Genomic DNA, 56,457 nt, shown 5'->3' on the forward strand with positions numbered 1-56,457 from the left:
CGGCGGAACTTCAATCCCACTCATTCGTTTGAAGCGCTGAGTCATTGAATGAACGAGCGATGTTTCGCTACCAATCAAGGACGCATCCACGCTTTCAAAAAACGCACGCGCATAATTTGGCGCAGGAACAAAATTGCGACGCCATTGTTTTGGTAGCGACTTAATCAACGCGACAATAAGCGCTTCACGAAATGCCGGAACTTGCCAATCAAAGCCGTATGGCTGAACTTGATTTAACTGCGGCAACGGAATATCGACCGACACGCCATCATCTGGGTCACCGGGCTCAAATAGGTACTGGAGTGGAAGGCGCAAACGCCCCTGCGTCCAGGTATCGGGATATTGATTCTCGGTCACATGGGTGGCTTCTTGCTGCATCAATTGTTCTCGAGTGAAATGCAAAACTCGAGGGTCTGTTTGACGCGCTTTTTTAAGCCATGCAAGCAACGCACGGTCATCGTAAATATCTGCGGGCAAATGCTGATCATACGCCATGTAAAGCGCTTCCTCATCCACCAAGATGTCACGACGACGTGATTTATCTTCAAGCGCGCGTATATCGGCTATTAATTCAAGGTTGGCTTTAAGGAACGCTGGTGGTTTTTGCATTTGTGCATTCACCAGCGCTTCTCGAATAAATACTTCGCGCGCTGTGACTGGATCGATAGGGCCGTATTGCACAATTCGCCCGGTTACAATCAATAAGCCGTACAAGGTGACCTGTTCGGTGGCAACCACTGCACCACGTTTCCGCAAATAGCGAGGCTCATGATGCTTTTTCCGAACCAAATGTTCAGCGGCAGGTTCAATCCACTCAGGTTCGATCCCTGCAACATATCGTCCGTATAATTTGCTTGTTTCTACCAACTCGGCGGTCATGATCCATTTCGGTTTTTTTCGAAATACACCTGAGCCTGGGAAAATAAAGAAACGGCTTTGGCGCGCGCCGAGATACTGGTGTTTCTCGTCCTTTTGTCCAATGTGAGAGAGCAATCCGCTCAATAAAGCGCGATGAACTTGCGTGCTCGTTGCAGGTTCGTCATTAATCCGCATCCCCTGCTCACGCACACTTTGGCGTAACTGAGTGTAGACGTCTTGCCACTCCCGCACTCGCAAATAATGAATAAACTCCTTTTGACACTGCTTGCGAAATTGATTTCCGGTCAGCGCTTTTTGCTGTTCTTGTAAGTAATCCCATAGCTTCAGATAACTGAGAAAGTCTGAGCTTTCGTCAAGAAAGCGACGATGCAGTTCGTCCGCTCGCTGTTGTTTATCGTGAGGACGTTCACGCGGATCTTGAATACTCAATGCTGCTACGATGATTAGAACTTCCCGAACAGATTGGTGGTCTTGCGCTGCAAGCAGCATACGCCCTAATCGGGGATCAACTGGGAAACGCCCTAGCGCACGGCCAATCGACGTCAGCTTCGGTGGGCGACGACGTGAACCGGAAGTAAACGCACCGAGCTCTTCAAGAAGTCTCACGCCATCGTTAATAAAGCGTTCGTCGGGCCGCTGTAAAAAAGGAAATGAGCGTATATCACCCAATTTCAATGTCGTCATTTGCAAAATGACCGAGGCCAGATTGGTCCGTAGGATTTCCGGATCCGTGAAGGCCGGCCGTTGTTGGTAGTCCGCCTCGCTGTATAGCCGAATACATATTCCGGGCCCCACACGCCCACACCGGCCCGCGCGTTGATTGGCACTCGCTTGCGAAATCGGCTCGATGGGCAATCGTTGCACCTTGGTGCGATAGCTGTAGCGTGAAATTCGTGCCGTTCCTGGGTCAATTACATAACGTATACCGGGAACCGTGAGACTGGTTTCCGCAACATTGGTTGCGAGAACAATTCGGCGTCCTTGACTCGGTTGGAAAATTCTATTTTGCTCGCTTGCCGATAAGCGAGCATACAGTGGAATGATCTCGAGCGGTCCTCGATGATCCCGATGGAATTCCTTCAATGCATCAGCGCTATCGCGTATTTCCCGCTCGCCACTGAGAAAAACCAAGATATCACCGGGACCCTCAGCCATTAACTCGGCCGAGGCATCACAAATCCCTTGGAGCATATCTACTTCGTCCGTGTCCCGCGTGTCTTGTGCGTTATCCTCACTCAGGAGCGGTCGGTAACGCATCTCAACTGGATATGTTCGCCCCGATACCTCTATCACTGGTGCGTCACGGAAATGTTGAGAAAAGCGTTCAGTTTCGATCGTTGCGGACGTAATAATCACTTTCAAGTCCGCTCTTTTTTCAATAAGTTGGCGCAATACACCCAGAAGAAAGTCAATATTCAGAGAGCGTTCGTGCGCTTCATCAATAATTATGACGCTGTATTGACGAAGGAGCCTGTCGCGCTGCAGCTCAGCCAACAAAATCCCATCCGTCATCAATTTAATCGCCGTGTGTTCGGACGATTGGTCCTGAAAACGAATTTTATAACCCACTGTCTGGCCCAAAGGCTCTGCGAGCTCTTCGGCGATCCGTCGGGCAACCGAGCGGGCTGCAAGCCGACGTGGTTGCGTGTGTCCAATGACTCCCTGTTCACCATAGCCCATTTCAAGAAGCATCTTGGGTAACTGCGTGGTTTTGCCAGAACCCGTCTCTCCTGCGAGCACGATCACCTGATTTGCTTCAATAGCTGCTTGAATGCGCTGACGCTCGGCCACGACAGGGAGTTGTTCGGGATAAGAAATAACGCGCTTCGTGTTGAATTCAGACATCGGATGATTTTGGAAAAATTCAAAGAAAAAGGCCGTCCAGTTTATCAAACCAGACGGCCCTCGCCTATGCACAATCCTGTATTAATGATTCGCGTATGAATCCCGTAAATGAAGATCAATCGCCCGCAACACATCGGTCCGACTTATCACACCAACCAATTGGTTTGCATAGTCAACCACTGGATATACCTTGGGACGTTGATTCCCGAGCTGTTGGGCAAGATCCAAAATTGCCATATCTGAATTCACGGTGACGACTTCAGCACTCATACAATCCTCGACCGTCGCTGACTGCTCCTTATGGTAGGTTCCTTCAAGCATCATCGCCAGGCAATCTTGCTCGGACAGAAAGCCAATCACTGCTCCGTGTTCATCAATAACGGGACCGCCACTTTGGTTTGCAGAAACCAGCATCGAAACTGCGGTTTCTACCGGCATTGAGCGGGTAAATTTCACTGGGTGCCGATTCATGTAATCCTGAACTTTGACCGACCGCATAGATTCACTCCTCCTGCTGATAAATTCCGATCACCGTACCTTCACGCTGCGTTCGTGCCCCGCGGTACATGCCCTCTGTATTGAACGGCATGCTAAAGTTTCCTTGCGCATCCATGATGATTACGCCGCCGGTGCCACCAACCGGTAGCAACACATTATGAATCACATGTGCGCCGGCTTCCTCAATGGATTCGCCCAAGTATTTCACACGACTACAGACCTGTGCCGATACGTTGTAACGAATGAAGTATTCTCCATGGCCCGTTGCGGAGACACCGCAACTCGCATTGTCGGCCCAAGTGCCCGCACCAATAATGGGGGCATCACCAATCCGATTGTAGCGTTTTGCGGTCATCCCGCCGGTTGACGTACCTGCGACAATATTACCTCGCTGATCAACCGCTACCGCTCCAACCGTCCCCATATTAAACGCGGGATCCCATGTGCCGGACTGCGCAATTTGATCGCCCGTGCGGTCTTCTTCCCGCAAGAGCTCAAGGGCACGCTGCAACTGCTCATAACGGTGCTCCGTATTGAAGTAACTGTTCTCGACGAGTTCAAGACCGCGTTCTTCAGCAAACTCCGCTGCACCCTCGGCACTCAGCATAACATGACGACTATTTTCCATCACTTCGCGCGCGAGCTGAATTGGACTTTTCACTGTCCGAACCCCTGCGACTGCCCCCGCGTCGAGTAAACCGCCATGCATAATCGATGCATCAAGTTCATGACCACCATCAAAGGTATAAACCGACCCGCGCCCTGCATTGAATAAAGGCTCTTCCTCCATGACTTGGATAGCAGCAATGACAGCGTCCATACTCTCGCCACCTGCTTCGAGTATGGCGTACCCCGCATCAAGTGCTGCGTTCAATGCGGCCTTAAATGCCTCTTCGCGCTCTGGGGTCATGTTTTCGCGGGTAATGGTGCCTGCACCGCCATGGATCACCAATCCGAAGTTTACTTCATCCTGCTGTGCAGCCTGTGCTTGCCCGGTAGCATCGCCTGAATCCGCGCCACATCCAACTAATGTGATAACTGCAGCAATTGTCAGTGCTAAGCGTGTTTTCCCCATGATACGTCTCCCCTTCGGTTTTCATTATTAATTTAGACGGTTTCTGATGATCTTTCCGAATTTTCTTACGGATTCTCGTCATTATGCGCAGGTTAGAAACTCGCATACAAGGGGAGCGCGATGATATGCTTGCGACCAAAGATCAATGAAACTGATACTGGCTGAAACCAATGACAGCAACAATATACTGGCATGATTACGAAGCAGGTGGCGTCAATCCGCGGGTTGATCGCCCCATGCAATTTGCAGGCGTACGAACGGATCGCGAACTGAACATCATTAGCAAGCCACTGAGCCTGTATTGCCAATTAAGCCCCGATTACCTCCCGCACCCAGAAGCATGTTTAATTACAGGAATCACTCCGCAGACTGCGAACCAACGAGGGTTGCCTGAAGCCGAGTTTGCTCGACGCATTCTCAAGGAGTTTGCGCAGCCGGAAACGACCGTATGTGGCTATAACAATATTCGCTACGACGATGAGATAACCCGCTTTTTGTTTTATCGAAATTTTTTAGACCCGTATGCCTATAGCTGGCAAGACGGAAACAGTCGTTGGGATTTGCTCACGCTCGTGCGCTCAGCATGGGCGCTCCGGCCGGATGGAATACAATGGCCAACCACTGAGGAAGGACGAGTGATTCTAAAACTCGATCAACTCGCCCCTGCAAACGGGATAGAACACGGTCAAGCGCACGATGCACTGGCCGATGTGTATGCAACGATCGAGCTGGCCAAAGTGATTAAAACGGCTCAACCCAAACTGTACGATTTTTGTTTCGATATCCGCCGTAAACATGCCCTAACCCAGATTGTTGAGAAAGCCATGGTGCAATCAACGATGCTGGTTCATGTCAGCGGCCATTATGGTGCCGACGCAGGCTATGCCCGTTGGATTATGCCTCTCGGGTTTTCGCCCCGCCAACCAAATCAGTTAATCGCTTGGCGGCTCGATTGTGATCCCCAAACGTTTCTCGCGATGGATGCAGAGTCGCTACGGCAGCTCTGGCTTACTCCACAGGATGAACTCGGCACACAAGAACGTCCCGGTATCGTCACAATCGCTCTCAATCAATGCCCGTTTCTGGCGCCTGGAGCAACCTTAAGCGAAGCGCGTGCGCGAACCTTTGGTCAGTCGCAGCACGACGCGCTGAATACGCTGACCTTGTTACAACAGTCGGAAGCATTTCGAGCCACCGTCCTGCACGCAGCAAGTCAGGAGCGTGAGTACGCGGCGGAACGCGAAGATGATGTTGATCAAGCACTATATTCCGGCGGCTTTTTTAGTCAGCAAGCGCGCAGTCACATGGATTTGATCGCACGGGCCAGTCCAGAACAATTGGGCGGAATGGATCTTCCGTTCGATGACCCTCGCATTCCACCACTGCTGTTCCGCTATCGGGCACGAAATTTCCCGACGACGCTGTCAAATCACGAACAGGAAAAATGGCGACGGTTCTGTCAGGAGCGCCTGCAATATGGTGGTCACGGATATCTAAGCCTTGAGGAGTATGCCCTGCACATTGAAAACTTGGCACATCAACATGAGTCTGACCCACAGAAAATGGCCATTCTAAAGGCACTGTATCAACACGCGCAAAGCCTCTAGTGGCGCCGGCCTTTACCCGCGCACGCGGTACGTTAAGATAAAAAAACGCGTTCCGAAGAACGCGTTTTTTATGTGCTGAGTCATCGAAACGTTTAAGACGGTATTCCGATTGCCTTGGGTTCCGACTTCGGCCCCACACGGAACAAGCGTGCGAGGGCTGGGATCAGAATCAAAGCACCCAACATATTCCAGAGGAACATGAAGGTAAGTAGTAGCCCCATATCCGCTTGGAACTTGATCGGCGACCACATCCACGTTGCGACACCAATGGCCAAGGTCAAACCGGTAAAGCCAACCGCCTTACCTGTCTTCGATAGTGCATAGATATAGCTCTCGGCCAGATCCATACCTTGATTCAAGGCTTCGCGAACCTTCGAGTAGATATAAATCCCGTAATCAACCCCGATACCAACCCCAAGTGCAATCACGGGTAAGGTGGCAACTTTCACCCCGATACCGAGCATCGACATAAGGGCTTGGCTCGTCACCGTCGTAAACATTAACGGAAGAACAATACACAGTACGGTCCGAATACTGCGGAAGGTAATTAAACACAGGGCAATCACGACACCGTACACCCACATCAGCATGCGCATTTGTGCGTCTTCAATGACTTTATTTGTCGCTGCCTCGATCCCTGCATTTCCAGCAGCCATCAAGAACTCAACATCATCCGACGGGTATTGCGCAGCAAAAGCTCGAACCTCATCAACGACTCGGTTCAAGGTATCCGCTTTGTGATCATTCAGATAAAGAATGATGGGGGCCATTGAACAATCGCCATTAAAAAGACCGCTCGGACGTTGATTAATGGACGCATTGATGACGAAGTTATCGCGGTTCACACTCGACCACTTCAAGTTTCCTTCGTTGATCCCCGCCATGCCTAACTTTGAGACATAAACAATCGAGCGAACGCTCTGGACTCCAGGTACATTTTCCATGTGCCACTGGAACCGGTCCATCAGCGCCATATTGTTGTACTGAATACATTGCTCTGGTGCAGTCTCCACCATCACCACAAAAATATCCGTACTGGCGCTGTAATTCTCGACCTGAAACGCATTATCAAGGTTATAGCGAGAGTCAGCACGCAGCTCTGGGGCGCCGCTATCTAAATCACCTATCTGCAGGTTTTGTGCCTGGTAAAGCCCCCACACCGTCATCAAGCCAGCCACCACAACAGCGCCGACCGCCCATTTCGGTTGGGTAAAGCGTCCAAACAACGCGAAAATTGGATGTGGTTTCTGACGCACTTTTTGCAGATACCGCACACCGCCCTTCGACACATCGAGATAAGAAGTCAAGATGGGCAGTAAGCCAAGATTAGTCAGAACAATAACCGCAACACCAATACTTGCTGCAATTGCCAGCTCTTTGATCACCGCCACGTCGATGACCATCAGCGTCGTGAAACCAATGGCGTCAGATGCCAATGCGGTAAGACCTGCCGCGTACAAACCTCGGAATGCGAGTCGAGATGCTTGGAGCTTGTCCAAACCGTCGGCACGGTTGGCCATCACGGCATTGATGATCTGCACCCCATGACTTACCCCGATCGCAAAGACCAGGAACGGGACGAGCATCGAATATGGGTTAATGCCACTGCCAATCAGCTTAATAATACCAAGCTGCCAAATCACCGCGATGACCGAACAGAGGAGGACAACCAACGAACTTCTCACGCATCGGCTGTATAAGAACAACATCCCAAACGTAATGAGCATCGCGAGCAGGAAGAACCCTCCAACGAGCAATGCCCCATCAATCAAGTCACCAACAACCTTCGCAAAACCAACAATTTGGATATTGATCGTGTCAGATTCAAACCGCTCTCGAATATCCCGCTCCAGGCGTTGGCCAAACTCATGATAGTCCAAACTCTCACCCGTCTCCGGGTCAACCTCATTCAAAGGCACATAGATGAGCGCCGAACGGAAATTATTTGCGACTAAATCCCCGACGGTACCGGAACGCAATATATTCTGACGTAACTGTTCAAGTGATTCCTCTGAACCATCATAGGTTGCAGGAATCACAGGACCACCGACAAAGCCTTCCTCTGTGACCTCTGACCATCGGACGTTCGGCGTCCAAATTGAGCGCATTCCAGACCGATTCACACCTCGAACGAACGAGAGTTCATCAGTAACTTCACGGAGTAGCTCTTGAAAATCCGCATCGAAAATAGTGCCATCCGTGGTTTCAACTGAGACCCGAATTGCATTTCCAAGCGCGGCGAGGTCATCTTCATATTTGAAAAAGTTCTGCACGAATTCGTGGTTGGCTGGAATCATCTTCCGGAAACTTGCATCCGGGCGAACCTGCGCCGCATGATAAAGAAGAAAAGCGGTCAAGCCAGCAAAAATGAGCACCCAGAGTAACCGGTGTTTGAAAAGGAGATTCTCAGCCAGCGACGCCTTGCCCTGACTCGTGTTTTTTAGTGTTTCTTGCATGAGTTCAAGGCCCCTTTAGTGTCCAATGACCGCTGGCAGCTGAAATGTTTGCACTCCAGCCCGTCCGGTTAAAATTAAGGTGTTATTGGTCGTTTCTCGGACCGATGACAGCGGTACATTTGATTCATGGGAAAAGAGAGTCACGTCGTACGTGTCTGGATCAATCACGAGAATCACGCCTGAATGTCCCACTAAAACCACTCGCCCATCACTCAGTACCGTTCCACTGTTTATGTTGTAACGAGTATTGGTGGGAACCTGAAGAAAGCTCTCACCGTCATCATCGGAGACAAAAACGTTTCCACGGAGGCCATAGATCCAAAGTTGACCCTGCGCGTCATATAAAGCACCGAATAACGAACCGTGGTAAGGTGAATCGAGCATTTCAAAGGTTTCACCCTGATCTTCACTGCGTGCGAGAAGCCCCGACTCACCAACAAGAATGAGTGTTCCGTCTGGACTGGTCACCAATTTGTTGGGGTGGTATCCCACAACATTATCAATCGCAGCATTAATGACATCCCAACTCGCACCGCCATCCACGGTCCGCACGATGGTTCCGTATGCGCCGACCGCTAGGCCCACCTCACGATTAAAGAAATGAACATCTAAAAATGGTTTTGTCGGTCCGACATCAAACTGGATTTCTGCACCGCCGATGTGAAACCCTAATTCATCGAGCGCAAATTCAAGTTCTTCACGTTCAAACTCATCATCGGTATCGGCAATTGCATCTTCGAGATAAATCTCGCGCTCTTGCAGCCACTCATACTCTTTTTCCAACAAGCGATGCCCATCCATGCGAAACTCCCAGGTGACACCGCCATCGGTGCTCTGCAAGATAACGCCTTCATGGCCTACTGCCCACATGTGCTCTTCATCGACGACTTGCACTGCGGTTAACAGGACGCTCGTTGGGACCCTTTGTTGTACCCAACCCGAGGCCTCATGGTGGATCACAATGGTGCCGAGGGCGCCGACCGCAATTAATTGCCCATTGTGTGAATCCATACCCACGAGCAAGGCTTGTTCCGCAAGACGCGCCTGAGGGGCTGGGGTGAAAAGCGGATCGTAACGCTCAGCCAATACAGGCTGAACTGCGAGCAGGGTGGCGAAACAACCAGCCAACGCAATCCGAATCATAAGTGAACTCCAGTTATATCGAGTGAATCGGCAAACCGATCTTTCTTTGTTATGTTACCGATTGTATAGTCTAACGGGCGTTTGAAAACCCCCGAGACCAAATTTTTCTTAATTTTGCTGGTATTTAATACAAATTGTAGACATATTTTATTTTGTTATATTTTGGTGTAGCTTAGGTGATAACTCCATCCGGAACTATTCCCCGGCGTGGTGTTCAAAAATAAGAACGCACAGGAACTAAGGACAACGACAATGAAGAAAATCATGCTTACTGCTGGAGTCATGGCGTTATCGCTGGTCTCTGCAAGCGTCAATGCGGCGGTTTCTGCTGAGGAAGCGGCGCGTCTGGGTCAAGATTTGACTCCGTTGGGCGCAGAGCGGGCCGGCAACGCTGACGGACGTATTCCAGAGTGGACGGGCGGTTTGAGCCGTCCAGGTGAGGATGTCAATCGTCCCCGGAACCCATTTCCGGATGACGAAATTCTTTACACGATTACCCGTGACAATCTTGATGAGCACCGCGAGCGCTTGAGCCCGGGGCAAATTGCCATGTTTGAGCGTTATGAAACGTATAAAATGAACGTTTATCAAACGCGTCGGACGGCGGCCTATCCGCAGGAAATTTACGATATCGTGAAACGAAATGCGACCAACGCTTCGCTTGTCGAAGGCGGATCAGGTCTTGAAGGGTTTGAAAGCTATGTGCCCTTCCCTATCCCATCGAACGGTCTCGAGGTTATTTGGAACCACTTGACGCGCTACCGTGGTGGTGCCGTTCAACGGACAGTCGGTCAGTTCCCAGTTCAAACAAACGGACGTTATGAAATGGTTCGTCTGCGTGAACAGCTGGTTTGGCCGGAAAATCTACAAGGTGGCCGTGATGCCCGTGCCGACGACAACATCTTGTTCTATTTCCTACAAGAAGTTTTGGCGCCTGCCTCACAAACGGGCAACATCTTGCTCGTTCACGATACCATTAACCAGGTACAAGAAACCCGTCGGGCATGGCTATACAACGCGGGGCAGCGCCGCGTTCGTCGTGCACCCAGTGTAGCCTATGATGGTCCAGGTACCGCGTCAGATGGTCTTCGGACGTCAGACGGTCTTGACATGTTCAACGGTGCGCCAGACAAGTACAACTGGAATTTGGTGGGCAAGAAAGAGATGTATATCCCATACAATAACTTTAAGTTGTTGGATGACAATCTTCGCTACACCGACATCATTCGCCCGGGTCACATGAACCAAGACCACGTGCGCTATGAGCTGCACCGTGTCTGGGTCGTTGAAGCAACCTTACGCGACGGTGAGCGTCACATCTACGCCCAGCGGAACTTCTTCATTGATGAAGATACCTGGACCGCGTCAGTGATCGATCATTACGACGGTCGTGGACAGCTGTGGCGTGTTGCAGAAGCTTACAACGTTCAGTTCTATGGAAGTGATGTTCCGTGGATGGCCGCAGAAGCACTTTATGACCTGAACAACGGTCGCTACATTGTGCTGGGGCTGGGTAATGAAGAAGGTGATTTCATCAACTTCGACATCACGCCACGTCGCTCTGACTTCACAACACAAGCACTCCGCCGGATGGGTGTCCGTTAAGCACACGGACAACTCGGCAAGTTCTAACGAAAGCCCTGCATGATGCAGGGCTTTTTGTTACTTAAGTCGGGTAATGAGGCTGCTGGTATCCCAGCGCGACCCACCCGCTTGCTGGACATCAGCATAAAATTGATCAATCAGTGCAGTAACTGGCAAACGCGCACCATTTTGGTTTGCTTCGGCAAGGGCAATTCCAAGGTCTTTACGCATCCAATCGACCGCAAAGCCAAATTCAAACTCATCCCGCCACATGGTCGCTGAGCGATTTTCCATCTGCCAACTTCCGGCCGAGCCTTTGCTAATTGCAGCAACTAGTTTTTCGGGATCCAAACCTGCTTTTTTCGCAAAGGCGAGACCTTCCGACAATCCCTGAACCACACCCGCAATACAAATTTGATTCACCATTTTGGCAAGTTGACCACTCCCGACCGGACCTTGTAAACCGACATGGCGGGAAAACGTATCCATGAGCGGTTGCACTCGAGCTAATGTATCAGCTTCCCCCCCCACCATGACTGTCAACTGACCATTCTCTGCTCCGATCTGGCCCCCAGATACAGGCGCGTCCAGAAACGCTTTTCCTTGCGCTTTTGCCGCTTCGCCTAGCTCGCGAGCGAGTTCAGCGGATGCAGTTGTGTGATCGACAAGGATTCCTCCCTCTACAAGCGCATTCAACACCCCGTCATCGCCATAGGTCACGCTGCGCACATCATCGTCATTGCCAACACACAGAAACACCACATCACGACCCATCGCTGCTTCTCGTGGGGTCAATCCTAAGCTGCCACCATATTCAGCGACCCACCGCTCTGCTTTAGCGTGCGTTCGATTGTAGACACAAACGTCGTACCCTGCTTTCGCTAGAAATCCAGCCATGGGATACCCCATGACACCCATACCAATAAAAGCAACACGTGGCTTTGAAGATTCTTGCTTCATGACGACTCCTTTTTATACAACAAGTGCTGATATCGCCCCAGAGCACGGTATGGCTCCTGTTGACGATAGGCCAATTCGAGTGGGATGAGTTGCGCTAAATTAAATTCTGCGGGACGCAGATAATCATGGAAACAACGCACACCGCTGTGCGCATATAAACTCAGCGGAAATTGCTCCATCCGCTGTATGACCGAGTTCGGATCGAGCGGTTGATTTGGACTAAATCGAACCTTTTTGCGAACTTGTAAGTTGTTTGTGACATAGTCAAAATTGCCATACACCATATTCGCCATGCGCTTTGCATGCAGATTGTAAAACATAAGCGACAGCCACCCCGCCGGCCGCACCCATTTTTGAATACTAGCAAGTGCAGCAAAGGGCTCCGCGAGCCACTCTAACACCGCATGACATAACACGATGTCAAAAGTCTGATCGGCAAGTACGGCATCGAGGTTCTGCAGACCTGCGACGTGATACTCATAATGCGCTACGAGACCTTCATCGGTGTGGCGCTGTCGAGCGGCTTCCACCATTTCTGCCGAAAGGTCAGTATGGACCACAGAATGCCCGGCACGGGCAAATTCCCGATTCAACTGACCAAGCCCACCGCCGATATCGAGTACACGCAAGGGGGACGGATGCTGAATTAGAAAACGAAGATCCGCATGTAAGACAGCTTCCCTAATTTTTCCTTTACCGCTCGCATAAATATTGCGATCAAATTGCATTACATCCGAATCAAATACGCGATCTTTCGATTTCTTAGAGGTCATCAGGCTGGGTTATCCATATCAAGGAAATCAACCGCGATGTCAAAGTTCTCAGCGATTCGCTCGCCGAGCGCTTTGACTCCATAGCGTTCAGTTGCATGATGCCCCGCTGCAAAAAATTGAATGCCACACTCGCGGGCAACATGGATCGTTTGCTCGCTCACTTCACCGGTGATAAATGCATCCGCACCACTTTGATAAGCTTGCTCAATGAAGCTTTGCCCGCCGCCCGTGCACACCGCGATACGCTGAATCGGCTGTTCATTCAACTCCACAGCGACCAGCGTTCGCTCTAACATCGTTTCCAGTTGGTCCGCTAACTCATAGCCTGAGCATGCGGAAGGCAAATACCCTTGCATGAGCACACCATCAGGTTTAGGGCCTGATACCGCACTGATTTCGGACGCGCCGAGACGTTGTAGAAGTTGGGCGTTATTCCCAAACTCGGGGTGAATATCAAGCGGTAAGTGATACCCAATCAAATTTATGTCTGCCATCAAGAGGGTCCGCAAACGTCGTTGTTTCATGCCTATGACACGATTATCTTCCCCTTTCCAGAAGTAACCGTGGTGCACAAGGACGGTATCCGCACCTGCTTTTACAGCAGCATCGAGAAGCCGCTGGCTTGCAGTCACCCCAGTGATGATGTGCTTGATCTCCACGCATCCTTCAACTTGCAAACCATTCGGGCAGTAATCAGATATCAAGTGCGGCTGCAACCACTCGTCGAGGGTTGCCAATAATGCATCGCGTTTCATCAACGCCTCCTTTGTGTACTTTTTCTGCGCTGAATTAGACACTCATTCGAAAAATAGGTATAAAAAGACAGTCACGTCTTATGTTAACACACAGGGATACAACGATGAGCAAACTCGATAAAGAACAGGTGCTTGCTGATTATACTGCCGCGTATGAGAAAGCACATGGTAAGAAGCCAGACATCGCTGAGAACAGTGGTTGGTACAGCGTCGATGGCGGAAAGAATGTCCGTTTAGCCCAACTAGCTGAAGAGGCCGCAACGCTTGGTGGCAGTAAACCGGCTGCAAAAAAACCGAGTGCGGGTGCAAAGAAAGACAAAGCTTCTGCTGCCAAGAAAGAACCGGCCAAGAAGCCCGCTGCGAAGAAGTCATCGGCAACGAAATCCGCGAATAAAGGCGCTGGCGGCCTGACAGCAAAAGAATTGTGGAAGCAGCGACTTGCTGAACAACCCTCAGCGCGACTTCCCCGGGGCATGCAATCATAAATTCAACAAAAAACGCCATTCAAGTTATCTCTCGAATGGCGTTTTCTTTATCTTTTTGAACTAATCAGCACGTTTGCGCTCCATGAAGATCGTGATTTCACCTACCCGAAATCCGAACTTGCGCATCTCCGTGCGATTGAACAAGCGATCCTCATCGACCAAGAACATCCAGTCGTCTAACGTAATATTGATCGTTCCATCACGCCACGGGACTTCCAACTGGTATACCCAATGCAATGCATTTCCGGCCGTGGTCCCACGCGCAATGCCAACAACGTCCCCTGCAGTACCTTCGTAACGATTTGGGCCGAGTTTCGTCAATTCCCAGACTCGCGTTTCTTCCCGACCATCATCCCAATAAAATACCTCGTCCAGAACACCTTGGTTTCCTTCCCAGGTTGCGACGATATCAGCACGGAACCGCTGAGTCACCTTACCCGAACGATCCTGAATAATTCCATACGCTACAATGTCACCGACAAAAAATTCATCGAGATTGAGAGTCGGTTCGACCCCCTCATATTCACTAATTTGAGTCGAGCACGCAGCCATGGTGAGTGCCATACCAATTCCAAGGAACCATTTTTTCATGTCTCTCTCCAATCAACGACTTGCGCCTACTAATTCATCACGACTTGAGCGATATCGCGCGTTCTCAGACAACCAAATCGCTAAAAATTGATCGGAGAATGTGTCGCTTTCGATCGTACCGAGATATCCCTCAGAACCGTAAAATGACGTTCCGTATTCGTCTCGAGCATGGGCAACGAGACATTGTCCCCGCTCCACATCGGGCCACATTTGCGCAAGCGTTTCTAACCAAGCATTCGCTTGGTCATCAAGATCAAATCCGAGTCGTTCCCATTCATCCCGAGTTTGCTCGACCAGTTGTGATGCGCTGAAATTACGCAAGTAATTCAAGCGCAACAACCGTTCCTCGGGATCATCGTAACGGCCGGATGGGCTATACAATGCCGCATCGTAGACACGGAACAAGAGAACGCGTAAACGAGTCGAACCAACCTCCTGCAGACTGGTATCCCCCGAACCGTTCGTTAATGATTCGGCACAAGCATCGGATGCATTCGACCCGTGAGCAACTGAGACATTAAATGCCAAAAGACCTGCCACTAGAAAGGGGCTTATTCTCTTTAAAGGACGCATGACCTGTTCCTCATTCAACTCAACCTCAAGAATTTGAGGATGGTTCTTTCGATTCCAGATGATTACGTTGTGCGAGGATTTTCGGATTGACTTGGAATGCAATTAAGACCATCAGCAACGCCCACGCCGTCGCGTAGATTGCGATCGTAATCGGGAGTTCAAAGTGAAGCTCTGCGGCACCAAACCGAGCCCCAGCAAGATAGGTGATCGGCCCGAAAATTGCGCCTGCCAATAGAGCCAAGACGAGCCGCCGATGCAGCCAGTCGAATACGACCAAGGCCATCCCGGTAAAGCCAATCCAAAGCAGGTACAGCCAGGCAGGCACACCCGACGTGTCAGTGAAGGTAATGACCCCTCCAAGCACGGTCGCCCATTCGACCATAATACCTGCGGCAAAAATGATCAGAAAAGATTTTCGCTGTAACCACAATGGTCTCGGGGTTGCGGCGAACATCAGAGCAATCAAAAGTGCCGTCACCCAGAACCAGTCGTTTCGACCAAGAACAGCACTTAACCAAATAAAATCAAACACCACAAATGCAACGATGCGAGGATTCTTTCCGAACCGTATAAGCGCGTTCCAGATGGGGTGTCGGTTCATGATGACGGACCTTGCAGGGCTTTCGTCGCCTGAATTTGAACCGCGCTTATCGTGCGTTGAAGAAAGCCACCTTCGCAATAACACAGATAGTAATTCCACAGGCGGGCGAACCGGTCGTCGTACCCATGTTGGCGTAATGCTGGCATATTTTGGTTAAAGCGTGAGCGCCATGCGCGCAACGTGTGGGCATAGTCGATTCCAATGTCCGATAGTTCGCGCATCACAAGCTGAGTATGCCGACGGTACATCCGACTAATTAATTCCACTGACGGTAGATAGCCGCCGGGGAAGATATATTTTTGAATAAAATCCACGTTCCGATTGTATCGTTCGAGGCGTTGGTCAGCGATGGTAATCGCCTGCAGTACCATGGTGCCACCTGGTTTCAATAGGTCGTTACACTTCTTGAAAAAGACCGGCATGTACTCCGCCCCCACGGCTTCTATCATTTCCACCGAAACCAGTTTGTCGAACTGCCCCTCGAGGTCACGATAGTCGCGTTTTAAAAGGGTAACTTTGTCTTCAAGCCCTTGCTCACGAACCAGCGCTTGTGCATGCTTATACTGTTCTTCTGAAATGGTTGTTGTCGTGACTTTGCAGCCATACTGACTGGCAGCAAAAATAGCCAACCCGCCCCACCCCGTGCCAATTTCTACCAGGTGATCACTCGGCTTTAAATCAAGCATTGAACACAACCGAGCCAGCTTCGCTTCCTGTGCTTCCTCGATGGTCGCCTCGGGCGTTGGAAACACAGCACTTGAATACTGCATACGCGAATCAAGAAACTCGGTGTAAAGCTCGTTTCCAAGATCATAATGAGCTGCAATGTTTTCTTTCGCGCGCGTTTTACTATTTCGGCGTCTTAGATGGCTGATGCGCTGAACAGGCCACGATAACCAAGCGAGCTTCTTCTCAAGTCTGTCCATCACATGGAGATTCGCAGCAAACAGCTCGATCACTTTCGTCACGTCAGGTGATGTCCACTCCCCCTCCACAAACGACTCACCAGCGCCAATGTCACCGCCAAGCAGAAACCGTTGGTACGTCCGTGGGGACTGAACATCAATGGTTGCAATCGGTCCACGGTCGGCGGTCCCGAAGACTCCGACCTTCGTGCCCTGCTCCAAAATGGTCAGTTGCCCAATCGCGAGATGATTGAGTACTCGAAATAATAGGCTTCGCGTAAATTTCTCGACGCGAGACATGTCTGAAAACTCCATAACGACCGTTGTTCCTTCCGACATTCTCATAACTTTGTGTCCTCTGAGTGGGTGCTTTTCCCACTTTCTTTTGTCTTCCCTTTCAACGTGACATCCTGACTTTTTGCTGAACCGGGATGACCATAGAAAGGCACACGCTTGATAAAAAGTTTCAGTGCTTGCCAGTAGATGCCCGCAACAATCTTAAGGCTCATCCACGGATGTTTCCTTAATACGGCTTGAATGGCGGCTCGGTTCAATGATTGGCGCTTCCCCGTGAGGGTTGCGTCAAAGTCTTTTTCGTCAGTATGACATCCAATGTGGACCAGAATGGGCGACTGCTCTTCTTGTTTGGGGAGCGTCAAACGCCAGTGATAACGCATATTCATTGGGTTAAACGGAGAGACATGGAATGCTTTCGCATGGTCTGCAAGGTGTTCTAGATCCAACAGATAATAATGCCGTTCATTCCACGGCGTATTACTGACCTCGGCCAGCATATGGCTGTAAACGCCCGCCTCGTTGCGCAAGTAATAACAGTTGATTGGGCTAAAAAACAGTCCGAAACAGCGAATATTTCCCAAGAAAAAAACATCGCCGGTCAGCTCGGTTCCAGCCAAGGCCGACATTTTTGCGCGCACCGCATTTGCGAGGGACTGATTCGGCTCTGTGCGTTGGCCGCGCAGGTAGTCCTGTGGATTGAATTGAAATACCGCGCGCTTCCTAGAGGTTGAAAGCAAACGAGATAGCCCATCAGCCGATGCGAGGTCATCTAAGTGAAACCACCACTGCATCACCGAATAATGAAAATGATGAGATTTCGGCACGAAACGACGGTGACGGACTGCGCCCCAATAAATGGCGTGTTCATGGGTGCTGTCTGCCGACACTTCCCGTGAATTGACGCTGTCTAAACGGCTAGAACCGCGCATTATTGGGGGGCCTGTTGACTATTTAATGCCTCCGAACCGGCATCGTCCGGCCCGGGAATTCCAAAGCGGTGTGCCACATCGACGGCACTGCGGACTCCATCTTCGTGAAAGCCACTATACCAGTATGCACCACAAAAATGCGTTCGAGCGACACCACATATTTCATGGCGCCGGGCACGCTTTTGAAATGATGCGACGCTGTAAACGGGGTGCGCATAGGTAAATTGGCCCAAAATCCGCTCGGGCGCTATCGCAGCGGTGTTATTCAGCGTAACGCAAAAGGTTTCAGGCGTTGCAGCATCAAGTCGCTGAAGGATATTCATGTTGTAAGTCACCGTTGCAGGTCGTTGCCCACCTTTCGATGTGTCCGGTAGTAAATAGTTCCAACTCGCCCAGGCCGCCTTGCGTTGTGGGAGCTGCCCAATGTCGGTATGTAGCACCACGTCATTATCTTGGTACGGAATTCCACCTAGAATTTCCCGTTCAGCGTCGGTTGCGTCACCCAATAACTGAAGGGCTTGGTCACTGTGACAGGCAAATACAATATGATCAAACGTTTGTTGAGTGCCATCTGCAAATTCAATGACCACATGATCTGGCTGACGCGTGACGTGTGCGATATTCGCATCGAGCACAATTCGCTCGGAGAAACGTCGGGTCAGCGCAGGAATATAAGACCGAGAGCCCCCTTCAATGACATGCCATTGCGGCCGATCTGAAATATTCAGCAATCCGTGATTCATGAAGAATTTAAGGAAAAAGGCAAGTGGAAAGGCAGCCGCCTCGTCGAGGCTCGCTGACCAAATTGCCGCGCACATGGGGTATAGATAATTTTCAGAGAAATCAGGGCCAAGCTTAAGCTCTGCGACAAATTCACGCAAGGTCACGCCGTCTAAATCAGCCTGATTGCGTGTTTGAAATGCCACCTTTGCTGCGTTATTAAAACGGACAATATCCCGTAACATCCGGTAGAAACGCGGGCGAAGCAAATTTCTTCTTTGCGCAAACAGCGTCCACAAACTATGACCATTGTACTCGAGACCGGTCCGTGGGTTCTGGACACTAAAGGACATCTCTGTATCTTTCCAACCTACCCCAAGTTCACGCATCAGTGCACGAAAATGGGGGTAGGTACGATCATTAAAAACAATGAATCCGGTATCGATTGCATAGGCTTTTCCGTGAACTTCAACATCCACTGTTGCCGTGTGCCCTCCAATCACTTTATTTTTTTCAAAAAGATATACTTCGTGTTCTTTCGAGAGCAAGTGGCCCGCGGTCATTCCCGCAACACCGCCACCAATGACAGCAATTTTCATTCATTTTCCCTAAGGTTGCGCCTTGCCTATTTTTGTGACTGCTTCATACGTTTTGCCAACGCCATTTGGATCCCCATCGGTAGACGCTGCATACTTGCGAGGATCCAACCAAACACGCCTGGAAATGCAATGTGCTGTTTTCGTTTTGCAAGACCTTTGATAATTGCCTTGGACGCATCCGTCACCGAGATACGCATCGGCATATCAAAGTCATTTCGGTCTGTCATGGGCGTTTCAACAAAACCAGGCGAGATCGTGACCACCTCAATCCCGGTTCCTGCCAGATCCGCTTGCAGCGAGCGCGCGAAATAATGCACAGCCGCTTTGCTTGCGCCATACGCTTCAGCACGCACAAACGGGAATTGACGCGCCATACTGTCGACAACGACCAAGCGATTACCCGGCTGTAAATGCGGTAACAAGCGTTCAGCGCAATAAACAACCCCAAAAAAATTGGCTGCAAACACGCGCTCAACGAGTGCTGCATCAAAATGCTGAGGATCATCAATATACTCACACACGCCGGCATTTAAAATGGCCACATCGATCGGATACGCTTTGGCGTAGCCACCCAACACGTGAGCGACCGCATCGCGTTCGGTCACATCAAACGCAAGGGAGGTGAATTTTCCGGGTCCCGTCGTAGACGCTTCAAGCGCAGCGAGCTTCTCTTTGTTTCGACCACAGGCAATGACGTGATTCCCGGCTTGCCGATAATCTCGGCAGAGTTGTTCACCAATCCCGGAAGTTGCACCGGTAATTAAAATATTCATGCGTGCTCCAAACGGCGACGGACCTTATTGATGACCCAGCCAAGGACTGGAATGTGCTCGTAGATCATCGCGCCGAGATCATAGTAGTCTATATGGTGGCGAATCGAATTCGTCTCTTCGTCAAACACCACGTGGGTGGTGCCGGGCACAACGATCTCAATCCCTCCCGCAAGTTTTTCGTGCTGTAATCTCATTTGCCAAACCAAAAAGCCCTGCTTGGCATCAATCATCTCCTCATGAATCACAAATTGACACGACTGCGCATTACTCAGCCCATGTTCGAGGTAGGCCTGCAATGATTCACGTCCATTCACTTGCATCACGGGGTCAATGAAGGTGACCTCCTCGTGATAAATCGACGACAGGGACTTAAGATCCTGTGCGGTCAGGTCACCATAGAAGGTTTTAAATTCCGCAATCAGGTCTCGACGCGCTTGTGTCTTAAATTTAGCCATTTTTCACTCGCTTGAATGTACTGATGAAAGTTTCACGGGCTTCCTTGTGATCAACTATAGGTGCAGGGTAGTCAGATTTCCCATGCTGCGTTAACCACTCATGGGGCTCATGAATGTATTTGTCCGGCACTGCAGCTAACGCAGGAACCCATTTACGGATGTAGGTGCCTTTCGGATCGACCTTCTCGCTTTGTCTTGTCGGATTGAACACTCTAAAATAGGGAACTGCATCGGTTCCTGTGGATGCACTCCACTGCCACCCCCCGTTATTCGCCGGAAAACTCCCATCAATCAGGTTTCGCATAAAAAATGTCTCACCCAAGCGCCAATCGATATGCAGATCTTTTGTCAGGAAATTAGCCACAATCATCCGAACTCGATTGTGCATCCAACCTGTTTCACGCAATTCCTGCATTCCGGCATCTACAATTGGAAACCCTGTTCGCCCCTCGCACCACGCCTGAAATAAATCGTTATCGTGGCTCCACGGGTAGTTGTCTGTTTCCACTTGAAAGGGCTCATGTTTGCATAAACGGGGTTCGTGGAACATGAGATGCTGATAAAATTCGCGCCAAGCAAGCTCCGATAACCAAGTGTTCATTCCTTCGTTCAAGCCGCTCGGAAATTCTGGACTTTGTTTCTGCAGAAAATGGGCAGCGACACGAGGCGAGATAGCCCCTATCTCCCAATAAGGCGATAACTGAGACGTCCCTGGCTGAGCAGGTAAATCTCGCGTTGACGCGTAGTCAGAGACTTTCTCGAGTATGTAAGCAGAGACTTTCTTGCGAATATTTGCTTCTCCGACAACCCATCCTTGGCTTGATCGGCATACACCTTCGAGCTCGTCTGGTACGTGACATGAAATACGAGGTCCAGACGTTTTTTTCCGTATGGGCAGAACAGAGCGCTGATAAGGACCGGGAATACCGGCTCGAATTAACTCTGCTTTCCACGCTTTGAAAAAAGGTGTGAACATCTTGTAGTAACTCCCCCCACCCGTTTGAATCCGCTCGGGGGGAACAAGTAAGTTGCTATCGAAACAATGAACTGCCAACCCATGCTTTTCAGCAAGTTGTTTCACGCGGGTGTCCCGCTGTACTTCATGGAGGGCGTACTCTCGATTAAAGTAAAGCGCTGCTGCAGAAATTTCTTTCGCATATTCAACGACTTTTTGCGCAGCGTCTTTGTATCGCTTACCTTCAATCACATGAAGTACGTAGCCTCGCTCCGCTAAATCGTCTGCAATCGTTTGCGCGTGCCGATGATATAGCTCCCATTTTGCGGGTGACCAGTCATGCAGCTTCCACATCTCGGGGGTCGAAACCCAAACGAACTCTACCTGTTCATGTTCTCTCGTTGCCCCATAGACTGCATCGTTATCTAAGAGCCTTAGGTCGTTTCGGAACCACACCAATGCCGTCATATCAAAGTCCGTACCGTAGTTTTAAATCTGTCGGATACGGCCGCAGATACGACTGGGACGCGAGATATTCATCGGGATATTGCTTTAAATAGCTCTGCACTAAGGTGAGAGGAGCCGCGAGAGGCTGCTCCCCCGCTCGGTACTGTAAAATAATGTCTGTGAGTTCTTGTCGTTGCACGTCGTTCAAGTTTTTAGAAAAGTAACCTTGTATGTGCTGCAGCACATTCGTGTGATCACGCCGACTTGCTGGGCGACTCAAGGCACTCATGAGGCGCTGAATGTAATGTGAGCAAAAACTTTCCGACACGACATCACATTCCGCGAGCTCTCGTCCAAGTGAACGATAGGTCGGTTGATCATGCGCCAATAAAGTGAGCTTGTGCCGCGCATGAAATGCATAGAGATCTGCCTTCTGAATAGGTCGCGGCAACGATTTCCATTCGTGATACACGTAGAGCCGGAGAACAAAATTTTCTCGCAGGAGCGGATCATTCAAGCGTCCGTCTTCTTCCATTGGCAACGACGGATACAACGCACGTAGACGCGCTGCGAAAATACCCATTCCTTCTTTCTGGTTTGCATTGGAATCTTCCGCATACACGCGCACTCGCTCCATACCGCAACTGGGTGATTTCGCGCAGAGAATGTAACCGCTCAACTTATCGAGTTGTGCGGTTCGAATATCAGCAAATTCTGCCAAGCGTGCCGTTACATCCTCACCGGTCTTCTGTACCACCGCTCGCGGACGCTCGACATCGCCAACCAGCCGGATGGTTGGTCGTGGAACGGACATACCAATCCCCACCTCAGGGCACAAGGGAAGGTACTCGACGTGTTTACCTAACTGGTGCTGGCAAAATGTTGACGCTTTGTGGCCACCGTCATATCGAACTTTTTGACCTAGCAAACAGGCGCTAATACCGACATAAATCAACTGTTATCCCTCTAAAAATCAACCAATTCAACACGTAAACGCAATCCATTGAGAGGCATTTCAATGCACTCATGACATTCTAAAAATTACCATAGCGTGATTTACGAGGAATCGCATGGCCCGGATTTACAAAAAGTGAAATAAAAACGTCTCAATTCAGATCCAGCTGCACCCATTTGACGTAAAAAGAAGCACTTCACAAATCCACGCAGTAAGCGCACATGAGGTCGACTTGACGTTATGCTCTATGCTGTGTGGCTTTGTCCGGAATTTAGCCGTGTGTAAAAACTGAGCAATAAAACGAATGAGTGAACAAAATACGCAGACGCTTGGATTATTTCCACTGACTTCACACATACTGCCTGGAGGCCGGATGCAGTTGCGCATCTTCGAGCCACGATATGTTCGTCTGGTCCGTGAAGCACTCAAAGCACAGTCTGGATTCGGCCTGTGCATGTTGAATCCTGAAGGGTGCAAAGATGAAAATACGCATATCTTAACGACTGGAACCCTCGTGCGGATCGTTGACTTTGAAAGTCTCTCAGACGGGTATCTTGGCATCACGATCGAAGGTGACCGTATCTTCGACATTCAAGACATCTGGACAGAAAGTGATGGTCTGCGCAAAGGAACCGTGTCGCTTCGGATGCCCACTGCACAGCAGAGCGGACAGGGGGTAGATGAGCAAGATTCAATACTCATCGAGCGCTTGCGCGAAGTATTTGAGGTGTATCCTGAGTTTGCCGAGTTGTATCCAGAGAAACAGTTCGATGATCCGCTGTGGGTCTATCATCGATGGCTCGAGATTTTGCCGTTGCAACCCACCACCAAGCAAAATTTACTCCGTCATGATTACACCAAAGATGTGCAGCATTTTTTGCATGATCTCTTCGCGCAGAATCAATAATCGCGCTTCGAACGCGAGAAAAAATATTTATCGGCAGACAGATCCAGCGTGATCTATTTTGCTCAAAATGTCGTTTATTTAGACAAGCGAGTTGGTGCTAGTAAAAATAAAGGCGTACACTACTATGCAGGTTATGCTAGAGAAGCGGAAATCGCGGCAGTCTATGAGCTCATCGCAAAGGGAACCCCAAGAGATGACGGCTGAACATTTAGGCCAGTTATTAGCGGAAGTTGCAGACACACGTTCACGGCGTGCGTTTAGTGAATTGTTTCGGCACTTCGCTCCTCGGCTGCAATCATTTGCAACCCGCCAATTCGGCAACGAACAAACTGCAATGGACTTAGTGCAAGAAACGATGACCAACGTGTGGCACAAAGCGCATTTATTTAGCCCCGAAAAAGGGTCGCCAACCACGTGGATCTTTACCATTGCACGAAATATCCGTTTCGATATTTTGCGCAAGAATAAACATCGACAGAATGATGTCAGCGCCGAAGATTTATGGCCGGTTCTGTCCGAGGAAACGTCAGACTCAGACGAAGAGTTTGCTTTAGACACGAAGATCTTAATGCAAGAGATTGGAGAGTATTACCTGCAACTTCCAGACGCACAGCGAATTGTCGTTGAGCAAATTTACATTGAAGGAAAGTCGCAGCAAGAAGTTTCGGATGCCCTTGGTATTCCGCTAGGTACAGTGAAGTCACGCACACGGCTTGCGTTGCAGAAGTTAAGAGAGCTGATAAGTGAATAAGATTAAGTTTCATCCATCTGAAGAATTGCTTGTTGGCTACGCCAGCGGCGATCTCAACCCTGCACTCACCGTGGTCGTTGGCACACACATTGATATGTGTCCTCGCTGCCGCAGTGTTGCGGAAGACATTCAAAACCACATGGCGACGCGCGAACTTCATCAGTCTGCGCCCTTAGCCGAGCCTGATCTGAATTCGATGCTTGAGCACATCATGGCCTCAGAGTCTCCGATCGTACGCTCCGCCAAAGTTCACGAGCAGGTATCGCTTGAGGGCAAGGTATTTAAAGTTCCTCGCTCACTCGGTCGGCACGTGGACCGCTTAGGCCCTTGGAGCCATATGCCCGGCGGTTTATGGCGAGCACCACTTGAGCTCGACGCAGATTCACGCATGAACCTCATCTACATGCAAGAGAACGCATCACTGCCAGAGCATACGCATCGAGGCAGTGAGGCAACTTTGGTATTGAATGGTGTATTCAATGACGAGCATGACGAGTATCGAGACGGCGACTTCATCTTCTTGGATGAACACAAGCACCACTCGCCTCAAACGACCGATGAAGATTGCTTAACCCTAGCGTATCTTGATGCGCCGTTGCAGTTTACATCTGGATTAGCGCGTTTACTGAATCCATTCAGTAGCTTATTTTTCCGCTAGGAATTTAGCGCAAAAAAACACCGGCATCAGCCGGTGTTTTTTTATTACTCTTTCTCTCTCGGTACCGCATCTTCAACACGGGCTTTAAACTTCTGACCCGGTTTAAATGTTACGACGCGACGTGCAGAAATTGGAATATCTTCCCCAGTTTTCGGATTACGTCCTGGGCGTTCTGCCTTATCCCGAAGATCGAAGTTACCAAAGCCAGAAATCTTTACCTGCTCTCCGCTTTCAAGAGTCGTCCGTATTTCTTCGAAAAACAACTCGACGAGATCTTTCGCATCTCGACGATTCATGCCCACTTTCTCGAATAAATGCTCTGCAATTTCTGCTTTCGTAAGTGCCATATTAACTATCCCTCAACACCGCGTTGAAATCGTTTTCAAGCACTTCAACAACCTGACTCATCAGCGCATTTACTTCTGAGTCCTCAAGTGTGCGATCCTGTGCTTGAAGAGTCAGGGCAATGGCTAGGCTTTTCTTTCCAGCCGGCACATTGTCACCTGTGTAGACGTCAAATAAGTTTAGGTCAACTAACTGATTTGCGCCAACTTTCCGAATCGAATCAAGGATGTTTCCGGCGGTTACGTGCTGTTCAACGAGAACGGCAATATCTCGGCGAATCGAAGGGTAACGTGAAACCGGGATCGCATTCGGTATTTTCTTCGTTGTGAACTCATTCAGTGCAAGTTCAAAAACAAAAGCACGTCCTTTGATTCCGAAGGTCTTCTCAAACTGTGGGTGAAGTGCACCGAGATAGCCAATCCGCACGTCACCACGATAGACTGCCGCGCTTTGACCCGGATGCAAGGCACTGTGCGCTTCCGCAACAAAGCGAACATCCGTCGCTCCACCGGCAGCACACAGCAGCCGTTCAACATGTCCTTTCAAATCAAAGAAATCCGCTGGACGGACACCGTCTGCCCAGTGTTCACCTTGCAGTGTGCCCACCATCACACCGGCTAGCATCGGCTCTTGGCGAATTCCATTCTCTGCTTGCGCATCTGGCACGAATCGCAGACCCGATTCGAATAAGCGAACATTCTGCTGCTGTCGCTTTTGGTTATAGCCTGCAGCGGCTAATAACCCCGGCCACAAGCCAAGACGCATGGAGGACATTTCCACTGATATAGGGTGTGGCAGCACCAGCGTTTCTTGCTGAGGATAGAGCAGTTCTTGTTGCTTCGGGTCAACAAAGCTATATGTGATCGCTTCTTGATATCCTTGGGCAATAAGAACCTGCTTGAGCGTACGCAAAGAAGTTTTGGCCTCTGGAGTTCGCTGCATTCGTAATGCAGCCTGAGGTGCTTCGACAGGGATATTATTGTAGCCATATACCCGCGCGACCTCTTCGATCAAATCTTCTTCGATTTGGATATCGAAACGATAAGTAGGCACGACAACATGCCATCCTTCCGTAGACTTAGTCACAGCAAAACCAAGTCGCTGTAACATGGATTCGACCTGGCGCGGTTCAATTACGAGTCCCAGAACTTTTTCTAACCGTTGAGCACGCAAGGTAACACCCGCTGGGTTCGGTAAATGATCTTGAGACTTCGCTTCAACCACTGGACCGACATCCCCACCACAAATTGCGATAATCAGTTGGGTTGCACGTTCCATTGCTGTGTGCTGTAACTCTGGATCCACACCGCGCTCATAGCGGTGCGATGCATCCGTGTGCAATCCATAACGACGGGCACGACCCATGATTGCATTCGGAGAGAAAAAGGCACTCTCTAGGAAAATATCGCGCGTTGCGGAAGTGACGCCACTGCCTTCTCCACCAAAAACTCCCGCCATGGCCAGGGCCTTTTCTGCGTCAGCAATAACCAACACATCATCTTGCAGCTTCACTGTCTGACCGTCCAACAACGTCATTTCTTCATCGTTGGATGCCCAGCGAACTTGCACATCGCCGGAAATCGCAGATAAGTCAAAGCCATGCATTGGATGACCTAACTCAATTAGCACGTAGTTCGTCACATCGACCACGGGGTCAATCGAACGAATGCCACTCCGACGCAAGCGCTCTTGCAACCACAGCGGTGTCGGTTTGGTGACATCGACGTTGCGAATTATTCGACCAAGGTACCGGGGGCAGCCTTCCGGAGCGACAAGTGAAATGCCACGGACATCGCTGATCGTCGCTGGCACGCTCGGCATGTCTGGAGTATTCACATCGATATCGTTCAACACTCCCACTTCACGGGCAAGACCGCGGATCCCAAGACAGTCGGCACGATTTGGTGTCAGGTCAATATCGAGCGCTTTATCATCCAAGTTCAGCCATACACGGAAATCTTGACCAATAGGAGCATCTTCCGGTAGCTCCATAATGCCTTCGTGGTCTTCGCTTAAGCCCAATTCTGACGCTGAACACAGCATTCCATGAGACGGCTCGCCGCGAAGTTTACTTTTCTTAATCTTAAAATCACCCGGTAGAACGGCCCCTACGGTAGCCACGGCAACTTTGAGTCCCATTCGGCAATTGGTTGCACCGCACACAATATCAAGCAGCTCATTGGTGCCTACGTCTACTTTGGTCACTTGCAATTTGTCGGCGTTTGGATGCTGCGCGCAGGATATAACCTGCCCGACTACCACCCCATTAAACTCGCCCGCAACGGGCTCAAACCCATCGACTTCAAGACCTGCCATACTGAGCTGTTCAGCCAAGGCTTCGGTGTTCAGTTGTGGATTGACCCACTCACGCAACCACTGTTCACTGAATTTCATGATGTAATCTTCCTTTACGACTTAGCTGAACTGTTTGAGGAAACGGAGATCATTTTCGAAGAATGCACGGAGGTCGTTCACACCGTAGCGAATCATCGTGAGGCGCTCAACGCCCATTCCGAAGGCAAATCCCGTGTATTCTTCCGGGTCAATTCCGACTGCGCGTAACACATTGGGATGCACCATGCCGCATCCCAAGACTTCAAGCCAGTTGCCATCTTTTCGACGAACATCAACCTCCGCCGAGGGTTCGGTGAATGGGAAGTACGATGGACGGAAGCGAATCTCTAGATCTTCTTCAAAGAAATGATGCAAGAAGTCGTGCAAGATCCCCTTTAATTCCGTAAAACTCACGTTTTTATCAACCATCAAACCTTCTACCTGATGAAACATCGGAGTGTGGGTTTGATCATAATCATTCCGATACACCCGCCCTGGCGAGATGATACGAAGCGGTGGCTTTTCAGACTCCATCGTTCGAATCTGAACACCAGATGTTTGGGTGCGCAACATCGTTGAGGGCGTAAAATAAAAGGTGTCGTGATCAGCCCGAGCGGGGTGATTTGTTGGGATATTCAATGCATCAAAGTTATGGAAGTCATCTTCCACTTCTGGACCTTCTTTCACCGCAAAACCGAGTTGGCCGAAATAATCTTCAATGCGCTGGATGGTCCGGGTTACTGGATGGGTTCCGCCCACTTGGCTCATTCGCCCTGCGAGGGTTACGTCAATCCGCTCAGCTTCAAGACGCGCATTCATTTCAGCATCTTTCAAAGCGTCGCGCTTTTCATTCAGGATATCTTGGAGTTCTTGCTTGACCTGATTGATCAGCTGACCCGCTTGAGGGCGCTCTTCTGGGCTTAGTTTTCCTAAGCTCTTCAACTGCTCAGTGAGCTTTCCCTTTTTGCCCATAAATTCAACCCGCACGTCTTCAATTTCCGTGGGGGTGTTGGCAGCATTCGCCGCAGCTTTACCTGCTGCTAGAATCTCGGCCAGATTCGTTTGTAAATCCATGCTTATCCTCAACTACTTAGACGTCCATCGCGCACGGTGTGGACCACCGAATTGAAAGGCGCAATCATAGCATAAAATAACAAAAAGGGAGCCATAACGGCTCCCCTCTTTCTGACAAATTGAAGCGGCTGCTTACGCGCCCAGACCTTCTTTTGCTTTCGCAACCAATGCAGAGAAACCTGCTTGGTCGTGAACTGCGATGTCTGCCAGGATCTTACGATCGATCTCTACAGATGCTTTCTTCAAACCGTTGATAAAACGGCTGTAAGACAAACCACCTTGACGCGCCGCAGCGTTAATCCGAACAATCCATAATTGACGGAACTGACGCTTTTTCGCACGACGGTCACGATATGCGTATTGACCGGCTTTGATTACTGCTTGTTTCGCTACGCGGAATACGCGTGAACGAGCACCATAGTAACCTTTTGCTTGCTTCAGGATTTTCTTGTGACGCGCACGCGCGATCACACCACGTTTTACTCGTGCCATGTTTCAATCTCCTCTTTACGCGTACGGCAACATACGATCGACTAATGCAACATCGCTCTTGTGAACCATGTTCTTAGCGCGAAGGTGACGCTTACGCTTAGAGCTCTTTTTGGTCAGAATATGACGCAAGTGAGACTGTTTGCACTTGTATCCGCCTGAAGCGGTTTTCTTAAAGCGCTTCGAGGCGCTTTTTACACTTTTCATTTTTGGCATTACAAATACTCCGCATTGGATTGCCAATTGAAATAACAAGGTGAATCACCGCCATGGTGATTACTTGAGAACCTGTGCTACTTCTTACTTTCCGGTGCCAAGACCATAATCATCTGGCGACCTTCAGCCCGACGAGGGAACGATTCGCAGTTCGAAACTTCCTCTAGATCAGTTTTAATCCGCTCTAGAAGTTCAATTCCGATCTCCTGATGTGCCATTTCCCGGCCACGGAAACGCACGGTGACTTTCGCTTTGTCACCTCCCTCAAGAAAGCGACGCAGGTTGCGCAGTTTTACCTGGTAATCGCCTTCATCTGTGCCAGGTCGGAATTTAACTTCCTTCACCTGAATCTGTTTCTGCTTTTTCTTTTGCTCTTTCTGCTGCTTACTTTTCTCGTAAAGGAACTTTCCGTAGTCCATTACGCGACACACAGGCGGCTCAGCATTGGGGCTGATCTCGACGAGATCCAACCCTGCTTCTGCAGCTAACTCGAGCGCTTCATTTAAACTGACAACCCCTCGCTGTTCGCCTTCTGCGTCAATTAAGCGAACTTCATGCGCGGTGATTGTATCATTTATCCGTGTTTTATCGGCCTTTTGACCTTTTTTTCCGCCTTTAATTGTGTGTTCCTCCAATCGGATTAAGAGATTACGCGTGCATTTACGTCACCGCGCAGACGAGTCATGAAGTCGGCAACCGCAAACTTGCCGAGGTCTTCACCCCGTCGGGTCCGCACCGCGACTTGTCCTTCTTCGACTTCGCGATCACCGACCACCAATAAATAAGGCACGCGCTTGAGCGTGTGCTCGCGAATTTTAAAGCCTATCTTCTCATTTCTCAAGTCGGCTTTTGCTCTAAAGCCCTGTTTTTTCAATTCTGACACAAGATTTTGAGCATATTCCGCCTGATTATCGGTGATATTCATCACCACAACCTGCATTGGCGCCAACCAGGTGGGGAAAAATCCAGCATATTCCTCAATCAAAATTCCCATGAAACGCTCCAGCGAGCCTAAAATGGCTCGGTGAATCATCACAGGAACGTGCCGTTCGTTGTCTTCACCTACATAGGTCGCACCCAGACGATTTGGAAGTGCAAAATCCAACTGAATGGTGCCGCATTGCCACGCGCGACCAAGACAATCAAACAGGGTAAATTCTATTTTCGGGCCATAGAATGCTCCCTCACCCGGCAAGTACTCAAATTCAATGTCATGGCTTTTCAAGGCCTCAGCCAATGCTGATTCAGCTCGGTCCCAGGTCGCATCGTCACCAAGCCGCTTTTCAGGACGGGTGGACAGTTTAACATCTATTCGCTCAAAGCCGAAGGCTTGGTATGTTTCGTAAACCATTCGAATGCAACCGGCAACTTCTTCTTGCACCTGCGACTCGGTACAAAAAATATGTGCATCGTCCTGCGTAAAGCCACGCACGCGCATCAAACCATGGAGCGCGCCGGAAGGTTCGTTCCGATGACAACAGCCGAACTCGGCCATCCGGAGTGGGAGATCACGGTATGATTTCAATCCTTGATTAAAAATCTGTACGTGCCCAGGGCAGTTCATTGGCTTCACCGCATACTCTCGATTTTCAGATGCGGTGGTAAACATCAACTCGGAGAACTTTTCCCAATGACCTGAGCGCTCCCACAGCACTCGGTCCATCATCAGTGGACCTTTCACCTCTTGGTAGTTGTATTCGTTCAGCTTTTCACGAATATACTTTTCCAACTCTTGGAAAATAGTCCATCCGTTGTGGTGCCAGAACACCATACCCGGCGCTTCTTCTTGCCAGTGGAATAGATCTTGGGTTTTCCCGATCTTGCGATGATCGCGTTTTTCAGCCTCTTCTAATCGCTGTAGATACGCTTTTAAATCTTTTTTATCGGTCCATGCGGTCCCATAAATACGCTGCAACATCTTGTTGTCAGAATCACCGCGCCAATAGGCGCCAGCAACTTTCATGATTTTGAAGTGCTTGCAAAAACGCATATTCGGGACGTGCGGGCCGCGGCACATGTCAACGTATTCTTCGTGATGATACAGACCAGGGCGATCTGAGCGGTCAATATTCTCGTCGAGAATTTCAACTTTATAACTTTCACCACGTGCGACGAATGTCTCGCGCGCTTCTTCCCAACTGACCTTCTTTTTCACCACATCATATTCGGTTTTGGCCAATTGCTGCATACGTTGCTCGAGCGCTTCTAAATCGTCTTGAGACAACGGACGATCGATATCAACGTCGTAATAAAACCCGTTTTCAATCACCGGACCGATCGCCATTTTCGTATCCGGCCACATTTGCTTGATTGCGTGCCCGAGCAAATGCGCACAGGAATGACGAATAATCTCGAGTCCCTCCGCGTTTTTCGGCGTGATAATTTCAAGAGAGGCATTTTCTTCAATCAGATCGGTGGCATCAACGAGGACACCATTGACACGCCCTGCGACGGTCGCCTTGGCTAAACCAGGGCCAATATCATTGGCGACATCTAAAACAGAAACGGCGTGATTGAATTCACGTTGACTACCATCGGGGAGCGTAATGACCGGCATGCTAATTCCTTTCTACAGTGGTGACACCCACCAAGTGCCACATGTACATCTTTAAATCGTTCTGTGCGACAGCACCTTTGCGGCGCATGACAAAAACGAGCGAAGTTGAAAACTCGGCAATCTTAACGGTTTGCGTCAGTGAACGCAACGCGACACAGCGGATAGCAGTCGCATCCAGTTATGCAAATACAAACAACCCCATAATACCGAACATCGCAAACAACGTACCGAGCAGAGCACGAAAGCTCACTCGTTTTCCGCGCATAATCTGCAAGGACAACATAAACAGTGGCGCCGTTGAAAGTAACGTTTGCGCAATTCCTGGGCTGACAACGGAGATTGCAAGCTGTTGGAGCCAGATCGCGACAAAGGTTCCCAAGCCAATGGCAACCAACAGAACCGATATTCTCGTTTGCCCGAGTGCTTGCTTTGTTTCTCCGAGAATTTTTGGTCGCATAATTAACAGCGCACAGGTTAAAACCAATGTTCCTGCGCCAAGACGTATCATGGCAGCTTGCATTGCATTGATATCAAACTGCTGAAAGGCTTGAAATGCCATCACTAAACCGAGTGCTTGGCACAGTGCAGCCGTCACACCAAACCACAATCCTGACCGACTCAGAGGCACACCGGCGACAGGTTGTCGCTCCGTGAGGACACTGAGCACACCAAGAATGACCACAATCCCTGCAACGACTTGAACCCATGTAAGTGTTTCCGATAACACAAGCCATGCGATCAATGCAGCAAGTGGCGGCGCGAGATATTCCAGCAAAATGGTATGCGCAGGGCCGAGGCGCCGGAGTGCAGAAAAGTAACAGGTGTCACCGATCGTAATGCCAATAACGCCACTGAGAACCAGTAGAATCAACGGCCACGTGGTCCAAGAGAGTGCTTGCATGTCGGTACTGAGCCACAGCCCGAGGAGCAGTAACGGTGTCGCAACGCTGCCTTTCACTAAATTTAGCTGAGCTGCTGAGAGATGAAGGCTCGATTTACTGTAGAGAAGCGTGGCCAAAGCCCAGCAAAACGCTGCACTTAAAGCCGCCAATTGTCCGAGCCAAACACTCATAAAAGACCTTTCATCTAAAAAATTAAGCGACATGACATCACTTATGCGCTTTCTATGGCGGCGCTGCAGCGATTTTTGCCGCTCTTGCTATGCTTAAGCAAGACAGACAACAAGAAACGACAATAACTCAGGACTCACATTATGGACGACGCAAAACTGTTTGATGCACGCGTTCATTGTCCGCACTGTGGACATACCGTGCACCTGGATGTCGATACATCAGAAGACGAACAAAACTATGAAGATGAATGCCCGAATTGCGGGGATTCAATTTACGTGACCATGCATCGTGAGATTGGTGACGATAAAATCCACTTACGCGTAACCGCTGACGACGAACAATATTATTAACGCGTTTTGCCTCATTCGTGGCGCAAAACCTCAGTCGGCATTAACCGGTTGCTTGACGGGCAAGCACGCGTTTTACTGTTTCAACAATCGTCATCGTTTGTTGGTCTGCTTCAATGTTGATGCGCTGACCCGGACGCGCCGATCCCAAGATAGTAATCGCTAAGGTTTCTGGGATGAGGTGTAGCCAGAAACCGCGCTCAGTCACCTCTCCGACCGTTAAACTCGCGCCATCAACTGCCACAAAACCCTTCGGCAAGATATATTCAAGCCACTGGGAATCGAGCTCAAGATAAAGTCGACAATTATCCTGACTATCAATCCGTTCTTTTAAGACTGCCGTTGTATGAATATGACCCGAGAGAATGTGGCCGCCCAACTCTTTCCCAAGGGTGAGTGAGCGTTCAAAGTTCACCATATCCCCTTGCTTAAGGTCGCCAAGGTCGGTTAAACGGAGCGTTTCGTCAATAATATCGAAAGACACTTCGCTTTGGACGACTGGTTCCGCACCGGACTCAGTAATCCCGAGACGAAAACGAGTCACCGTAAGACAGCAGCCATTGATTGCGATACTCGCCCCAGTTTCAATGTGTTCAAGAAACTGCGGTGCGACCCGAAGGGTCAACTGACGAAATTGCTCGCGATCCTCCACCGAATGCACGATAGCCTGAGTTTGGACAATGCCAGTAAACATGCGACACCCTGAAATCAACAAAAAAAAATGTCTGATATATCGAGATGCGAAGCGCAGCATCTCAGTTACCGAGGCAAGTGTACCTGAAATTCACCGGGGGCAACACTGGCAACGTTTCCTTGTTTGGCTGCTGTTCCCCCTCTGCGTGCTGATACTCACCGCCTGTACACGTGCGGTCGACCATCATTTCGATGACTACCAAGGGCGCCTCGCGCGGTTACTTGATACCGATATTCCAACCGCACCGCTACCCGAAAACCCGCGGATGCCACGCACCCAAAGTGTCCAGCAGGCGATTCCTGAGTTCTCTATCGGCTTGCTCGCGAGTACACGGTTAAATCGCTGCCGCGCCGGAGCACTTGTCGCAGAGCGAAACAGTTCATTGGGTCGCGTTCAGTCGGTGGATGCACGATTACTCTACGAGATACGCATGATCGATGCCCTGCAAGATTGCTTGAATTCCCCGGTCGCCGAGAGTGATGATTTGCGCGAGATATTGGAATCAGCGCTTGCGCACAAAATCGATACCCTACCCCTGTGGATTGACCGCTTCTTGACCAGTGATGACGTGATCCGCAGTCGGTTGCGGGTCTCGCGCTCTCCACTCACCTTAGATGGAACTGACCCGGCTGAAGCGAGCATCGCAGCGCTCACGTATTTCGCGGATGTGTTTGCGGCCCTCAATGCGGATCCTAAAGGATATCAAGTTGACCCTTCAGCGTGGACATCCCACATGCGGACACTCGGCCAACAGGACTTTCTGAGTGATTTATGGCGAACCCAACAAGTGGTCCAACAGGGACTTATCACGAGCAACGAACTATTGGAAAATGCGGCCCAACGTGTGGGTTGCGCGCGAGTTGGCACGCCCCGGGAAGCAGAATACTTACAGAATGTGATGATGAATTTCTGGATTGAAGGGTTGCAAGGCCAGCTCGCTCGCTTACAAGGCTATCAACATCAAGTAAGCCGCGAGTTAGAGCGGTTAACCGCCCACGTTCTGCACCCAGAGTGGACTGCATATATCGAGTCGCTGGTGGGAACCGACAGCATCGCGGAGCGAAATCGCGCACTAACCCGGGAGCATGCGGAACTGTGGCAAGTATTCCTCGAACAGTGTGATTTGCGCATCGGCAGCTGAATTATGCTGACGCGCGACGAATCGAAAGCGCTGCTGGTAGAGTTCTGACAAATGCGGGCGTTTCACCGAGCCACTCGCCATCGGCCTCAATGGGTAACCCCGGCGTTACAACCTGTACCGCATGGAACTGCCCACAGTGGACTTCTCTAAAATCAATATGGCGCCCTTGGTAGAGGCGTTTAAAAGCAAGTAACTTTTTCCAAAACCCCGCGTTCTCAATGTAACAATAGGCCAAGCTACCATCGTGGAAATTCGCATGGGGTGCAATCTGCATTCCATTACCAAAATACGGCCCGTTGGCAAAATTGAGCATAAAGCACGGGCGTCGGGACAGGGCGAGAAGTTTCTGTGAGCTTCCGGCGAGTTCGATGGTATTGGCTTTTTCAAACAACAAACTTCGCAACGCAGCACCGACATAGCGGACCGATGGAAACCATCCTTTTTTCCCGCGCAGTTGCTGTACCACCCGCGCATCAAAACCAATGCCGGCGACATTCACAAAATAGCGTTGATTTATCTGTCCAAGGTCAATGGTGACAAGTTCTCCATGTAACGCTTGTGCGATCCATTTCGCATCACTTTGATCATTGTAGCGCTTACCAAAAAAGCCCCGGGAAAAATCATTGCCTGTCCCGCTCGGAATATATCCAATGGCCACGCGATGCCCGACTAGCGCGTTGACTGCGAGGTGCAGCGTGCCATCGCCGCCAATCACGACCGCGTCGGTGATTTCGCTCGGATATTGCTGCATCAGATGCTCAACCGCTTCCACGGTGCGATCAACATCTGCAAAGGTTTCGAGGCGAATGGCCTCTCGACCGCCCGCCTCAATCGTCGCGATGACCGTATCCACGAGCCGCGCCCGATAGCGACGGCTCTGTGGATTACTAAGCACAAGGATCCGGTGTGACAAACTTCGGTTGGTCCGTTCAGGTTCCAACGTATTTCCCTCGTCAGGATGAACTCTCAGGCTTTAGATTCTCATAAACTTCGCGCGCGTCAAAGGTTTGTTCTTGTTCAGGGCGCATCCCTCGGCCCATTCGAACTTCCAGAACCACCTCCACTTCACTGCGCGAGTCGCCCAATGACATCCCGATATTATAGTGACGGACGGGTCGACGATACACGCGACAGCCGAGGGGCGTGCAATCACGAATCGTCTCATATCCAGCCCCAGCGCCAAAACTGGTACCTGAGCTCACGCGTTCGCGATTCACAAAGGTTTCGCGATTGACCACGCGGAACCAATCATATTCTTGCGCCAATGTGACCTCGCTCGCTCGAAGAAGCGCGTAATCCATCGCAAGACTGGTATTGTCTCCTCGTGATTTAAAATGCACGCGATAATGATCATCCGCGATTTTTCGCTCTGAATAACCAAATCCGCGGCCATCTGCCTCGCGATAAGTTGGTGAACTCGCGCACGCGCTCACCACGGTAATCATCACAAGAACCAAACTTAATTTCATGTAGGCTTTGATCATCATGATTCTCCTGTCGTCAATCTCAAGTATAGATCACGGGGCTCAGTCTCGGGCCAGTACCGCCCGCTCCTCCTCAAGTGTTAGCGGTGCGGACGCCCCCAATTGATTTAAGACCGAATCTAAAACGACACTGGCCGATGCCGCACTATATTCCGTTTGACCTGCGACAGTTTGATAGACACTCGCGACCGCCTGCCAGTGACCATCTGCAAGGCAAGCCACTTCATCCCGCGCACGCGTGTCACGCACTTGATAGGCGCGGCACAACTGACCATCCGCACCGGTGAAAGAAAAGTAAGTCTGAACTGTGACGCCCTGAACCTCCGTGGCTTCGCCACTCGGCAGCGAATGGAGCACCGCTTCGATCGCGGCCCATTGCTCATTTTCTTGTGCGGGCGGGGCTGTTTGCATCCACTGCCCCAGACCGATTCCAAACATCAACATGACGCTGGCGGCAAGGGCAACCGGCCCGCTGCGTTGCGAGAGCCATGGCCAACGAGTAAAAACCGATGTGGATTCCGGTGCTGGCGCTGAAAATGCGGCACGCTGTAACCCAGCGCTGATCGGTTTTCCATCAATTTGCTGGGCAAAGGCGCTGACCTGCGCGTCCACTTGACTCAACGCCGCTAATCGGTCCGCCAGTTCAGGATGGATTGCAAGCGCCTCACGGATCGCGTCCATTTCGCTGCTAGGTAATTGGTTATCCAAAAATGCGGATAATTGCGTATCAGTAAGCTTCATTAGTGCATTGCCTCCGCCGGTTGATTTAATCGATCCGCAAGGGCCACACGTGCGCGAGCTAAGCGGCTCATCACGGTGCCAATCGGAATCTCTAATGTTTCGGACACCTCGCGATACGACATCCCCTGGACTGCGACGAGTACGAGGACTTCATGTTGTTCCGCAGGTAATGTAGTCATTGCCGCCCCAACAGCGCTCAGCTCCAGCGCTTGTTCTGCTTGGTCTTCCACATGGAACTGAACTGTATCCTGAAATTGCGGGTCCGTAAGTGCATTATCGCGAACGCGTTGGGCTCGATATTCGTCTATCCACAAGTTTCGACACACACGAAAAGCCCATTGCAGCAACGCAGCGTCTTCTGGAATTGGACGCGTCAATAAACGCTCTACCGTTTGTTGCACGAGGTCATCGGCATCCGCCATTGACGTCGTTAACGAGAACGCGAAACGGCGAAGCGCCGGTAAACTACTCGCAATTTCTGCTTGCAATACGGATTTTTTCCGCATGAAACTCCCCTCGTTTGAATGAAACTATCTGAACTTATGAAGCTATCTTGTGGGGATAACGGCTCACTTACTTATTTTATTCCCGTATCTCGGAATGAATCGGTCACTTCATTCGTTATCCTTTCGTAAAACGAGTTTACTTTATAAACCATGAGTATAGAATTTAGATATGCGTATTTCTCTACCCGATGTATCGGCCATGACTGCCACAATCACACGAATGTCTATCGTCGTTGGCTGTTTACTTGTCAGTAACGCTTGGGCTCAGCAGATTCCCAACGTGCCTGTCGTAAACCCACCGGAACGCGTAATTGAACGCACGGTTGAACGGCACGTGGAGCGTGCGCAACGCCAAGCAGAACGCCTTGAACGGACCATTGAGCGCACCGATGCATCCGGGCCCCAACGCGCTCTCGATAACATTGTGGCTGTCACCGAGCGAGCCATTGAGCGAAGCATTGGATTCAGTGAGCACGCCATCTTACCGGAACGGCTTGCCATACTTGACCGTCAGGGCATCGAGCGGTTTGTCGAAATTGAAATCGAGCCTGGCCGACGGGCAATCGAACGGCAATGGGTTTTGCTGCTGTCGGCGGAAGAGTTTGATGCCCTTGCGACAGAAGCGCCCGAATTGTGGGGTTTTTTAAGTGAAACCGCGCATTTAAGTGGTCTTGACGCCATCCTTGCGACCTTCGTGGTTCCCCGTCATCTCGATAATAGGGAAGGCGTTCAACGACTTGTTCCATCTGCTCTCCATGATGTGCTTGATCGAAACCATGTATACCAGGCCAATCGCGCTTCTGGTCCCCCAGCATCCGCTTTCTTTGCTGATCTGCAAACCGCAGGACTGGACTGGCCAACCGCTGCCGTCTGCGAGAAACCCGTGAAAATAGGCGTGATTGATACCGGGATTGAGTATCAGCATGAAGCATTTTCTCGCAGTGTCCGAGAGAACCGTTTCCAACGCCGCCCCTTTGTTGAAACCAGCATTGCACAGCCGGGACACCATGGAACCGCCGTGTCGGGACTTCTTATCGGGGAATCGGAGTCCTTTTCAGGCTTAGTTCCAAACGCTCACGTGTTTCACGCTGAGGTCTTCTATCGGCAATCTGAGATGCATCAGGGCGCCACGGTCACGCACCTGATTCAAGCGTTGAGCTGGTTGCATGAAGCTCAGGTGCGGGTTATCAATTTAAGCTTAAGTGGCCCACCAAACCGTCTGTTAGAGCGGACCATCGATCGGCTGACGGAACAGGGGCTGATTCTGGTTGCAGCGGTCGGCAATGAAGGACCTCATGCCGAGCCGCTCTACCCCGCTGCGTATCAACAGGTCATTGCGGTCACGGCGGTTGATCGGCATGGCGGTATTTATCGGTGGGCGAATCAAGGCGAGCATGTCGAGTTTGCCGCCTATGGTGTCTCGGTTAAAACGGTTCGCGCCAATTCGAGTTGGGGCTATGAGTCGGGAACGTCGATGGCCGCGCCTTTTGTCACTGCATTTGCGGCATGCCACGATCAAGGAACGGTGGAAGCGACTCGGCTTCACTTGCGAGAACTTGCACTCCCGCTCAGTGAAAAAGACCACAGCCCTGTATTTGGCTATGGCCTTTTACACCCGCGTACACCCAACCGTTAAAACTGGATTCGCAAGCCCACACTTGCACGCGTCTCGGCGTAGTCAGCCGTCTCGAGGTTCGAGTCGTATTGCCCACGCTCAACGCTTCCAAGCACCCTGAGCGCACGCCATACCGGGATTTCAACCCGACTCTCGATTACATGGTGTCGATCGCTTCGTGGAGCGCCCACGGACGGATGCGTCGCCTTGTAGTCCCGATCGTGCCAGCGATAACTAAGTTGCCACCGCGCATCTCGTTGCCACAGCGAAAAGCGGTGAGAATAGCGGGCACGCACCGTCGTTCCTTGGTAAGAAAAAATCCCGTTTCGAGCATCTTCGTCATCACGGGATGCTCCCAGCAATATAAACTGACGACCCTCGCCAAAAAAGTAAAACGCATCCACGCCAGCACCCAGTGTATCGGCATCGCGCTCAGCCAGTGTCGCGAATGATTTATCGGTTTGGTTTAGCGCAGCGCGAATATACCACTGCTCGCCGAACATTCGTGATGCGTACAAAGCGCGCTGATGCAGGGTTAAAAATGAATCACCACCGAGATCAGCGTCGGCAAGATAATAAGCAAACCCGACCGTCCATGTGTCAAGCGCATAGCTGAGATCGCCGTAGAGCAAATGCATGGCTAAATCAAACTCGGAGAACTGATCGTAACGCCGGTCGCTGAAACTATATCCAGCATCGAAATTCACCTGGTCAGTGGCTTGCCACTGCATGTCGACACCTAACTCGTAAACCCATGCATGATCAGGCTCACCAATGGCCGTCTCAAGCTCAGTCACGCTTACATTGCTGTTATATTCACGGGAGGCATCCGCCCGGAATTGAAAATCGACGTTGGTTTCGGTGGCTGCCACAGAATCACTTGCAAGTGAGCTTAAAACGAGTGCCGCGATCAGCGTCAGCGCGCACCCACCGTGTTTTGAAGCGCTATACATAAGAACATCCTTCTCGGAACCCTGAGAGAAAATATAAGTAGAAAAAAGCGAGGGGGAAAGCGCCCCCTCGCTATTCGACCGAGCAATTATCCGCCAGTTGGGCGAATCCGTACCCGTTCACGAACGTTCTCACGAACCGTATCGCGGGCGGTATCACTCACCGTTGAGCGGACGCTCTCCGATACCGTGCTACCGACTTGCCCAGCAACTTCCGCACTGACTTCCGCGCCAATACCGCCGCTTGTCTCGCTGCGCACAATATCGGCCATCACGCCACGCATTTCACTTGCGGTGTCGCGAGCGAGTGCTGAGGTCGATTCACCGACTTGTGCCGTTGCATCTGCTGCTGCGCTCACACCCGCTTCAGCTGTTGCTTCCGCACGCCCCTGGGCTTGTGAAACCCGCGCTTGCGCTCGCTCAAGACCCGCTTGCGCGCGCTGTTCGCCATTTTCCGCGCGTTCAGCCAAGAAGGTTAGCACCGCTTCGGCAACCGACTCGCCTTCTTCTCGCGCATTTTCAATGGTCTCGGAGAGTTGCAGACCAAACGCAACATTCGCTTCGGCTTCAGCTTCTGCTTCACCCTCAACATCCCCTTCGAACTCAGGATCCATGTCAGGGGACTCATCATCACCCGTTTCTGGGGTGCTTTCATCGTCGGCGCTTGCACCCATTTGCAAGGACGACTGGGCTGATGCTTGGGCAGACACCTGAACGCCCACTTCAACATCCGCAGATGCATCTTGCTCATCGGCGAGCGCGAGAGGTGCAGACATCCCAAGCGCCAATGCACACGACAGAGCCAATACAGATGGTTTTACAATTGCAGTTTGTTTCGCTTTCATGGTCATTACCTCCAGTTGCGTCGAATGACACTTGGGTAACGGCTAATCAACGAAATCTATTCCGTAAAGATTCTGTGAATTCCCGGGAGGAAGCAAAAAAGGCGCTCATCGAGCGCCTTTCCATGCAATCAACACGACTTATTCGTCGGCATAACCCCAAGGCGTTGGGGGCAGATCCACCGGTGTGGTCAGATCGAAATCGACCCGAAATTCACGCCCTTCCCGAATTAAGCGGTACGTAAATTCTTCCGGGTAAATATACATTTGCCAAATATTCGTATTTGACGCTGGAATCCCCAACGCAGCAAACAACTCCTTTGAGTATTGATCGACCGGAAATGACTGGGAGTTTTCAAAACCAGCATCCACCGTATGCCCACCGTACATGGTCAACTCATCATAGCTACCATCGGGCATCCGATGATCGTGTTTGAGGGAGATACCCGAACCTGTTTTCGTTAGGATCCACGTGCGCGAGTGATTGTCACCGACGTGAAATGGAATCTGTAATTCATTTTCACTGCACTTCCGCACGTGCATAATCAAACGGCCTTCAAAACCTGAGCTCACCGGATTATTAACGCTCACCTGCCCCTCATAGGCTTTTCCACAGTGGGCGCGCAGATGCTCAAAGAATGCATCATGGGTTGGAATCGATACCAAAGGCGCAGGCTTCACAATGGGCGTGCTCGCTTGCGCCGCCGAAATATTGCTGCACCCAGTTGCAACGAGAACAGCTGCGGCCGTGAACGACAGCGTATGGACAATTTTTTTCATGTTCGACTCCACTTTTTATGTTCATTTATATCGAAAATCTTCGACACTCTATACACTCTAGTTATCAGATTCAAACATAGCGCGCTCATGCAACCGATACGTACGGTATTTCCATCAGTGGTCCATTCCGGCAATCTTAATAAGCACTGTGCTCGCAATCGGAATGCTCTTCCTCATGTAGTCCGCAGACTTAAGGGTTGAAAGAATTGAATTCAGAGTTTTACAAGGTGACTTGTTCTGCCTGATTATGCAGCGCACGGTGGAGCTCCTTCCACCTCGGTATGGCCTGTTCCATGATCTGATAAAACCGTGCGCTGTGACGAACCTCAATTAAATGAATTAATTCGTGTACAAGCACATATTCAATTAAGGCTTCATCACGATGCGCAAGCATCATGCTTAACCAAATTTTTCGCGTTCTCACATTACAACTTCCCCACCGGGTCTGCATGGCTCGGACACCAAAGCCGCTTGCTTTTACACCTAACCGTTGCTCCCACAGGGGAAGATACTTTTCTATCAGCGCAGCGAGTTTTCGGCGAGCCTCAGGTGAGTTATCAATCGGGGTTTGCGTAGGTGCATGGCGAAGCCGAGTTTGTTGTTTCCTGATCCATGGCAGGCGTTCGTGAAGAAACTCGCGCAGCGCACTTTCAGGGTAGCAATGTGGTGCGGAAACACGCACCCTGCCTTCACTTCCCACCACGCGCAGACGCACATTTTTCATTACTTTTCGAGTGACTTCAATCGATACGTCAGCCACATTCAGTACATAGCTCACATGCTTTTTTTGCACGGAACGCCGTGCTTTGTCCTGTGTCTTGAAAGCCGACCAAAGCGACATGATACCTTGCAATCCTTACCACGCCTCATTTGCGCGGGAACATGAAGTTTGCGCCCCCGCACGGAGACTGCAATACTGAAGAAGTCATTCACCTTTGTATCCTAACGCTCAACAGCCTCATAGCCTATATCAAAAGGAAAAAAACATGCTGACCCGTATCGCACTTCTCAGCAGCTCTTTTTTACTCGCAACCGCGTTTATCACTCCTACGACAGCGGCTCCCGTTGAAATCTCTGATTCCCTCGAGCAAAAAGTGATTGAGTGGCGCCGCGACATTCACCAACACCCGGAACTCAGCAACCGTGAGTTTCGTACCGCTGCGCTCGTCGCTGATCACCTGCGGGCTCTTGGCCTTGAAGTTACTACAGACATTGCCCATACCGGTGTCGTTGGCATTCTTCGAGGCGGAAAACCTGGACCAAACATTGCTTTGCGCGCGGACATGGACGCCTTGCCCGTACGTGAACTCACGGATGTTCCCTTCGCATCAACCGCGACCGGAGAATATCGAGGACGTGAAGTGCCCGTTATGCATGCCTGTGGGCATGATACCCATGTTGCCATGCTGATGGGGGCAGCCGAGTATTTAGCGGGTATTCAAGACCAGGTGGCAGGCAACATTATGTTTATCTTCCAACCTGCCGAGGAAGGGGCACCTCCGGGTGAAGAAGGCGGAGCCGAGCTTATGCTTGCCGAAGGCTTATTTGATCTTCTTAAGCCAGAGGCTGTGATGGGTATTCACGTTTGGTCGGCTGGAACGACTGGACATATCGGGTATCGAAAAGGCCCGTTGATGGCGTCATCTGATCGCTTTGAGATTCGCGTCATTGGAGAACAAACCCATGGCTCTCGACCATGGGGTGGCGTGGATCCCATTGTGGTTGCCGGTCAAATCATCAACAATGTGCAAACCATCGTTAGCCGCCAAATCAATATTACGCGCGCACCGGCTGTCGTTAGTTTTGGGATTGTCGAGGGCGGTGTTCGTAATAACATTATTCCAGATGAAGTCTACCTCGAAGGAACGATCCGAAATTTCGACATGGAATTGCGACAAGAAATCTTTGAAAAACTAAAACGAACGGCAGAACATACTGCAGCCGCAAGTGGTGCCCGAGTTGAAGTAGAGATTCACGAAGGCTATCCCGTTACGATCAATGATCCTGAACTCACCGCTCGCATGTTGCCAACCATCGAGCGTGTAATTGGCGCTGATAAAATATATGAAGCAGACTTGGTCACCGGGGCAGAAGATTTCTCATTCTACGCACTGGAAGTTCCCGGCCTATTTGTCTTCCTTGGTATTACACCGCCCGATCAAGATCCAGCGACCGCGCCCAGTAACCACTCACCTTACTTTTATGTTGATGAAGATGCTCTGCGCGTCGGAACTGAATTATTTATCAACTGGGTATTGGATTACCCAGAAGTCTCTGAGTGACCCAGGTTTTCTTGCTTCTTCGCCCGCGAGGTCGCGGCATCCCGCGCCCTCGCCGCCGCAATATAGTTGAGTAGCTCGCTGAATGGCATCGGCCGCGCAAAATAAAAGCCTTGGAGATGATCACAACGAAATTGCTGAAGAATTTGCGCTTGCTCTGCGGTTTCGACCCCTTCTGCAACGACCTGTAAATCTAGGTGGTGCGCGAGCTCAATGATCCCACCTAAGATTGCCTTATCGCGCGTATTTTGCGTGATTTCCCGAATAAAACTCCGATCAATCTTAATTTTGTTGACGGGCAGACGGCGCAGATAACTCAGGCTGGAATACCCCGTACCAAAATCATCGATCGACACACGAACACCCAAGTTTCGGATACTCTCAAGCACCTCAAATGCAAGCGCCTCATCTTCAAGAAACACCCCCTCGGTAACCTCAAGCTCGAGAGATTTTGGGGGAAGATGAAACGTCTCCAATACAGACTCAATACGCTCAATAAAACGACTTCGTGCAAATTGTAAGGGTGAGATATTAACCGCAATGGTCAGCTCATGGCCCGCTGCTCGCTGGATTTCGGAAATGTTTGCACAAGCCTCGCGCAACACCCAATCCCCGATCGAAATAATTTGTCCTGTTTGCTCTGCAAGGGGGATAAAAACAGCGGGTGAAATTAATCCACGTTTTGGATGGTTCCAGCGCACCAGTGCTTCAACGCCAATCAGTCTGCTCGTACGGGCGTCTACAATGGGTTGATAATGCAGCGCTAAATGACCCTTCTGCATTGCCTTTTCCAGCTCCCGCCGCAAAATCACTCGTTCGCTCATTTGTTCTGTGATTTCAGATGAATACCAGTGAATGGTGTTTCGGCCTGCTTTTTTTGCTTGATACATCGCCATATCGGCCTGCCGAATAACCATATGGGGCTGCGGATCGATATGTTTGTCAACACCCCGTTCATTCGCCGCTACACCAATACTGGCGGTGATGTATAGCGTCTCTGCCCCAACCACATAAGGCTGCGAGATTTGCGTTAGGATTCGCTCCGCGACTATTTGCGCATCATCAATTTGAATTAGAGATGGCAGCAGAACTAAAAACTCATCTCCATTGAAGCGAGCGACGGTATCACCGACTTCAATAACGCGTTGAATTCGCTCGGCTACCAACTGCAAAACTTGATCACCCACTTCGTGTCCGAGACTGTCATTTATGGGTTTAAATTCGTCTAAATCAATATACAATACAACCACAGCGCGGCCATGTTGCTGTGCAAGATCGGTATCATGGACCAGCCGCTCTTCAAATTGAAATCGATTCGGTAGGCCGGTCAGGGGATCATGGGTCGATTGATAGTCTAGGCGTTGCTCAATATCAATGCGCTGCGTAATGTCTTGTGTAATACCGATAAAATGCGTCACCTGCCCCGTGTCATCACGTACAGGAGAAATCTGCAAATCATTCCAAAAGATGGTCCCGTCTTTCCGGTAGTTCAGAATCGTGACACTGACCTGTTTTCTTTCACGTAAGCCGGCTCGAATCATATCGACAACCCCGGCGTCTGTCTCAGGACCTTGTAAAAAGCGACAATTGCGACCGATCACTTCATGCTTTGCATACCCAGTCATTGCGAGAAAAGCGGGGTTAACATAGATGAGAGGTTGATCGGTCTTTTTTGCGTCGGCAATTATGACACCGTTGGCACTCGCCTCCATACTCCGGCTTAATAAGTGCAATTCTTCCGCATGAATAAGTTCTTGACTGATATCCTTGGCGATCCCATAGACTTCAATCACTTTGTCTTCGATCGTCAACGGCAAGTTAATGATTTCAATGTGTTGAATACTACCATCCGTGCTGAGAGCTCTTGTTCGATAGCGAACCGTCTCTCCTGCTTTTGCACGGTTGAAATAATGAAAAACCGCCGGTTTGTCCTCCTCTAGCATAAATTCCGTGAAGTGGTGTCCGATAATGCCAGATTCATCACAGGACAGTAATTCACATGTTGCTTGATTCGCACTGGTTATAAAACCATCGAAGTCAAGCGTATACACCTGGTCAGGGTGGTTTGAGAATAAATTGCGGTAACGATTTTCCTGCTCGCGTGAACTCATAAACTCTCTGACCTGAATATTAGGGGTAAGCGGATTAAATGGTTGATCTTACCTTTGCATGAGAGTGAGACAGACCGGCATCTCATCGGATTATCTGGTTGATGCTTCACCTACTGCTGGTGCATGTTTCCTTCGCTAATTCCAGCAAGAACCCCACACGCCTCAACTTCCCGGTCATCGTTGCAACTCGCTCTCAGTGAAACGAGTTGTTTCTCAAGCGCTTGCAGAGCGGTTATCTGCGACCGCACATGAGAGATGTGATCATCGAGCAAGGCGTTGACGGCGGTACAGGACTGATGAGGGTCGTCCTGATAGCGCTTTAGTTCGTGAATTTCTGCCAGTGACAGATCCAGGATGCGGCAGCGACGAATAAAGGCCAGCCGCTCAACGTGTTTCTCGGTATAGACACGGTAACCGTTCTCCTGCCGACCAGGCGGCGGCAACAAGCCCTGCCGTTCGTAGAAGCGGATCGTCTGTGTATCTACCCCTACTGACTGTGCCAACTGACCAATACGCATCGGGTTCCTCCGCAACGGATTATCTACGCTATTGACCTTATAGCGACTATATAGTTTTAAATGAAAACCCGATCACATTCAAGTGGAGTCATATCATGAGTAAAAACTGCGGAGGCCCCTGTGGCGACCATGCAAGGCCTGCGGCGGATACCGATATACAGGCCTCCTCCGAAGCGCCGGGGAGATGGGTCAGCGTTTATGCCGTGCCGAAGATGGACTGTCCGTCAGAAGAGCGAATGATTCGCCTAGCCCTGAGCGGCTTTGAGGAGATTCGAGCGCTGTCCTTCGACTTGTCGAACCGCCGGCTGAAGGTCGTGCATGACGGCGAGGTCGAGCCCGTCACATCGAAACTGAAGACCTTGGGGCTAGGCGCCTCGCTTCAGGAAAGCGTTGCTGCAAATCCGGAGACCATCAAGGCCGCCGAGTTCTCGGCAGCTTCTGCTAAGCAAGAATCCGGGACCCTGCGCTGGTTGCTCGGCATCAATGCACTTCTGTTCGTGGTGGAAATGACTGCCGGTCTGATGGCTCAGTCAACTGGCCTCATTGCAGAGTCCCTGGACAATTTTGCTGATGCGGCAGTGTACGGACTCGCTCTTTATGCGGTTGGGCATAGCGTGAAAAGGCAGGTCCGTGTTGCGCACGTTGCTGGTGTGGTCCAACTGGTTTTGGCTGTTGGCGTACTCGTAGAGGTCGTGAGGCGCTTTGTATTCGGTAGTGAGCCTGAATCGCTGGTGATGATAGCCATCGCATTCGTCGCATTGATTGCCAATACCGCCTGTCTGCTGATGGTATCCAAACATCGAGGGGGCGGAGCTCATATGAAGGCTAGCTGGATATTTTCGGCCAACGACGTGGTGATCAACCTGGGGGTCATCACCGCCGGCGCCCTGGTCGCGTGGACCGGGTCCAATTATCCGGATCTGATTATCGGCACCATCGCGGGGGTCATTGTACTTAACGGTGCCAGACGCATTCTGGCGTTGAAGGGTTAAATAATGCTCATTATTGGCAAAAAGCTCTCGCCGTATGCCCTATTGTCCATATCGGGCCTGCTGGCAGCGTCTGATCAGGCTGTAAAGTGGCTGGTGCAGCAATCAATGGCCTATGGCGAGTATGTTTCGGTGACCCCGTTCTTTAACTGGGTGCACCTATGGAACACCGGTGCCGCATTCAGTCTTTTTGCGAATGGTGGAGGCTGGCAGCGCTACTTTTTTATCGGAATCGCGGTAGTGGTCTCGATTTTTCTGATCAAGCTGATCCTTGAAAATCGTCATAAAGGAGAAGCCATCGCTTACAGTCTTATCCTCGGTGGCGCCATGGGCAACCTGATTGACCGGGTCTTTCGCGGCTATGTTGTGGATTCCTTTGATTTCTATTGGCGAGACTGGCATTGGCCGGCCTTCAACCTGGCTGATATTGCAATTGTCCTCGGTGCCTTACTTTTAGTTTCCAGCAGCTTGTTGGGTAAAAAAGGGGTCGTCTCAGAAAACGGAAAATAAAGCACGCTAAGCCGGTGGCAGCGGTCGCAATGGCCTAAACTTCCCCGCACCGACCTTGGCGCTGCTGCGCCATAGGTAATCGCCGGTCAGGTTGATGTGCTCCCACCCCAGCGGCGACAGATATTGCAACAATGTGTCGTCCAGCGCCGTGCCGTTGCCACGCAAAGCACTGGTGGCACGCTCCAGATATACCGTGTTCCACAACACGATGGCCGCCGTCACCAGATTGAGGCCGCTGGCCCGGTAGCGCTGGTGCTCAAAACTGCGGTCGCGGATTTCACCCAATCGGTAGAAGAAGACCGCCCTGGCCAGCGCGTTGCGCGCCTCGCCCTTATTCAGCCCCGCATGGACGCGGCGGCGCAGCTCCACGCTTTGCAGCCAATCCAAAATGAACAGCGTGCGCTCGATGCGCCCCAGCTCGCGCAACGCCACGGCCAAGCCGTTCTGGCGCGGGTAGCTGCCGAGTTTGCGCAGCATCAGCGAAGCCGTTACCGTGCCTTGCTTGATGGAGGTGGCCAGCCGCAGAATTTCATCCCAATGGGCGCGTATTTGCTTGATGTTCAGCCTGTCGCTGCTAATCATCGGCTTGAGCGCGTCATAGGCGGCATCGCCCTTGGGGATGAATAGCTTGGTTTCGCCCAAGTCACGGATACGCGGCGCGAAGCGAAATCCCAGCAAATGCATCAAGCCAAACACGTGATCGGTGAAGCCTGCCGTGTCGGTGTAGTGTTCCTCGATGCGCAAGTCCGACTCGTGGTACAGCAGGCCATCAAGCACGTAAGTTGAATCACGAATGCCCACGTTGACCACCTTGGCACTGAAGGGCGCGTACTGGTCGGAGATATGGGTGTAGAAAGTCCGTCCTGGACTGCTTCCATACTTCGGGTTGATATGACCAGTGCTTTCTGCTTTGCTGCCGGTTCTGAAGTTCTGGCCGTCCGACGATGACGTGGTGCCGTCACCCCAGTTGCCGGCGAAGGGTTGCCGAATGAGCACGGCCAGCGCGCCCCACAAGTAGCCGGTGATCGGTTTGTGCGTCTCAGACGGCAAGTGCTCTGGGCTGTTCATGGCAGACTCTCCGCGTGCTGTGCCGGTTCGGTTGGCATGGCGGCCAGTTGCATTTCGAGGCTGGCCAGGGCCTCGCGCCGACGCTCGACGAGTTGCCGCAACACGGCAAGCTGCGCAGACGCACCGTCACCGTCCGCAGCATCCAGCGCCCGGCACAGCCGCGCCAGTGCGTCCAGGCCGATACCCGCTTCGAAGGCAGCCCGTACAAAGCGCAGCCGTTGCAACGCGGTGTCATCGAACAAGCCGTAGCCGCCCGTGGTGCACGCGACCGGCCGTAGCAATCCGCGCAGCAGGTAGTCGCGCACGATATGCACGCTCACCCCGGCATCAAGGGCCAGCCGGGACACTGTGTAGGCGCTCATTGAACACCTCCTTTTCCTCATCCGGCGCAGCACGAAAGCTGCTTCACGTCCTTGCTGAAGGTCTGCGCCGCGAGCTTCAGCCCTTCGACCATGGTCAGGTAGGGGAACAATTGGTCGGCCAGTTCCTGCACGGTCATACGGTTGCGAATGGCGAGCACCGCCGTCTGGATCAGTTCACCCGCTTCCGGGGCCACCGCTTGCACGCCGATGAGCCGTCCGCTACCTTCCTCGATGACCAGCTTGATGAAGCCGCGTGTGTCGAAGTTGGCAAGCGCACGCGGCACGTTGTCCAAGGTCAAGGTGCGACTGTCGGTCTCGATCCCGTCGTGATGTGCTTCCGCCTCGCTGTAGCCCACGGTGGCGACCTGCGGGTCGGTGAACACCACGGCCGGCATTGCGGTCAGGTCCAGGGCCGCATCGCCGCCAGTCATGTTGATCGCAGCACGGGTGCCGGCCGCTGCCGCCACATAGACGAACTGAGGCTGGTCGGTGCAGTCGCCAGCCGCATAAATGTGTGGCGTACTGGTGCGCATGCCCTTGTCGATGACGATGGCCCCCTGCGCATTGGCAGCGACTCCCGCCGCTTCCAAGGCCAGGCTGCGCGTGTTCGGTGCCCTGCCAGTGGCGACCAGCAGCTGGTCGGCGCGTATTTCACCGTACCCGGTGGTCAGCACGAATTCGCCGTCCACATGCGCGACCTGGCTGGCTTGCGTGTGTTCCAATACCTTGATCCCTTCGGCACGGAACGCGGCTGTAACGGCCTCGCCGATGGCCGGGTCTTCGCGGAAGAACAGCGTGCTGCGTGCCAGGATCGTCACTTTGCTGCCCAGCCGGGCAAAGGCTTGCGCCAGTTCCAGCGCCACCACAGACGAGCCGATCACGGCCAGGCGCTCGGGAATGGTGTCGCTGACCAGGGCCTCGGTGGAAGTCCAGTAGGGTGACTCTTTCAGGCCCGGAATCGGCGGCACGGCCGGGCTGGCACCCGTGGCGACCAGGCAGCGGTCGAACGCCACCACACGCTCGCCGCCATCGTTTAAACGGACGGCAAGGCTCTGGTCGTCCTTGAAACGCGCTTCACCATGCAGCACGGTGATGGCCGGGTTGCTGTCCAGGATGCCTTCGTACTTGGCGTGGCGCAGCTCATCGACGCGCGCCTGCTGCTGGGCCAGTAGTTTGCTGCGATCAATCGCAGGCACAGTCGCCGCGATGCCACTGTCGAATGGGCTTTCACGGCGCAAATGGGCGATATGGGCAGCGCGGATCATGATCTTGGACGGCACGCAGCCGACATTGACGCAAGTACCGCCGATGGTGCCGCGCTCGATCAGCGTGACGTTCGCACCTTGCTCGACGGCCTTCAGCGCCGCCGCCATCGCGGCTCCGCCGCTGCCAATAACGGCGACGTGCAGTCCGTCCCCATCACCACCAGCCTTGTCGCCACCGCCCAGCCATCCCAGCGCCTTGCCAAGCAGTCTGCCCCGCGCTGAAGTGGATGGGGCATCGGCGGGTGTGGCCTTGTAGCCGAGGCCGGCCACAGCGGCGGTCAGCGCCTCTGGCGAGGTGCCGGGATCGGTGGCGAGTTGCGCGGAGCCTTTCGGGTAGGACACGAGCGCCGACAGCACGCCCGGCACTTTCTCCAGGGCGTCCTTGACATGTGTCGCGCACGAGTCGCAGGTCATTCCGGTGATATTCAAATACATTGCATCGTTCCTTGTCGTTTCGGCAACTGCCAATGCAGTTAGCCGTGTTTGGGTGGTAGTTCGCAGCGGCGGTTGGCCGGTGAGAGCAGATCCCAGATCGACACCCCGATCATCAAGGCCAGACCGACATAGAGGAGGTTCGCCGTCCACCAATTGCCAAAAAACAAGAGCATGGCCGCCAGCACGATGGCTGGGCCGACCATCCCGAGCAGGCTGCGGTACCATTGCCGATGACTCAGCCAGCCCAGTGCATTCGCCAGCAAAGCCACGACTGCGAACAGCGGCAGCAGCTTGGAGATAAACAACCCTTCGTATTCCTGTAGAAAGCCAAGGCCGATGGCCGCGCCCAGGCTGGCGATAGCCGGGAAACAGGCAGCGCATCCCATCGCGGAAACAACGCTGCCAAGCGCGCCAGCCTTGTCGGCAATGCGTGTAATCAGTCCCATGATCGCCCCAGGTTCGGGTTCAGTGGCTCACTGCTTGACGCTGGACGGAAAGCCCGCATCGCCAGTGGCCTTGATCAACTCATGCACACTGGTCTTGGCATCATCGAAGGTGACAACCGCTTCGCGTGGTTCGAAGGTAACGTCAACTTTATCAACGCCTTCAATCCTGGAAATCGCCTTCTTGACGATGATCGGGCAGGTGGGGCAGGTCATGCCCGGTACGGACAGCGTGACGGTCTGGGTGGCGGCCCACACGGGGGCAACAACGGCAGCGAGGGCGAGGGCGGCAAACAGTTTTTTCATGATGAACTCCTGTGATTAATAGAAAAATGGCATGACGTAGGGAAATCCGAGCGCGACCAGGACCAGCGCGGCCACGATCCAGAAAATGAGCTTGTAAGTAGCTCGCACTTGGGGAATCGCGCAGACCTCACCCGGTTTGCAGGCTTGCGCCGGGCGGTAGATGCGCCGCCAGGCGAAAAACAGCGCGACCAGCGCTGCGCCGATGAAGATCGGGCGATAGGGTTCCAGCACCGCCAGGTTGCCGATCCATGCCCCGCTGAACCCCAAGGCGATCAAAACCAGCGGCCCCAGGCAGCAGGCCGACACAAGAATGGCGGCCAGCCCACCGGCGAAGAGCGCGCCGCGCCCGTTTTGTGGTTCAGACTTTTGTGGTTCAGACATACGCTTGTCCTTTCAAATTTGGTTTGGATAGCTTAAGCTTACTTCCGTAGTTATGTACGGAGTCAAGCGATATGCAAATTAATTTTGAGAATCTGACCATTGGCGTTTTTGCCAAGGCGGCCGGGGTCAATGTGGAGACCATCCGGTTCTACCAGCGCAAGGGCCTGCTGCCGGAGCCAGACAAGCCCTATGGCAGCATTCGCCGCTATGGCGAGGCGGATGTAACACGAGTGCGGTTCGTGAAATCGGCCCAGCGGCTGGGCTTTAGCCTGGACGAAATCGCCGAGCTACTGCGGCTGGAGGATGGCACCCATTGCGAGGAAGCCAGCGGCCTGGCCGAGCACAAGCTCAAGGATGTGCGCGAGAAGATGGCCGACTTGGCACGCATGGAGGCCGTGCTGTCTGAACTGGTGTGCGCCTGCCATGCGCGGAAAGGGAACGTTTCCTGCCCGCTGATTGTGTCACTGCAAGACGGAACGAAGCTCGCTGCATCGGCGCGGGGGAGTCACGGGGTGACTACGCCTTAGCGTGCTTTATTTTCCGAATTCTGAGACGACCCCAAAAAGCAAACACCAATGCCGAGCCGGATGGATCTGACTGACACCTACGCCTATACAACACCATGACCGAACTTCCCGACAACATCCTTCACCTGCCGCAATACCAAGTACTGGGCTGCAAATCAACCGACGACGAAATGCACTTCCAGGTGGACGTGCCCGATCCCATCGCCTGCGAGGAATGCGGCGTGCAGGGTGAGTTCGTACGGTTCGGCAAGCGTGACGTTCCCTATCGTGATCTGCCCATCCACGGCAAGCGGGTCACTCTCTGGGTGGTCCGCCGCCGATACACCTGCCGGGCCTGCAAGACAACATTCAGGCCCCAGCTACCGGAGATGGTGGACGGATTCCGTATGACACTGCGGCTGCATGAGTACGTGGAGAAGGAATCCTTCAACCACCCCTACACCTTTGTGGCGGCACAGACCGGCCTGGACGAGAAGACGGTGCGCGACATCTTCAACGCCCGCGCCGAGTTCCTGGGGCGCTGGCACCGCTTCGAGACGCCCCGCATCCTGGGCATTGACGAGCTATACCTGAACAAGCGCTACCGCTGCATTCTGACCAACATTGAGGAGCGAACCCTGCTCGACCTGCTGGCCACCCGCCGCCAGGACGTGGTGACCAACTACCTGATGAAGCTGAAAGACCGGCAGAAGGTCGAGATCGTCAGCATGGACATGTGGAACCCCTACCGGGCAGCGGTCAAGGCTGTGCTGCCCCAGGCCCGTATCGTGGTCGATAAGTTCCATGTGGTGCGCATGGCCAACGATGCCCTAGAGAGAGTGCGCAAGGGCCTCAGAAAGGAACTGAAACCGTCCCAGAGCCGGACTCTCAAGGGAGACCGGAAAATCCTGCTGAAACGCGCTCACGAAGTCTCAGACCGGGAGCGCCTCATCATGGAGACCTGGACAGGCGCGTTCCCGCAACTGCTGGCCGCCTACGAGCACAAGGAGCGCTTCTACGGCATCTGGGACGCCACCACACGGCTCCAGGCAGAAGCCGCCCTGGACGAGTGGATAGCCACCATCCCGAAGGGCCAAAAGGAAGTCTGGAGCGATCTGGTCAGGGCAGTGGGAAACTGGCGCGAAGAGACCATCACCTACTTCGAGACGGACATGCCCGTCACCAACGCTTACACGGAGTCCATCAACCGACTGGCCAAGGACAAGAACCGTGAAGGGCGCGGTTACTCCTTCGAGGTGATGCGGGCACGAATGCTCTACACCACGAAGCACAAGAAGAAGGCACCGACTGCGAAGGTCTCTCCTTTCTACAAGAAAACCATCGGTTACGGACTGCCGGACTTCGCAGAGGAACTCAACTACGGAGTCGATCTATCAACCATCTGAGGGTGGTATCAGATTGATGGGGTGAAGGTGCCCCATCAACCATTAAATCCGTATACCCAATATTAGAAAGTACAGCCAATAAAATCCGCGCTGCAACGCACTTAAAGTGATATTAAGTTAACATGTGCGTTAAATTTTATCATCTAATTCAATGACAGTTTATGATTCAATGTAAACGTTTTTCACCAATTCCGAACCAACTCCCCACTGGCCTGCTCATCGGGCCAGACCACAACTTTTTCACCATCTTGCCATTGAATAATGACACCTTGGTGGGCGATTTGGTAACCACGCTCGTCCACGCGAAACCGTCCAAATACCGTGTAAATATCAAGATCAAGGATTTCCCGCCGGACACTATCGGCGGTTAACGAATTCGCTCGCCGCACGCTTTCCGCCCAAATTTGGCAGGTCCCATAAGCCCCCGCGGCATGGAAGCTCGGAGCACGCTCAAAGCGTGCTTGATAGGTCTGTGTAAAGGTATCAACCCCCGGATTGTCCAGGGTTGGCTCCCATGCGGAAAGACCTAACACACCGTTCGCATGTTCACCTAAGGCATCGGAAAATTCTTGCACAGCACCCGAGGTACCGAATAACTTCAGTTCGATACCTGTTTCAATTAGGGCCTCACGCATCGCGATAAAATCATCTAGCGCGCTTGCGGCCATGGCAAGCACCTCCACTCCTTCATCTGCGAGCTGCTGCGCAATCGAATTAAAATCACCGACCCCACTTGGGTAGGTTTCGTGAAACACAAGATGAAGACCGCGAGCCGCAATTTCATCAACGGCGCCCTGACCCGCTGCACGCGGGAATAAAGCATCTTCTTGCAGAACCGCAAATTGGGTGAAACCCTCGCGCTCGCCAAGTGCAATGACACCACTCAAAAATACTTCCGCTGGTGGCAACACCATAAATAGATACTCACGCCCCTGCTCCCAAATTGAAGAGGTCGCAGCGAGCGGAGAAATATGGACGTATTGATGTTCCTCGGTAATGGGTGCGACCGCTTCGGTTAAGGTTGAGCCATAAGGACCGAGAATGGCATCCACACCCTCCTCTTCAATGAGCCGGCGATACAGTGCTTGAGCTTGCTCTGAATTCGATTCATCATCGTAGATAATAAACTCGACGGGCCGATTCAAAACTCCGCCACTTGAATTTAAATGCGCCTCACATAACCGATATCCATTCATTGCCGCGGTACCTTGCGTTGCAAGTGCACCACTTTGCGACATCGTCGCTCCTACACGAATTGGCGTGGGTCCATCAATGAATAGATCCGGCGGAGTATCAGGCGTGCACGCACTCACAAGCGCAACCGCCCCAAATAGCAGAAACGCTTTGGAGGCTCCCTGTAGGATTGGCTGTAAATTGCTTTGACACTGCGTGTCTCTTGATTTTTGTGACCTGTTAACGTGCAACATGACGCTTTCCCTTTGATAGAAACATTGGAATGGACTCGACAGACGCCAAGAAAAAATTCACCATAGCACAATCAAGAGAGAACGCGC

The 56,457-nt window shown here is 51.7% G+C and carries 57 protein-coding genes and 1 pseudogene (1 of these 58 cut by a window edge); 14 read left to right on the plus strand and 44 right to left on the minus strand.

Annotated features, from left to right (window positions below):
• The 3 genes from hrpA to CWE11_RS01855 form a co-directional block, all read right to left on the minus strand.
• Positions 1-2,724, minus strand: partial view of an ATP-dependent RNA helicase HrpA gene (gene hrpA / locus CWE11_RS01845; protein ID WP_126775893.1) — the 5' portion only. It extends 1,041 nt beyond the left edge of the window; 2,724 of the gene's 3,765 nt are visible here — the first part of the coding sequence; its start codon is at positions 2,722-2,724; its stop codon lies off the left edge, out of view.
• An 81-nt stretch (positions 2,725-2,805) separates the two neighbouring features.
• Positions 2,806-3,222: a CBS domain-containing protein gene (locus CWE11_RS01850; protein ID WP_126775894.1), complete on the minus strand. Its 417-nt coding sequence runs from the start codon at positions 3,220-3,222 to the stop codon at positions 2,806-2,808.
• A 4-nt stretch (positions 3,223-3,226) separates the two neighbouring features.
• Positions 3,227-4,297: an isoaspartyl peptidase/L-asparaginase family protein gene (locus CWE11_RS01855; protein WP_126775895.1), complete on the minus strand. Its 1,071-nt coding sequence runs from the start codon at positions 4,295-4,297 to the stop codon at positions 3,227-3,229.
• A gap of 170 nt (positions 4,298-4,467) precedes the next feature.
• Here CWE11_RS01855 and sbcB point away from each other — a divergent pair, with 170 nt between their 5' ends.
• Entirely contained in the window at positions 4,468-5,904 is a 1,437-nt protein-coding gene (sbcB, locus tag CWE11_RS01860) for an exodeoxyribonuclease I (RefSeq protein ID WP_126775896.1), read from the plus strand.
• Between the two features lie 92 nt (positions 5,905-5,996).
• On the opposite strand, the gene CWE11_RS01865 is transcribed toward sbcB, so the two are convergent.
• Positions 5,997-8,360, minus strand: a complete 2,364-nt coding sequence (locus CWE11_RS01865) for an efflux RND transporter permease subunit (RefSeq protein ID WP_126775897.1) — start codon at positions 8,358-8,360, stop codon at positions 5,997-5,999.
• A gap of 15 nt (positions 8,361-8,375) precedes the next feature.
• The gene (locus CWE11_RS01870) at positions 8,376-9,503 is read right to left on the minus strand and encodes a WD40/YVTN/BNR-like repeat-containing protein (RefSeq protein WP_126775898.1); all 1,128 of its coding nucleotides are present in this window, start codon (positions 9,501-9,503) and stop codon (positions 8,376-8,378) included.
• A gap of 252 nt (positions 9,504-9,755) precedes the next feature.
• Between CWE11_RS01870 and CWE11_RS01875 the strand changes: the two genes are divergently transcribed.
• A complete protein-coding gene (locus CWE11_RS01875) occupies positions 9,756-11,108 on the plus strand; it encodes a DUF1329 domain-containing protein (RefSeq protein WP_126775899.1) in 1,353 nt (450 codons plus the stop codon).
• 57 nt (positions 11,109-11,165) lie between these two features.
• Here the strand turns inward: CWE11_RS01875 and CWE11_RS01880 are convergent, their stop codons facing one another.
• Genes CWE11_RS01880 through CWE11_RS01890 form a run of 3 tightly spaced genes read right to left on the minus strand, consistent with a single transcriptional unit; the run spans position 11,166 to position 13,575 of the window.
• Entirely contained in the window at positions 11,166-12,047 is an 882-nt protein-coding gene (locus CWE11_RS01880; protein WP_126775900.1) for an NAD(P)-dependent oxidoreductase, read from the minus strand.
• A complete protein-coding gene (locus CWE11_RS01885; RefSeq protein ID WP_241971690.1) occupies positions 12,044-12,820 on the minus strand; it encodes a methyltransferase domain-containing protein in 777 nt (258 codons plus the stop codon). The genes CWE11_RS01880 and CWE11_RS01885 overlap by 4 nt, the downstream gene beginning before the upstream one ends.
• A complete protein-coding gene (locus CWE11_RS01890) occupies positions 12,820-13,575 on the minus strand; it encodes a Nif3-like dinuclear metal center hexameric protein (protein WP_126775901.1) in 756 nt (251 codons plus the stop codon). The genes CWE11_RS01885 and CWE11_RS01890 overlap by 1 nt, the downstream gene beginning before the upstream one ends.
• 104 nt (positions 13,576-13,679) lie before the next feature.
• Here CWE11_RS01890 and CWE11_RS01895 point away from each other — a divergent pair, with 104 nt between their 5' ends.
• A complete protein-coding gene (locus tag CWE11_RS01895; RefSeq protein ID WP_126775902.1) occupies positions 13,680-14,060 on the plus strand; it encodes a hypothetical protein in 381 nt (126 codons plus the stop codon).
• 60 nt (positions 14,061-14,120) lie between these two features.
• Here the strand turns inward: CWE11_RS01895 and CWE11_RS01900 are convergent, their stop codons facing one another.
• The 10 genes from CWE11_RS01900 to CWE11_RS01945 are packed head-to-tail and all read right to left on the minus strand — an operon-like array spanning position 14,121 to position 22,860.
• Positions 14,121-14,651: a DUF3833 domain-containing protein gene (locus CWE11_RS01900; RefSeq protein ID WP_126775903.1), complete on the minus strand. Its 531-nt coding sequence runs from the start codon at positions 14,649-14,651 to the stop codon at positions 14,121-14,123.
• A gap of 12 nt (positions 14,652-14,663) precedes the next feature.
• Positions 14,664-15,224, minus strand: coding sequence for a chalcone isomerase family protein (locus CWE11_RS01905; protein ID WP_126775904.1), 561 nt, complete (start codon positions 15,222-15,224; stop codon positions 14,664-14,666).
• Positions 15,225-15,249: 25 nt separating this feature from the next.
• Positions 15,250-15,825, minus strand: coding sequence for a DUF2878 domain-containing protein (locus tag CWE11_RS01910; RefSeq protein WP_126775905.1), 576 nt, complete (start codon positions 15,823-15,825; stop codon positions 15,250-15,252).
• Positions 15,822-17,075, minus strand: a complete 1,254-nt coding sequence (locus CWE11_RS01915) for an SAM-dependent methyltransferase (protein WP_126775906.1) — start codon at positions 17,073-17,075, stop codon at positions 15,822-15,824. Before CWE11_RS01915 ends, CWE11_RS01910 begins: the two co-directional genes overlap by 4 nt.
• Entirely contained in the window at positions 17,072-17,956 is an 885-nt protein-coding gene (locus tag CWE11_RS01920) for a DUF1365 domain-containing protein (protein WP_126775907.1), read from the minus strand. The genes CWE11_RS01915 and CWE11_RS01920 overlap by 4 nt, the downstream gene beginning before the upstream one ends.
• On the minus strand, positions 17,956-19,275 hold the full coding sequence (locus CWE11_RS01925; protein WP_126775908.1) for an NAD(P)/FAD-dependent oxidoreductase: 1,320 nt from the start codon (positions 19,273-19,275) through the stop codon (positions 17,956-17,958). Before CWE11_RS01925 ends, CWE11_RS01920 begins: the two co-directional genes overlap by 1 nt.
• Positions 19,276-19,301: 26 nt before the next feature.
• Positions 19,302-20,048, minus strand: coding sequence for an SDR family NAD(P)-dependent oxidoreductase (locus tag CWE11_RS01930; RefSeq protein ID WP_126775909.1), 747 nt, complete (start codon positions 20,046-20,048; stop codon positions 19,302-19,304).
• Positions 20,045-20,503 carry a nuclear transport factor 2 family protein gene (locus CWE11_RS01935; protein ID WP_126775910.1) on the minus strand — a complete coding sequence of 153 codons (459 nt, stop codon included), beginning with the start codon at positions 20,501-20,503 and terminating at the stop codon, positions 20,045-20,047. The genes CWE11_RS01930 and CWE11_RS01935 overlap by 4 nt, the downstream gene beginning before the upstream one ends.
• A complete protein-coding gene (gene phrB, locus CWE11_RS01940) occupies positions 20,496-21,926 on the minus strand; it encodes a deoxyribodipyrimidine photo-lyase (RefSeq protein WP_126775911.1) in 1,431 nt (476 codons plus the stop codon). Before phrB ends, CWE11_RS01935 begins: the two co-directional genes overlap by 8 nt.
• 1 nt (position 21,927) lies before the next feature.
• Complete coding sequence (locus CWE11_RS01945; protein WP_126775912.1) at positions 21,928-22,860, minus strand: YbgA family protein; 933 nt, start codon at positions 22,858-22,860, stop codon at positions 21,928-21,930.
• 304 nt (positions 22,861-23,164) lie between these two features.
• Between CWE11_RS01945 and CWE11_RS01950 the strand changes: the two genes are divergently transcribed.
• From CWE11_RS01950 to CWE11_RS01960, 3 genes are all read left to right on the plus strand, one after another.
• Positions 23,165-23,767: an LON peptidase substrate-binding domain-containing protein gene (locus tag CWE11_RS01950; protein ID WP_126775913.1), complete on the plus strand. Its 603-nt coding sequence runs from the start codon at positions 23,165-23,167 to the stop codon at positions 23,765-23,767.
• Positions 23,768-23,960: 193 nt separating this feature from the next.
• Positions 23,961-24,518, plus strand: coding sequence for a sigma-70 family RNA polymerase sigma factor (locus CWE11_RS01955; protein ID WP_241971691.1), 558 nt, complete (start codon positions 23,961-23,963; stop codon positions 24,516-24,518).
• Positions 24,511-25,176 (plus strand): ChrR family anti-sigma-E factor, encoded by a 666-nt coding sequence (locus CWE11_RS01960; protein ID WP_241971692.1) that lies wholly within the window; start codon positions 24,511-24,513, stop codon positions 25,174-25,176. The genes CWE11_RS01955 and CWE11_RS01960 overlap by 8 nt, the downstream gene beginning before the upstream one ends.
• A gap of 44 nt (positions 25,177-25,220) precedes the next feature.
• Here the strand turns inward: CWE11_RS01960 and ihfA are convergent, their stop codons facing one another.
• The 8 genes from ihfA to CWE11_RS02000 all read right to left on the minus strand — a co-directional run bounded on the left by ihfA (position 25,221) and on the right by CWE11_RS02000 (position 33,263).
• Positions 25,221-25,523 carry an integration host factor subunit alpha gene (gene ihfA / locus CWE11_RS01965; protein ID WP_126775915.1) on the minus strand — a complete coding sequence of 101 codons (303 nt, stop codon included), beginning with the start codon at positions 25,521-25,523 and terminating at the stop codon, positions 25,221-25,223.
• Position 25,524: 1 nt separating this feature from the next.
• Positions 25,525-27,915, minus strand: a complete 2,391-nt coding sequence (pheT, locus tag CWE11_RS01970) for a phenylalanine--tRNA ligase subunit beta (RefSeq protein WP_126775916.1) — start codon at positions 27,913-27,915, stop codon at positions 25,525-25,527.
• A 21-nt stretch (positions 27,916-27,936) separates the two neighbouring features.
• A complete protein-coding gene (gene pheS / locus CWE11_RS01975; protein WP_126775917.1) occupies positions 27,937-28,929 on the minus strand; it encodes a phenylalanine--tRNA ligase subunit alpha in 993 nt (330 codons plus the stop codon).
• A 132-nt stretch (positions 28,930-29,061) separates the two neighbouring features.
• Positions 29,062-29,421, minus strand: a complete 360-nt coding sequence (gene rplT, locus CWE11_RS01980) for a 50S ribosomal protein L20 (RefSeq protein WP_126775918.1) — start codon at positions 29,419-29,421, stop codon at positions 29,062-29,064.
• 15 nt (positions 29,422-29,436) lie between these two features.
• The gene (gene rpmI / locus CWE11_RS01985) at positions 29,437-29,634 is read right to left on the minus strand and encodes a 50S ribosomal protein L35 (RefSeq protein WP_126775919.1); all 198 of its coding nucleotides are present in this window, start codon (positions 29,632-29,634) and stop codon (positions 29,437-29,439) included.
• Positions 29,635-29,711: 77 nt separating this feature from the next.
• Positions 29,712-30,269 carry a translation initiation factor IF-3 gene (gene infC, locus CWE11_RS01990; protein ID WP_126775920.1) on the minus strand — a complete coding sequence of 186 codons (558 nt, stop codon included), beginning with the start codon at positions 30,267-30,269 and terminating at the stop codon, positions 29,712-29,714.
• 5 nt (positions 30,270-30,274) lie between these two features.
• Positions 30,275-32,191: a threonine--tRNA ligase gene (gene thrS / locus CWE11_RS01995; RefSeq protein ID WP_126775921.1), complete on the minus strand. Its 1,917-nt coding sequence runs from the start codon at positions 32,189-32,191 to the stop codon at positions 30,275-30,277.
• A 178-nt stretch (positions 32,192-32,369) separates the two neighbouring features.
• Positions 32,370-33,263, minus strand: coding sequence for a DMT family transporter (locus CWE11_RS02000; RefSeq protein ID WP_126775922.1), 894 nt, complete (start codon positions 33,261-33,263; stop codon positions 32,370-32,372).
• A 141-nt stretch (positions 33,264-33,404) separates the two neighbouring features.
• On the opposite strand from CWE11_RS02000, the gene CWE11_RS02005 reads away from it, so the two are divergent.
• Positions 33,405-33,614, plus strand: coding sequence for a zinc ribbon domain-containing protein (locus tag CWE11_RS02005; RefSeq protein ID WP_126775923.1), 210 nt, complete (start codon positions 33,405-33,407; stop codon positions 33,612-33,614).
• A gap of 40 nt (positions 33,615-33,654) precedes the next feature.
• On the opposite strand, the gene CWE11_RS02010 is transcribed toward CWE11_RS02005, so the two are convergent.
• Positions 33,655-34,305 carry a riboflavin synthase subunit alpha gene (locus tag CWE11_RS02010; protein WP_126775924.1) on the minus strand — a complete coding sequence of 217 codons (651 nt, stop codon included), beginning with the start codon at positions 34,303-34,305 and terminating at the stop codon, positions 33,655-33,657.
• Between CWE11_RS02010 and CWE11_RS02015 the strand changes: the two genes are divergently transcribed.
• Entirely contained in the window at positions 34,292-35,446 is a 1,155-nt protein-coding gene (locus CWE11_RS02015; RefSeq protein ID WP_126775925.1) for a DUF3080 family protein, read from the plus strand. The two genes, CWE11_RS02010 and CWE11_RS02015, sit on opposite strands and share 14 nt — an antisense overlap.
• Position 35,447: 1 nt before the next feature.
• On the opposite strand, the gene CWE11_RS02020 is transcribed toward CWE11_RS02015, so the two are convergent.
• From CWE11_RS02020 to CWE11_RS02035, 4 genes are read right to left on the minus strand one after another with little or no spacing between them, the layout of a single operon-like run.
• Positions 35,448-36,386, minus strand: a complete 939-nt coding sequence (locus CWE11_RS02020; RefSeq protein ID WP_157981272.1) for a diacylglycerol/lipid kinase family protein — start codon at positions 36,384-36,386, stop codon at positions 35,448-35,450.
• Between the two features lie 13 nt (positions 36,387-36,399).
• Positions 36,400-36,933 carry a CC0125/CC1285 family lipoprotein gene (locus CWE11_RS02025; protein ID WP_126775927.1) on the minus strand — a complete coding sequence of 178 codons (534 nt, stop codon included), beginning with the start codon at positions 36,931-36,933 and terminating at the stop codon, positions 36,400-36,402.
• Positions 36,934-36,972: 39 nt separating this feature from the next.
• Entirely contained in the window at positions 36,973-37,671 is a 699-nt protein-coding gene (locus CWE11_RS02030; RefSeq protein WP_126775928.1) for an anti-sigma factor family protein, read from the minus strand.
• The gene (locus tag CWE11_RS02035) at positions 37,671-38,177 is read right to left on the minus strand and encodes an RNA polymerase sigma factor (protein WP_126775929.1); all 507 of its coding nucleotides are present in this window, start codon (positions 38,175-38,177) and stop codon (positions 37,671-37,673) included. The genes CWE11_RS02030 and CWE11_RS02035 overlap by 1 nt, the downstream gene beginning before the upstream one ends.
• 169 nt (positions 38,178-38,346) lie before the next feature.
• Between CWE11_RS02035 and CWE11_RS02040 the strand changes: the two genes are divergently transcribed.
• Positions 38,347-39,813, plus strand: a complete 1,467-nt coding sequence (locus CWE11_RS02040) for a S8 family serine peptidase (RefSeq protein WP_126775930.1) — start codon at positions 38,347-38,349, stop codon at positions 39,811-39,813.
• Here the strand turns inward: CWE11_RS02040 and CWE11_RS02045 are convergent.
• The 4 genes from CWE11_RS02045 to CWE11_RS02060 form a co-directional block, all read right to left on the minus strand.
• Positions 39,810-40,745 (minus strand): surface lipoprotein assembly modifier, encoded by a 936-nt coding sequence (locus CWE11_RS02045; RefSeq protein WP_126775931.1) that lies wholly within the window; start codon positions 40,743-40,745, stop codon positions 39,810-39,812. The two genes, CWE11_RS02040 and CWE11_RS02045, sit on opposite strands and share 4 nt — an antisense overlap.
• An 86-nt stretch (positions 40,746-40,831) precedes the next feature.
• Positions 40,832-41,587: a hypothetical protein gene (locus CWE11_RS02050; protein WP_126775932.1), complete on the minus strand. Its 756-nt coding sequence runs from the start codon at positions 41,585-41,587 to the stop codon at positions 40,832-40,834.
• A gap of 138 nt (positions 41,588-41,725) precedes the next feature.
• Positions 41,726-42,364 carry a hypothetical protein gene (locus tag CWE11_RS02055; protein ID WP_241971693.1) on the minus strand — a complete coding sequence of 213 codons (639 nt, stop codon included), beginning with the start codon at positions 42,362-42,364 and terminating at the stop codon, positions 41,726-41,728.
• Between the two features lie 220 nt (positions 42,365-42,584).
• Positions 42,585-43,205 carry a M48 family metallopeptidase gene (locus CWE11_RS02060; RefSeq protein ID WP_126775933.1) on the minus strand — a complete coding sequence of 207 codons (621 nt, stop codon included), beginning with the start codon at positions 43,203-43,205 and terminating at the stop codon, positions 42,585-42,587.
• A gap of 145 nt (positions 43,206-43,350) precedes the next feature.
• Here CWE11_RS02060 and CWE11_RS02065 point away from each other — a divergent pair, with 145 nt between their 5' ends.
• Complete coding sequence (locus CWE11_RS02065) at positions 43,351-44,646, plus strand: M20 family metallopeptidase (RefSeq protein ID WP_126775934.1); 1,296 nt, start codon at positions 43,351-43,353, stop codon at positions 44,644-44,646.
• Here the strand turns inward: CWE11_RS02065 and CWE11_RS02070 are convergent.
• Together CWE11_RS02070 and cadR are read right to left on the minus strand one after the other, a co-directional pair.
• On the minus strand, positions 44,625-46,754 hold the full coding sequence (locus tag CWE11_RS02070) for a sensor domain-containing protein (RefSeq protein ID WP_126775935.1): 2,130 nt from the start codon (positions 46,752-46,754) through the stop codon (positions 44,625-44,627). The two genes, CWE11_RS02065 and CWE11_RS02070, sit on opposite strands and share 22 nt — an antisense overlap.
• 110 nt (positions 46,755-46,864) lie before the next feature.
• Positions 46,865-47,272 (minus strand): Cd(II)/Pb(II)-responsive transcriptional regulator, encoded by a 408-nt coding sequence (gene cadR, locus CWE11_RS02075; RefSeq protein WP_024126910.1) that lies wholly within the window; start codon positions 47,270-47,272, stop codon positions 46,865-46,867.
• Positions 47,273-47,367: 95 nt separating this feature from the next.
• Here cadR and CWE11_RS02080 point away from each other — a divergent pair, with 95 nt between their 5' ends.
• Together CWE11_RS02080 and lspA are read left to right on the plus strand one after the other, a co-directional pair.
• A complete protein-coding gene (locus tag CWE11_RS02080; RefSeq protein WP_126775936.1) occupies positions 47,368-48,264 on the plus strand; it encodes a cation efflux transmembrane domain-containing protein in 897 nt (298 codons plus the stop codon).
• Between the two features lie 3 nt (positions 48,265-48,267).
• The gene (gene lspA, locus CWE11_RS02085; protein WP_126775937.1) at positions 48,268-48,771 is read left to right on the plus strand and encodes a signal peptidase II; all 504 of its coding nucleotides are present in this window, start codon (positions 48,268-48,270) and stop codon (positions 48,769-48,771) included.
• Positions 48,772-48,777: 6 nt separating this feature from the next.
• On the opposite strand, the pseudogene CWE11_RS02090 reads toward lspA, so the two are convergent.
• The 6 genes and pseudogenes from CWE11_RS02090 to merT all read right to left on the minus strand — a co-directional run.
• Positions 48,778-49,824, minus strand: a pseudogene (locus CWE11_RS02090) (Tn3 family transposase); the annotation flags it as partial.
• 11 nt (positions 49,825-49,835) lie between these two features.
• Positions 49,836-50,201, minus strand: coding sequence for a mercury resistance co-regulator MerD (gene merD / locus CWE11_RS02095; RefSeq protein ID WP_001277463.1), 366 nt, complete (start codon positions 50,199-50,201; stop codon positions 49,836-49,838).
• Positions 50,202-50,218: 17 nt separating this feature from the next.
• On the minus strand, positions 50,219-51,901 hold the full coding sequence (gene merA, locus CWE11_RS02100) for a mercury(II) reductase (RefSeq protein WP_003055149.1): 1,683 nt from the start codon (positions 51,899-51,901) through the stop codon (positions 50,219-50,221).
• A 38-nt stretch (positions 51,902-51,939) separates the two neighbouring features.
• Positions 51,940-52,347 carry an organomercurial transporter MerC gene (merC, locus tag CWE11_RS02105; protein ID WP_000522993.1) on the minus strand — a complete coding sequence of 136 codons (408 nt, stop codon included), beginning with the start codon at positions 52,345-52,347 and terminating at the stop codon, positions 51,940-51,942.
• Positions 52,348-52,374: 27 nt separating this feature from the next.
• Positions 52,375-52,650 (minus strand): mercury resistance system periplasmic binding protein MerP, encoded by a 276-nt coding sequence (gene merP, locus CWE11_RS02110; protein ID WP_016915549.1) that lies wholly within the window; start codon positions 52,648-52,650, stop codon positions 52,375-52,377.
• 15 nt (positions 52,651-52,665) lie between these two features.
• A complete protein-coding gene (merT, locus tag CWE11_RS02115; protein WP_126775939.1) occupies positions 52,666-53,031 on the minus strand; it encodes a mercuric ion transporter MerT in 366 nt (121 codons plus the stop codon).
• A gap of 71 nt (positions 53,032-53,102) precedes the next feature.
• Here merT and merR point away from each other — a divergent pair, with 71 nt between their 5' ends.
• Both merR and CWE11_RS02125 read left to right on the plus strand, forming a co-directional pair.
• Positions 53,103-53,558 (plus strand): Hg(II)-responsive transcriptional regulator, encoded by a 456-nt coding sequence (gene merR / locus CWE11_RS02120; RefSeq protein ID WP_008609174.1) that lies wholly within the window; start codon positions 53,103-53,105, stop codon positions 53,556-53,558.
• A 95-nt stretch (positions 53,559-53,653) separates the two neighbouring features.
• Positions 53,654-54,943: an ISL3-like element ISPpu12 family transposase gene (locus tag CWE11_RS02125; protein ID WP_126775940.1), complete on the plus strand. Its 1,290-nt coding sequence runs from the start codon at positions 53,654-53,656 to the stop codon at positions 54,941-54,943.
• 182 nt (positions 54,944-55,125) lie between these two features.
• On the opposite strand, the gene CWE11_RS02135 is transcribed toward CWE11_RS02125, so the two are convergent.
• The gene (locus CWE11_RS02135) at positions 55,126-56,370 is read right to left on the minus strand and encodes an amino acid ABC transporter substrate-binding protein (RefSeq protein WP_126775941.1); all 1,245 of its coding nucleotides are present in this window, start codon (positions 56,368-56,370) and stop codon (positions 55,126-55,128) included.
• Positions 56,371-56,457 lie beyond the last annotated feature (87 nt).

Origin of the sequence: Aliidiomarina sanyensis (assembly GCF_003987175.1) — a bacterium.
Classification (GTDB): Bacteria; Pseudomonadota; Gammaproteobacteria; order Enterobacterales; family Alteromonadaceae; genus Aliidiomarina; species Aliidiomarina sanyensis.

What these genes read in the sequence shown, in the direction of transcription:
- CWE11_RS02135 (WP_126775941.1), bottom strand. Translation starts at nt 56,370, where the DNA reads ATGTTGCACGTTAACAGGTCACAAAAATCAAGAGACACGCAGTGTCAA.
- CWE11_RS02035 (WP_126775929.1), bottom strand. Translation starts at nt 38,177, where the DNA reads ATGCGGAAAAAATCCGTATTGCAAGCAGAAATTGCGAGTAGTTTACCG.
- CWE11_RS02050 (WP_126775932.1), bottom strand. Translation starts at nt 41,587, where the DNA reads ATGAAAGCGAAACAAACTGCAATTGTAAAACCATCTGTATTGGCTCTG.
- CWE11_RS01915 (WP_126775906.1), bottom strand. Translation starts at nt 17,075, where the DNA reads ATGAGAATGTCGGAAGGAACAACGGTCGTTATGGAGTTTTCAGACATG.
- CWE11_RS01910 (WP_126775905.1), bottom strand. Translation starts at nt 15,825, where the DNA reads ATGAACCGACACCCCATCTGGAACGCGCTTATACGGTTCGGAAAGAAT.
- CWE11_RS01890 (WP_126775901.1), bottom strand. Translation starts at nt 13,575, where the DNA reads ATGAAACGCGATGCATTATTGGCAACCCTCGACGAGTGGTTGCAGCCG.
- CWE11_RS02080 (WP_126775936.1), top strand. Translation starts at nt 47,368, where the DNA reads ATGAGTAAAAACTGCGGAGGCCCCTGTGGCGACCATGCAAGGCCTGCG.
- CWE11_RS02060 (WP_126775933.1), bottom strand. Translation starts at nt 43,205, where the DNA reads ATGTCGCTTTGGTCGGCTTTCAAGACACAGGACAAAGCACGGCGTTCC.
- CWE11_RS01900 (WP_126775903.1), bottom strand. Translation starts at nt 14,651, where the DNA reads ATGAAAAAATGGTTCCTTGGAATTGGTATGGCACTCACCATGGCTGCG.
- CWE11_RS02040 (WP_126775930.1), top strand. Translation starts at nt 38,347, where the DNA reads ATGCGTATTTCTCTACCCGATGTATCGGCCATGACTGCCACAATCACA.
- CWE11_RS02025 (WP_126775927.1), bottom strand. Translation starts at nt 36,933, where the DNA reads ATGATGATCAAAGCCTACATGAAATTAAGTTTGGTTCTTGTGATGATT.
- cadR (WP_024126910.1), bottom strand. Translation starts at nt 47,272, where the DNA reads ATGCGTATTGGTCAGTTGGCACAGTCAGTAGGGGTAGATACACAGACG.
- CWE11_RS01905 (WP_126775904.1), bottom strand. Translation starts at nt 15,224, where the DNA reads ATGCGTCCTTTAAAGAGAATAAGCCCCTTTCTAGTGGCAGGTCTTTTG.
- ihfA (WP_126775915.1), bottom strand. Translation starts at nt 25,523, where the DNA reads ATGGCACTTACGAAAGCAGAAATTGCAGAGCATTTATTCGAGAAAGTG.
- merP (WP_016915549.1), bottom strand. Translation starts at nt 52,650, where the DNA reads ATGAAAAAACTGTTTGCCGCCCTCGCCCTCGCTGCCGTTGTTGCCCCC.
- CWE11_RS01920 (WP_126775907.1), bottom strand. Translation starts at nt 17,956, where the DNA reads ATGCGCGGTTCTAGCCGTTTAGACAGCGTCAATTCACGGGAAGTGTCG.
- CWE11_RS01955 (WP_241971691.1), top strand. Translation starts at nt 23,961, where the DNA reads ATGACGGCTGAACATTTAGGCCAGTTATTAGCGGAAGTTGCAGACACA.
- CWE11_RS02005 (WP_126775923.1), top strand. Translation starts at nt 33,405, where the DNA reads ATGGACGACGCAAAACTGTTTGATGCACGCGTTCATTGTCCGCACTGT.
- thrS (WP_126775921.1), bottom strand. Translation starts at nt 32,191, where the DNA reads ATGCCGGTCATTACGCTCCCCGATGGTAGTCAACGTGAATTCAATCAC.
- merT (WP_126775939.1), bottom strand. Translation starts at nt 53,031, where the DNA reads ATGTCTGAACCACAAAAGTCTGAACCACAAAACGGGCGCGGCGCGCTC.
- CWE11_RS02030 (WP_126775928.1), bottom strand. Translation starts at nt 37,671, where the DNA reads ATGAAGCTTACTGATACGCAATTATCCGCATTTTTGGATAACCAATTA.
- merC (WP_000522993.1), bottom strand. Translation starts at nt 52,347, where the DNA reads ATGGGACTGATTACACGCATTGCCGACAAGGCTGGCGCGCTTGGCAGC.
- CWE11_RS01850 (WP_126775894.1), bottom strand. Translation starts at nt 3,222, where the DNA reads ATGCGGTCGGTCAAAGTTCAGGATTACATGAATCGGCACCCAGTGAAA.
- CWE11_RS02070 (WP_126775935.1), bottom strand. Translation starts at nt 46,754, where the DNA reads ATGAGTTCACGCGAGCAGGAAAATCGTTACCGCAATTTATTCTCAAAC.
- CWE11_RS02065 (WP_126775934.1), top strand. Translation starts at nt 43,351, where the DNA reads ATGCTGACCCGTATCGCACTTCTCAGCAGCTCTTTTTTACTCGCAACC.
- CWE11_RS01895 (WP_126775902.1), top strand. Translation starts at nt 13,680, where the DNA reads ATGAGCAAACTCGATAAAGAACAGGTGCTTGCTGATTATACTGCCGCG.
- CWE11_RS01950 (WP_126775913.1), top strand. Translation starts at nt 23,165, where the DNA reads ATGAGTGAACAAAATACGCAGACGCTTGGATTATTTCCACTGACTTCA.
- phrB (WP_126775911.1), bottom strand. Translation starts at nt 21,926, where the DNA reads ATGACGGCATTGGTGTGGTTCCGAAACGACCTAAGGCTCTTAGATAAC.
- merD (WP_001277463.1), bottom strand. Translation starts at nt 50,201, where the DNA reads ATGAGCGCCTACACAGTGTCCCGGCTGGCCCTTGATGCCGGGGTGAGC.
- lspA (WP_126775937.1), top strand. Translation starts at nt 48,268, where the DNA reads ATGCTCATTATTGGCAAAAAGCTCTCGCCGTATGCCCTATTGTCCATA.
- CWE11_RS02125 (WP_126775940.1), top strand. Translation starts at nt 53,654, where the DNA reads ATGACCGAACTTCCCGACAACATCCTTCACCTGCCGCAATACCAAGTA.
- CWE11_RS02045 (WP_126775931.1), bottom strand. Translation starts at nt 40,745, where the DNA reads ATGTATAGCGCTTCAAAACACGGTGGGTGCGCGCTGACGCTGATCGCG.
- CWE11_RS02000 (WP_126775922.1), bottom strand. Translation starts at nt 33,263, where the DNA reads ATGAGTGTTTGGCTCGGACAATTGGCGGCTTTAAGTGCAGCGTTTTGC.
- CWE11_RS01875 (WP_126775899.1), top strand. Translation starts at nt 9,756, where the DNA reads ATGAAGAAAATCATGCTTACTGCTGGAGTCATGGCGTTATCGCTGGTC.
- CWE11_RS02010 (WP_126775924.1), bottom strand. Translation starts at nt 34,305, where the DNA reads ATGTTTACTGGCATTGTCCAAACTCAGGCTATCGTGCATTCGGTGGAG.
- CWE11_RS01870 (WP_126775898.1), bottom strand. Translation starts at nt 9,503, where the DNA reads ATGATTCGGATTGCGTTGGCTGGTTGTTTCGCCACCCTGCTCGCAGTT.
- merA (WP_003055149.1), bottom strand. Translation starts at nt 51,901, where the DNA reads ATGTATTTGAATATCACCGGAATGACCTGCGACTCGTGCGCGACACAT.
- CWE11_RS02015 (WP_126775925.1), top strand. Translation starts at nt 34,292, where the DNA reads ATGCCAGTAAACATGCGACACCCTGAAATCAACAAAAAAAAATGTCTG.
- CWE11_RS01855 (WP_126775895.1), bottom strand. Translation starts at nt 4,297, where the DNA reads ATGGGGAAAACACGCTTAGCACTGACAATTGCTGCAGTTATCACATTA.
- pheS (WP_126775917.1), bottom strand. Translation starts at nt 28,929, where the DNA reads ATGGATTTACAAACGAATCTGGCCGAGATTCTAGCAGCAGGTAAAGCT.
- CWE11_RS01935 (WP_126775910.1), bottom strand. Translation starts at nt 20,503, where the DNA reads ATGGCTAAATTTAAGACACAAGCGCGTCGAGACCTGATTGCGGAATTT.
- rplT (WP_126775918.1), bottom strand. Translation starts at nt 29,421, where the DNA reads ATGGCACGAGTAAAACGTGGTGTGATCGCGCGTGCGCGTCACAAGAAA.
- CWE11_RS01880 (WP_126775900.1), bottom strand. Translation starts at nt 12,047, where the DNA reads ATGAAGCAAGAATCTTCAAAGCCACGTGTTGCTTTTATTGGTATGGGT.
- CWE11_RS01885 (WP_241971690.1), bottom strand. Translation starts at nt 12,820, where the DNA reads ATGACCTCTAAGAAATCGAAAGATCGCGTATTTGATTCGGATGTAATG.
- rpmI (WP_126775919.1), bottom strand. Translation starts at nt 29,634, where the DNA reads ATGCCAAAAATGAAAAGTGTAAAAAGCGCCTCGAAGCGCTTTAAGAAA.
- CWE11_RS01865 (WP_126775897.1), bottom strand. Translation starts at nt 8,360, where the DNA reads ATGCAAGAAACACTAAAAAACACGAGTCAGGGCAAGGCGTCGCTGGCT.
- merR (WP_008609174.1), top strand. Translation starts at nt 53,103, where the DNA reads ATGCAAATTAATTTTGAGAATCTGACCATTGGCGTTTTTGCCAAGGCG.
- pheT (WP_126775916.1), bottom strand. Translation starts at nt 27,915, where the DNA reads ATGAAATTCAGTGAACAGTGGTTGCGTGAGTGGGTCAATCCACAACTG.
- CWE11_RS02055 (WP_241971693.1), bottom strand. Translation starts at nt 42,364, where the DNA reads ATGAAAAAAATTGTCCATACGCTGTCGTTCACGGCCGCAGCTGTTCTC.
- sbcB (WP_126775896.1), top strand. Translation starts at nt 4,468, where the DNA reads ATGACAGCAACAATATACTGGCATGATTACGAAGCAGGTGGCGTCAAT.
- CWE11_RS01930 (WP_126775909.1), bottom strand. Translation starts at nt 20,048, where the DNA reads ATGAATATTTTAATTACCGGTGCAACTTCCGGGATTGGTGAACAACTC.
- CWE11_RS01925 (WP_126775908.1), bottom strand. Translation starts at nt 19,275, where the DNA reads ATGAAAATTGCTGTCATTGGTGGCGGTGTTGCGGGAATGACCGCGGGC.